The 57,671-nt window shown below is 31.8% G+C and carries 47 protein-coding genes, 1 tRNA gene and 1 pseudogene (2 of these 49 cut by a window edge); 17 read left to right on the top strand and 32 right to left on the bottom strand.

The features are described 5' to 3' along the window. Window positions 1–245: the start of a UbiA family prenyltransferase gene (locus tag ACE193_RS10340; RefSeq protein WP_375562895.1), read on the bottom strand. The gene continues 688 nt to the left of window position 1, outside the view; only the first 245 of its 933 coding nucleotides appear in the window; it begins with the start codon at window positions 243–245; its stop codon lies off the left edge, out of view. A 254-nt stretch (window positions 246–499) separates the two neighbouring features. On the opposite strand from ACE193_RS10340, the gene ACE193_RS10335 reads away from it, so the two are divergent. Further along, the gene (locus ACE193_RS10335) at window positions 500–1,741 is read left to right on the top strand and encodes a hypothetical protein (protein WP_375562894.1); all 1,242 of its coding nucleotides are present in this window, start codon (window positions 500–502) and stop codon (window positions 1,739–1,741) included. Between the two features lie 6 nt (window positions 1,742–1,747). Here ACE193_RS10335 and ACE193_RS10330 read toward each other — a convergent pair whose 3' ends face one another. From ACE193_RS10330 to ACE193_RS10315, 4 genes are all read right to left on the bottom strand, one after another. After that, window positions 1,748–2,533 carry an RloB family protein gene (locus ACE193_RS10330; protein ID WP_375562893.1) on the bottom strand — a complete coding sequence of 262 codons (786 nt, stop codon included), beginning with the start codon at window positions 2,531–2,533 and terminating at the stop codon, window positions 1,748–1,750. Further along, the gene (locus tag ACE193_RS10325) at window positions 2,523–3,830 is read right to left on the bottom strand and encodes an ATP/GTP-binding protein (protein WP_375562892.1); all 1,308 of its coding nucleotides are present in this window, start codon (window positions 3,828–3,830) and stop codon (window positions 2,523–2,525) included. Before ACE193_RS10325 ends, ACE193_RS10330 begins: the two co-directional genes overlap by 11 nt. Before the next feature lie 84 nt (window positions 3,831–3,914). Next, window positions 3,915–5,432, bottom strand: a complete 1,518-nt coding sequence (locus ACE193_RS10320; RefSeq protein WP_375562891.1) for a TolC family protein — start codon at window positions 5,430–5,432, stop codon at window positions 3,915–3,917. A gap of 236 nt (window positions 5,433–5,668) precedes the next feature. Continuing rightward, entirely contained in the window at window positions 5,669–6,133 is a 465-nt protein-coding gene (locus tag ACE193_RS10315; protein WP_375562890.1) for a hypothetical protein, read from the bottom strand. 231 nt (window positions 6,134–6,364) lie between these two features. Between ACE193_RS10315 and ACE193_RS10310 the strand changes: the two genes are divergently transcribed. From ACE193_RS10310 to ACE193_RS10275, 8 genes and pseudogenes are all read left to right on the top strand, one after another. After that, entirely contained in the window at window positions 6,365–7,969 is a 1,605-nt protein-coding gene (locus ACE193_RS10310) for a M28 family peptidase (RefSeq protein ID WP_375562889.1), read from the top strand. A gap of 180 nt (window positions 7,970–8,149) precedes the next feature. After that, window positions 8,150–8,593 carry a helix-turn-helix domain-containing protein gene (locus ACE193_RS10305; protein WP_375558679.1) on the top strand — a complete coding sequence of 148 codons (444 nt, stop codon included), beginning with the start codon at window positions 8,150–8,152 and terminating at the stop codon, window positions 8,591–8,593. A gap of 31 nt (window positions 8,594–8,624) precedes the next feature. Next, window positions 8,625–9,191 (top strand): annotated as a pseudogene (locus ACE193_RS10300) (IS630 family transposase); the annotation flags it as partial. 274 nt (window positions 9,192–9,465) lie between these two features. Then, the gene (locus ACE193_RS10295) at window positions 9,466–9,594 is read left to right on the top strand and encodes a hypothetical protein (RefSeq protein ID WP_375562888.1); all 129 of its coding nucleotides are present in this window, start codon (window positions 9,466–9,468) and stop codon (window positions 9,592–9,594) included. 232 nt (window positions 9,595–9,826) lie between these two features. Further along, a complete protein-coding gene (locus ACE193_RS10290; RefSeq protein WP_375562887.1) occupies window positions 9,827–10,231 on the top strand; it encodes an STAS/SEC14 domain-containing protein in 405 nt (134 codons plus the stop codon). 92 nt (window positions 10,232–10,323) lie between these two features. Next, complete coding sequence (locus ACE193_RS10285; RefSeq protein ID WP_375562886.1) at window positions 10,324–14,829, top strand: PAS domain S-box protein; 4,506 nt, start codon at window positions 10,324–10,326, stop codon at window positions 14,827–14,829. Between the two features lie 70 nt (window positions 14,830–14,899). Continuing rightward, window positions 14,900–15,466, top strand: coding sequence for a SiaB family protein kinase (locus tag ACE193_RS10280; RefSeq protein WP_375562885.1), 567 nt, complete (start codon window positions 14,900–14,902; stop codon window positions 15,464–15,466). 34 nt (window positions 15,467–15,500) lie between these two features. After that, window positions 15,501–15,899 carry a DUF1987 domain-containing protein gene (locus ACE193_RS10275; protein WP_375562884.1) on the top strand — a complete coding sequence of 133 codons (399 nt, stop codon included), beginning with the start codon at window positions 15,501–15,503 and terminating at the stop codon, window positions 15,897–15,899. Between the two features lie 148 nt (window positions 15,900–16,047). Here ACE193_RS10275 and ACE193_RS10270 read toward each other — a convergent pair whose 3' ends face one another. After that, window positions 16,048–16,941 (bottom strand): phytoene/squalene synthase family protein, encoded by an 894-nt coding sequence (locus ACE193_RS10270; protein ID WP_375562883.1) that lies wholly within the window; start codon window positions 16,939–16,941, stop codon window positions 16,048–16,050. A gap of 177 nt (window positions 16,942–17,118) precedes the next feature. Next, window positions 17,119–17,631 (bottom strand): RNA polymerase sigma factor, encoded by a 513-nt coding sequence (locus ACE193_RS10265; protein ID WP_375562882.1) that lies wholly within the window; start codon window positions 17,629–17,631, stop codon window positions 17,119–17,121. 1,070 nt (window positions 17,632–18,701) lie between these two features. On the opposite strand from ACE193_RS10265, the gene priA reads away from it, so the two are divergent. Further along, window positions 18,702–21,263, top strand: a complete 2,562-nt coding sequence (gene priA, locus ACE193_RS10260) for a primosomal protein N' (protein WP_375562881.1) — start codon at window positions 18,702–18,704, stop codon at window positions 21,261–21,263. A gap of 122 nt (window positions 21,264–21,385) precedes the next feature. Here priA and rimK read toward each other — a convergent pair whose 3' ends face one another. The 3 genes from rimK to ACE193_RS10245 form a co-directional block, all read right to left on the bottom strand. Further along, on the bottom strand, window positions 21,386–22,261 hold the full coding sequence (rimK, locus tag ACE193_RS10255; protein ID WP_375562880.1) for a 30S ribosomal protein S6--L-glutamate ligase: 876 nt from the start codon (window positions 22,259–22,261) through the stop codon (window positions 21,386–21,388). A 180-nt stretch (window positions 22,262–22,441) separates the two neighbouring features. After that, a complete protein-coding gene (locus ACE193_RS10250) occupies window positions 22,442–23,035 on the bottom strand; it encodes a hypothetical protein (RefSeq protein ID WP_375562879.1) in 594 nt (197 codons plus the stop codon). Between the two features lie 190 nt (window positions 23,036–23,225). Then, window positions 23,226–24,029: an ABC transporter substrate-binding protein gene (locus tag ACE193_RS10245; RefSeq protein ID WP_375562878.1), complete on the bottom strand. Its 804-nt coding sequence runs from the start codon at window positions 24,027–24,029 to the stop codon at window positions 23,226–23,228. 198 nt (window positions 24,030–24,227) lie between these two features. Between ACE193_RS10245 and ACE193_RS10240 the strand changes: the two genes are divergently transcribed. After that, window positions 24,228–25,865, top strand: coding sequence for an OmpA family protein (locus tag ACE193_RS10240; protein WP_375562877.1), 1,638 nt, complete (start codon window positions 24,228–24,230; stop codon window positions 25,863–25,865). A gap of 17 nt (window positions 25,866–25,882) precedes the next feature. Further along, window positions 25,883–26,854, top strand: a complete 972-nt coding sequence (locus ACE193_RS10235; RefSeq protein WP_375562876.1) for a hypothetical protein — start codon at window positions 25,883–25,885, stop codon at window positions 26,852–26,854. Between the two features lie 224 nt (window positions 26,855–27,078). On the opposite strand, the gene ACE193_RS10230 is transcribed toward ACE193_RS10235, so the two are convergent. The 10 genes from ACE193_RS10230 to ACE193_RS10185 all read right to left on the bottom strand — a co-directional run bounded on the left by ACE193_RS10230 (window position 27,079) and on the right by ACE193_RS10185 (window position 36,750). Next, window positions 27,079–27,717: a phosphatase PAP2 family protein gene (locus tag ACE193_RS10230; RefSeq protein WP_375562875.1), complete on the bottom strand. Its 639-nt coding sequence runs from the start codon at window positions 27,715–27,717 to the stop codon at window positions 27,079–27,081. Window positions 27,718–27,836: 119 nt separating this feature from the next. Continuing rightward, entirely contained in the window at window positions 27,837–28,211 is a 375-nt protein-coding gene (rplL, locus tag ACE193_RS10225) for a 50S ribosomal protein L7/L12 (protein ID WP_375562874.1), read from the bottom strand. A gap of 305 nt (window positions 28,212–28,516) precedes the next feature. Then, the gene (gene rplJ / locus ACE193_RS10220) at window positions 28,517–29,053 is read right to left on the bottom strand and encodes a 50S ribosomal protein L10 (RefSeq protein WP_375562873.1); all 537 of its coding nucleotides are present in this window, start codon (window positions 29,051–29,053) and stop codon (window positions 28,517–28,519) included. Between the two features lie 29 nt (window positions 29,054–29,082). Then, a complete protein-coding gene (gene rplA, locus ACE193_RS10215) occupies window positions 29,083–29,781 on the bottom strand; it encodes a 50S ribosomal protein L1 (RefSeq protein WP_375562872.1) in 699 nt (232 codons plus the stop codon). A 99-nt stretch (window positions 29,782–29,880) separates the two neighbouring features. After that, window positions 29,881–30,330 (bottom strand): 50S ribosomal protein L11, encoded by a 450-nt coding sequence (gene rplK, locus ACE193_RS10210; protein WP_375562871.1) that lies wholly within the window; start codon window positions 30,328–30,330, stop codon window positions 29,881–29,883. Window positions 30,331–30,642: 312 nt separating this feature from the next. After that, window positions 30,643–31,224, bottom strand: a complete 582-nt coding sequence (nusG, locus tag ACE193_RS10205) for a transcription termination/antitermination protein NusG (RefSeq protein ID WP_375562870.1) — start codon at window positions 31,222–31,224, stop codon at window positions 30,643–30,645. 61 nt (window positions 31,225–31,285) lie between these two features. Then, window positions 31,286–31,456 (bottom strand): preprotein translocase subunit SecE, encoded by a 171-nt coding sequence (gene secE, locus ACE193_RS10200; RefSeq protein ID WP_375562869.1) that lies wholly within the window; start codon window positions 31,454–31,456, stop codon window positions 31,286–31,288. Between the two features lie 247 nt (window positions 31,457–31,703). Continuing rightward, window positions 31,704–31,776, bottom strand: a tRNA-Trp gene (locus ACE193_RS10195). Between the two features lie 228 nt (window positions 31,777–32,004). After that, window positions 32,005–33,519 (bottom strand): SusD/RagB family nutrient-binding outer membrane lipoprotein, encoded by a 1,515-nt coding sequence (locus tag ACE193_RS10190; RefSeq protein ID WP_375562868.1) that lies wholly within the window; start codon window positions 33,517–33,519, stop codon window positions 32,005–32,007. A 36-nt stretch (window positions 33,520–33,555) separates the two neighbouring features. After that, a complete protein-coding gene (locus ACE193_RS10185) occupies window positions 33,556–36,750 on the bottom strand; it encodes a SusC/RagA family TonB-linked outer membrane protein (protein WP_375562867.1) in 3,195 nt (1,064 codons plus the stop codon). A gap of 614 nt (window positions 36,751–37,364) precedes the next feature. On the opposite strand from ACE193_RS10185, the gene ACE193_RS10180 reads away from it, so the two are divergent. From ACE193_RS10180 to ACE193_RS10170, 3 genes are all read left to right on the top strand, one after another. Further along, window positions 37,365–38,603 (top strand): phosphoglycerate kinase, encoded by a 1,239-nt coding sequence (locus ACE193_RS10180; protein WP_375562866.1) that lies wholly within the window; start codon window positions 37,365–37,367, stop codon window positions 38,601–38,603. Between the two features lie 237 nt (window positions 38,604–38,840). Beyond that, window positions 38,841–39,320 carry a DUF962 domain-containing protein gene (locus ACE193_RS10175; protein ID WP_375562865.1) on the top strand — a complete coding sequence of 160 codons (480 nt, stop codon included), beginning with the start codon at window positions 38,841–38,843 and terminating at the stop codon, window positions 39,318–39,320. 63 nt (window positions 39,321–39,383) lie between these two features. Beyond that, window positions 39,384–40,562 carry an aminotransferase class I/II-fold pyridoxal phosphate-dependent enzyme gene (locus ACE193_RS10170; protein ID WP_375562864.1) on the top strand — a complete coding sequence of 393 codons (1,179 nt, stop codon included), beginning with the start codon at window positions 39,384–39,386 and terminating at the stop codon, window positions 40,560–40,562. A 13-nt stretch (window positions 40,563–40,575) separates the two neighbouring features. Here the strand turns inward: ACE193_RS10170 and ACE193_RS10165 are convergent, their stop codons facing one another. From ACE193_RS10165 to ACE193_RS10155, 3 genes are all read right to left on the bottom strand, one after another. Continuing rightward, window positions 40,576–41,256, bottom strand: coding sequence for a hypothetical protein (locus ACE193_RS10165; protein WP_375562863.1), 681 nt, complete (start codon window positions 41,254–41,256; stop codon window positions 40,576–40,578). A gap of 197 nt (window positions 41,257–41,453) precedes the next feature. After that, window positions 41,454–43,385: a molecular chaperone DnaK gene (dnaK, locus tag ACE193_RS10160; protein ID WP_375562862.1), complete on the bottom strand. Its 1,932-nt coding sequence runs from the start codon at window positions 43,383–43,385 to the stop codon at window positions 41,454–41,456. A gap of 294 nt (window positions 43,386–43,679) precedes the next feature. Continuing rightward, window positions 43,680–45,842 (bottom strand): DUF5916 domain-containing protein, encoded by a 2,163-nt coding sequence (locus tag ACE193_RS10155; RefSeq protein WP_375562861.1) that lies wholly within the window; start codon window positions 45,840–45,842, stop codon window positions 43,680–43,682. Window positions 45,843–46,082: 240 nt separating this feature from the next. Here ACE193_RS10155 and ACE193_RS10150 point away from each other — a divergent pair, with 240 nt between their 5' ends. Both ACE193_RS10150 and ACE193_RS10145 read left to right on the top strand, forming a co-directional pair. Further along, window positions 46,083–47,147 carry a sensor histidine kinase gene (locus ACE193_RS10150; protein WP_375562860.1) on the top strand — a complete coding sequence of 355 codons (1,065 nt, stop codon included), beginning with the start codon at window positions 46,083–46,085 and terminating at the stop codon, window positions 47,145–47,147. Continuing rightward, window positions 47,148–47,867 carry a LytR/AlgR family response regulator transcription factor gene (locus tag ACE193_RS10145; RefSeq protein ID WP_375562859.1) on the top strand — a complete coding sequence of 240 codons (720 nt, stop codon included), beginning with the start codon at window positions 47,148–47,150 and terminating at the stop codon, window positions 47,865–47,867. It abuts the gene before it with no gap. A gap of 11 nt (window positions 47,868–47,878) precedes the next feature. On the opposite strand, the gene ACE193_RS10140 is transcribed toward ACE193_RS10145, so the two are convergent. The 9 genes from ACE193_RS10140 to ACE193_RS10100 form a co-directional block, all read right to left on the bottom strand. Further along, entirely contained in the window at window positions 47,879–48,271 is a 393-nt protein-coding gene (locus ACE193_RS10140; RefSeq protein ID WP_375562858.1) for a T9SS type A sorting domain-containing protein, read from the bottom strand. 40 nt (window positions 48,272–48,311) lie between these two features. Further along, window positions 48,312–49,781 carry a DUF4403 family protein gene (locus ACE193_RS10135; RefSeq protein WP_375562857.1) on the bottom strand — a complete coding sequence of 490 codons (1,470 nt, stop codon included), beginning with the start codon at window positions 49,779–49,781 and terminating at the stop codon, window positions 48,312–48,314. 20 nt (window positions 49,782–49,801) lie between these two features. Continuing rightward, window positions 49,802–50,479, bottom strand: a complete 678-nt coding sequence (sdaAB, locus tag ACE193_RS10130; RefSeq protein ID WP_375562856.1) for an L-serine ammonia-lyase, iron-sulfur-dependent subunit beta — start codon at window positions 50,477–50,479, stop codon at window positions 49,802–49,804. A 130-nt stretch (window positions 50,480–50,609) separates the two neighbouring features. Further along, a complete protein-coding gene (locus tag ACE193_RS10125; RefSeq protein ID WP_375562855.1) occupies window positions 50,610–51,995 on the bottom strand; it encodes a T9SS type A sorting domain-containing protein in 1,386 nt (461 codons plus the stop codon). Window positions 51,996–52,047: 52 nt separating this feature from the next. After that, window positions 52,048–52,440 carry a hypothetical protein gene (locus ACE193_RS10120; protein ID WP_375562854.1) on the bottom strand — a complete coding sequence of 131 codons (393 nt, stop codon included), beginning with the start codon at window positions 52,438–52,440 and terminating at the stop codon, window positions 52,048–52,050. A gap of 190 nt (window positions 52,441–52,630) precedes the next feature. Next, entirely contained in the window at window positions 52,631–53,050 is a 420-nt protein-coding gene (locus ACE193_RS10115; RefSeq protein ID WP_375562853.1) for a hypothetical protein, read from the bottom strand. Between the two features lie 120 nt (window positions 53,051–53,170). Then, window positions 53,171–55,846 (bottom strand): FG-GAP-like repeat-containing protein, encoded by a 2,676-nt coding sequence (locus tag ACE193_RS10110; RefSeq protein WP_375562852.1) that lies wholly within the window; start codon window positions 55,844–55,846, stop codon window positions 53,171–53,173. Window positions 55,847–55,910: 64 nt separating this feature from the next. Continuing rightward, window positions 55,911–56,273, bottom strand: coding sequence for a hypothetical protein (locus tag ACE193_RS10105; RefSeq protein ID WP_375562851.1), 363 nt, complete (start codon window positions 56,271–56,273; stop codon window positions 55,911–55,913). Between the two features lie 189 nt (window positions 56,274–56,462). Further along, window positions 56,463–57,671, bottom strand: partial view of a TIGR03032 family protein gene (locus tag ACE193_RS10100; protein WP_375562850.1) — the end only. The gene runs 1,908 nt beyond the window's last position; the window shows 1,209 of its 3,117 coding nt (coding positions 1,909–3,117); its start codon lies beyond the right edge, outside the window; its stop codon occupies window positions 56,463–56,465.

Genomic DNA, 57,671 nt, shown 5'->3' with positions numbered 1-57,671 from the left:
AGTCCTCCAATACTTCCCTCATCTTTATCATAAAAACTATTGAATCCATTGCTGGCAGGATAAACGAAAATATGCAAAATCACAAACACAATAAGATACATTTGCCACGTTAAATGAACAGCTTGACTGGCTGCAAAGCAAAAAACAGGCATCAAAAAAATAGAAAACGGAATGCGAAGATGAAGAAGGGTAGAACGAGTAATCATATAATGTAGCTGACACTTTCTAGGCGTCGTTGTATTCAAAAAAGTAAAAATGAAATTTAGTAAGACGAATTACGTATTTTTTTTGCTAAAATCTATCAAACGTACTTGCTTTTCTGTTTTAGTTGAGACTTTTACCATTCAAATAGCTTAATTTTGTAAATAATTACTTTAAAATTTCTATTCTTTTATATAAGGAATAGCAAATAAAGACGTTTTAAAATAAAAATCATTTCTTCAAGACCCTAAGGGTTTTCAGAAACCCTTAGGGTCTGCTGTCATTGATACATTCATCTATGAAAAAAATAATTTTCCTTTGTCTTTTCGCTTTTACATCATTTTCTCTTTTTGCTCAATCTGCCAGTCGTATTATGGGAACAGCAGAAACGAAAGAAACACGAGAATATGATCCTGCTACTTCTGTAGAAGGGACTTTTTTATTTCCAACAGCTTTTGGAAAAATAGCAGTTACTAATACTTCACATTCAAAATTACTTGATCAAGTAGAAGTGTATCGTGTCGAATTAGTATATTCAAAATACCCAAAAACAAATAACTTTCAAGAAATTCAACAGCGAAAACTTAATATGGCTCGTTTGGAAGAACTTGAAAAAACTGCTCCTCAGTTATTTAAACCTAATGTTGAATGGGAGTTTGTGGCGCATGTAGTCAATACGGCTGCACAGGCTAGAGAGTTGTATCATGGTTTTGTTGTTCATTATAATAAAAAAGAAGAAAAGAAAACAAAAGACCAACCCGAAACTCCTGAAACTCCGACACCAAACCCAGAAATTCCAGTTCCTACTTTTGCTTATAATCAAGAATCAGAAGAAGCCACTTTTATAAAAGAAGGCAATCCAAAGCCTAATTCTACCTATCAAGTCTTTGAGCGTCAAGATTGGAAAGATGTCGTTGTGGTTTGTGATTGGACGGCAAGTATGTATCATTTTGCAACACCCATTTTGTTATGGCATAATCAAAAAGCAGCACAAAACGATACTTCTTCTATTCAAAATTTTGTCTTTTTTAATGACGGAGATGATACACCCAACAAAGACAAAAAAATAGGAAGTACAGGAGGAATTTATGCTACCAAAACAGGAAGTGTCGATGAAGCTCTTCAAATGATGGAAGAGTCAAAAGCAGCAGGAACAGGAGGAGATTTTCCTGAAAATGACGTAGAAGCCTTGATTTATGCACAAAAAAATAATCCAAAAGCAAAATCATTGGTTTTGATAGCTGATAATATGGCAAGTGTGCGTGATATAAAATTGTTAGAGCAACTTTCAAAATCTGAAATTCCTGTTCATATTTTGATTGCCAGAACAGAAGAAATTGATGCTATTCGTCCAGAATATTGGGATATTGCTATCCAAACTAAAGGAACAATTCATACCTTAGAAGAAGATATTTCATTAGAAGAAGCTATCGAACACAAAAAGCGTTTAGAAGAACTTGCAGCGATGAGCAAACGAGAACTCAAAAAATTAGAACGTAAAGAAAGACGAAAAATGAAAAGGAAAAAGGGTGGGTTTTAATCCATATTATTTAGGTTTCAAAATAAATCGTTCTATCATCTTAAAAACTGTTGTAGAAGATTGTTCAGCAGCAGGATTCGAACGACTTAGGTCATCTTTTTCAAATCTTTCATGTATTTTCTGTGCTCTTTCAACAGCTAAATCTTGCCTTGCTTTTCCTGTTTTTACATCGATAGCTTGTAGCACTTCAAATATTTCAGGAGTGATAATTTTTGATTCTTTGTTATATTCTAGTTTATGTTCTTTCAAATAATCATTGATTTTATCATAATATAAACCTCTATCCATTGCAGATCCTTGATGGTCTTCAAAGTGTAGAATTATCCAAAATTCAAAGGCTTCATTTGAATAAGCTACCTTAAATCCTTTTGATTCTGCCATTACTATTGCAGCATTAAAATTTTGAGATTGTGTAGGATTATCTGGTTTTGGGTCGTGGTCAAAAACACACCAGACTTCATCAAAATTATCTCTTGAACTCAATCTTTCAGCTTCTTCTAGTTTCTCAGCCTCTTCTACCACTCTTTTTTGAGTATAACCTGTTCCAATTATATTTTTCGTATCTATGAAAGTCAATTTATAGAAACTAGCTAACTGCTTAAAATAACTAGGTTCTGTATTTTCTCCTTCACAAACAATCAGTACCTTTTTAGGTAACTTTTCTAAAATAGGTTCTTCATTTCGTTCTAGTTCAATAGGAAGACGTTTACTCATGCGTCTAGCTTCTCTTTTAGCTCGTTTTTCGGCAGCTTTTTTCTCTTTTTCTTCCTTATTCGTTCGATTAGTTCCCATTTTCTTTGTTCTTTAAAGTTTCAAAATCACCTAAATAAGGAATTGCACCATATTGTCCTGCAATATAATCTTTTTCATAATTATCATCTTTTCTAACTTCATTAGTTTTAAAATCAGCTAACGAATACAAAGAAGCTGCTCCGTAATGGTCTTTTTTGACAAACCAAATTTGATCTCTTCTAAAAAGATTTGAACTAGGGTTTAATAGATTTGTATTATGAGTATTGAAAATAAGTTGTGCGTTTTTTGGATTTGTTTCTTTAGAATGAAACAACTCAATAATTTTTTGCGTCAAATTAGGGTGTAAAGAAGCATCTAATTCATCAACAACTAAGATTAATCCATTTTCTAACACATCAATTATTGGAGCAGAAAGCGCAAAGTATTTTCTTGTTCCTAAAGACTCATCATTGTCCATTGAAAACTCTTCTAGTCCAACAAATTCATTATCTTGATTATATTGTTTCTTAAATGTCTTAACATCAGAGAAAAAATTACCGTCCTCTTTATTTTGATTTTTAGATGCAATAATTTCTTGAATTTGTTTTGGAAGCTCACTAATTTTACTCATTTGAGGTAGTAAATCAATGATTTCTAAATCAGCATCTTTTAAGAAGTTTAGAATGTTTTTTTTATTTATATCTTTTGATAATTCATTAACAGTATACTCTAAATAAACATCCATCTTCAAACCAGATATAACCTGCATTTGCCAATTAATCCATTTACTAACCACTTTTGCCAATTTTACATTAGAAGCATCAGCAACCGAAAGCAATAAAGAATTTGTCTTGATTCTATTATTATCAATCAAATCTTTAATTTTAAAATGTTTAGGGTGAAATTCAAATTCTTGTTCTTCTCTATAAAAAAGCTCAATTTCTTTAGGTTTGGAATTATTTTGTCGCATAAATAACCATTCTGAAACTACTTTTTCCGTTGTAATTTCAAAACCATATCTATACATAACATTATCTTCAATAAAAATTATCTCAAATAAAGAAGGTTCATTTATTTTTTGAGTACTTAGACGAAAGGGTGTAGCATTTATTTTTTTAGTGCTTTGATAATTTGCAGAATCAAAGACAATTTCTTTCAGAAAGCCTAAAGCTTCAATGAATTTAGTTTTTCCACTCGCATTAGCACCATAAATAACAGCCGTTTTGAGCAAATCATACTTGAAGTTGGAATCAAACACATTTGTATCTCTATATGTAGAATCTTTTGAAGCGACTAAGGAAATCTTAGTTTCTTCTGCAAACGTTTTATAATTACTGACTGTGAATTGAATAAGCATATTTGTAATAATAAATCCATTTTTTGAAATATTTACTCAAATATACACTTTATTATCAGAAATAGTTTCGTCTTTAATGAAATTCTAATCCTGCCCTCTCAAATCCACAAATTCATTTTGTCCACTATTCCAAAGTAATTCTGCTTTTGCTTTTGCATACTTCATTTCTAGTTGAATAAGCTTTAATTTAGCATCAAGATAATACCGTTCTCTATAATTTATCAAGAAAACAGTGCTACTTCCTAACTGAAAAAGTGTTTGTTCTCCATCACGCATGATGAGGGAATTTTGAACATTTCGTTTTTGTAATTCGACCATTTGAGCCAAACGATTGACTTGAATATAAGACTGTTCGACCCCAATTTGAATATCTCGCTGCGTAAAATTCAAATCTAACTCTTGCTGACGAATTTTGATTTTTGCCATAGCAAAACTAGCCCTTTCCTTTCTTAAAAATAAAGGTGCATAGAATTTCAAACCAAATTTATAATCTTCTGTTAGAGCCAAATTATTAGCTTTTCGTGGATATAAAATAGGTTTGTAAGATAAATCTAATTGAGGCATCAAAGAAAACTGATAAAGTTTTTTGTCTATTTTGAGTGTGTTGAGTTTGAAATTTTGCTTTAATAATTCGGGGTGAAACTCAGCAGCCGTAGCAAGCATATTTTGAAGGTCAAATTTTTCTATCTGACTTCCCATACTGGAAGGCGCAATCGTAGGTTTGATAAAAAGTGCTTCTCCATCTTCTGACCAAATATGACCCGAAAGAGCAAGACGAGTTTTCTCAAAATCAATCAGAGCTTGAAGACGTTCAACTTTTCGCTTTTGTAATTCCATAAGTGCCTCTGTTGTATCTATTGCTCGGTATTTTCCATATTCAAAGGCATCTTTTACACCTTCAAATCGTATTGTTGCCACTTCAATTCCTTCTTCTGCTACTTTCAAACTTTCATACGCTGCATACCATTCCCAATAATCTTTTGCCACAGCAAAAAATAGTTTATTAATTTCTTTTTGTTGTTCGGCTTGTGCCATATCTGCAAAAACTTGTGCTTTCCGAAGGGTCGCACGTCTTTCATCAAAAATTAGATTTCTTAAAACAGGAAGTTCTATTCCAGCATAAAAAAGCCCTTCATCTGGAAGGTTTTCATCATTATTCAAATACACACCTGAGTTGGTTTCATAACCTGCCTTCAAATCAAAACCCAAAATAGTTGGTACTTTAATTTCTGCATTCATTCGTTGATAATACTCTGTTTCTTTGTACTGCTTTTCTGTCCATTCACCCATTATAGTAGGATCAAACATCCCTCGTGCCTTTCTAATATCTTGAATGGCAAGGGCAGGAATTAATTTTGCCTTCTGAATAAGGGGGTGATACTCAAAAATTACTTCATAAACTTCAGCCAAAGAAAGCGTGTCTTCAATATCCAATAAAGAAAGAATAGGAACAGTTTCAATTTCAAGTAAAGGGTCTTGAATAACATTTTCAATTTGAAGAGAATCTGTTGTTTGTGCTTTCAAAACTGAAATAGGAAATAGACTGAAAGCTAAAAAACAGCCTATTAATAACTTTATAAAAAAGTAGTTGGAGTGGTTCATTTTAAGAAAATGAGGTAATACAGTTTTTGTAAATAACTTAGAATTATAGCAAAAAGTAAAGGATAGTAACACAAATTTACAAAGATAGTTTTACTATTAGCTTTTTTTATAAAAAAAATATTTTATTCTTATTAGATGTTTTGTTCTTATGTCTTTGCTGCCAAGTTATAAAAACTATTTAGGAAGAATTATGAGCTGAAAGACTACACAAGTCAATTAATATTGCAATACATGTATCATTTAAAAAAATACTTTTTTAATTCCTTTGCTGAATCTATATCAAATTGGGTGGTAATATAAGACAATATTACTGCCCATAAGATAGCACTCCAAAGCATGTGAAAAAAAATTCGTTCTTTTCGTTCTCCAAAAGAAATAGAAATGAGTGTTCCGACAATAGGAGAAAAAAGAACAGGTGTTAGAAAGGCGACACCAATGATTCCGTATTTGCGCCATATTTTTACTATTCTACGACTGCGTTTTGAAAATACTTTTCTCTTCCTTTTAAAGGCAATAAAAAACCAATTTCGTATAGCAATTCCAAAAAAAGTAAAAATGACTACACTAGTCATCATTCCTAAAACTGTAATTAGTACTGTTTCGAAATAAGAAAATCCACGTACAGCACCACCCACACAGCCAAAAATAAATTTGAACATGCTCATAGCAAAAACTACTAAGTAATCGATGAAACGTTCCATGGAATAGTAAAGAATTAAAAACTAAAACTCAAAATTCTAATAGGTTTTGTCCCTAAGTTCCGTAAAAAAAATAAGTTTTAAGGCTATTTTTAGATAAAGGATTGATATTTTACGCTCTAACACCTTATTTTTGAAATGAGAGACAAAATGGAGTTTGTAATAATTGATTAAATTGCACTACTTATTTCAAAACAATTCAATCATTTATTATCTCATTTTTATAAAACAAATATGTTTAAAATTACTACACATAAAACTGTACTTTCAGTTTTGTTTTTAATCTTCTCTTTGACTTTTGCTCAAGCGCAACAAAAGAAAACAGATAGTCTGTTAACTAATTATTTAAAATATATTGACAAGGCAGATATGAAAAAACACCTTTCTGTTTTGGCTTCTGATGAATATGAAGGAAGAGAAACAGGCGAAAAAGGACAAAAAATGGCAGCCGAATATATCGCAAATCGCTTTAAAGAACTTGGTCTTACAGCTCCTGTAAATGGTTCTTATTTTCAAAAATTCGAACTTAACAAAACTTCTTTAGCAGAGTTTAGAATCGAAACACTTACAGGCAAAATTGAATTTTCGAAAGATGAGATTATTGTAACAAACCCATTCAAAGGCGATAAAAACAATGAAGAAAACGATATTATTTTTGCTGGTTATGGGTTAGAAGAAGAAGAAGAAGAAGAAGAGGATGGATATTCTTCTTACAAATCTATTGATGTAAAAGATAAAATTGTTGTTGTGATTATAGGTACTCCAAAAGGGCAAGAAAACCTAATCCCAAATGAAGAAGCTAGAAAATCAATTTATCTACAAATGTCTTTTAAAGCAAAAATAGCAAAAGCAAAAGGAGCTAAGGGAATTATTCTTGTAGCAAAAAAACCAGAATATACACTCTTCGACCAAATGTATGGTCATTATTTCAAAGATCCACAATGGAGTGTTCCTTCTTCAAAAAATAAGAATGAAGAAAAACCTGATTTCTTAGTAGCTCTCTCAACAAATGATAAATTACCAAACCTTTTAGGATATACAGACAAAAAATGGAAAAAAGCATTCAAAAAGTGGAGTAAAAAAGGCAAAGGCATCGAAGAAGCTAAAGCTAAAGTTTACTCTGAAATGAAAATTGAAAAAGTAGAAACTGAAAATGTGTTGGGATTTTTGGAAGGCACAGACAAAAAAGAAGAGCTTATCGTAATTACAGCACACTACGACCATATCGGAATCATTGATGGCAAAATTTATAATGGAGCAGATGATGATGGTTCTGGAACTACTGGAGTTTTGGAGTTAGCAGAAGCATTTTCTTTAGCTAAAAAAGAAGGAAATACACCAAGAAGAAGTATTTTATTTATGCTAGTTACTGGCGAAGAAAAAGGACTTTTGGGTTCTAGTTATTATTCTGACAATCCTGTTTTTCCTCTCAAAAATACAGTTTCGAATCTCAATATTGATATGATTGGAAGAATGGATAAAGACCACAAAGACGACCCAAATTATGTATATATAATTGGCTCAACAATGCTTTCGACAGAGTTACATGACCTTAGTGAAGCAAGTGCCAAAATGTATGCTCCAAATGTAAAATTAGATTATACTTACAACGACAAAGACGACCCAAATCGTTTTTATTATCGTTCTGACCATTACAACTTTGCAAAACATGATATTCCAGTTATTTTTTATTTTAATGGAGTTCATGATGATTACCACCAACATACTGACGAAGTAGATAAAATTCATTTTGGTAAAATGCAGGAAATTACTCGTTTGGTTTTTGCAACAGCTTGGAATTTAGTAAACAGAGAAGAGCGAATTAAAAATGATAATTAATCATACATTGGTTAGATAAAGGATTCTTTAGCCTTTATAATCTGCATATAAATGAGGTTATTTGGGCTAGAGAATATTCTAATAATTATTTTAACAAAAATCAAATGGAAAAAAAGATTATTTATCAAGATGATTAAGTAGTTAGACAAAATTATTAAATATTTTTTTTATCTTTGTTTTATGAGAGGAAAAAAACGTTTTATTAGTTTGAGTATAGAGGAAGTATCTTCCTTAGAGCAAGGTTGGAAAGAAGGTAAATCATCAACTTTCCGTACTCGTTGTCATTACATTCTTTTAAGCCATCAAGGAAAAAAGGTTAGTGAGATAATGGATTTTTATCAAGTTACTCGCCAATTAGTTATTCGTTGGTTTAATCGGTATGAAAAAGAGGGCATAGCAGGATTAGAGACGAGTAAAGGACAAGGTCGTCGCCCTATTCTTCGTATAGATAATGAAGAAGAAATGAATAAAGTAGAATCTCTAGTTGAAGCCAGTCCTCAAAGTTTGAAAGTAGTTGTTTCTCAATTGGAAGAGGAATTGGGTAAATCTATGTCAGTCAAGACTTTAAAAAGGTTGCTTAAAAAAAAAATGGTGTTGGAAACGCTTCAGAAAAGTAACTGTTAAGAAACCTGACCCTGTTGTATATGAAGAAAAAAAACGTAGTTTAGAATTTCTCATTCTTTTATTTTTAGCAGGCTGTATAGATTTGCGTTTTTGTGATGAGTCTTCCTTCAATTTAGAACCCAATGTTCCTTATGGTTGGTGTAGAATAGGAGAACAAGTAGGCATTAAAAGTAGTAAGGGAGGTAATTTAAATGTATTTGGATTGCTTAACTTGCGTGGAGAACTAAGCAGTTTTGTAAGCACCCAAAACATTAATTCTAAAGTTATCATTGATTGTATAGATCAGTTTGTAGAAACAATTGAAAAAACGACTGTTCTAGTGTTAGATAATGGACCTTGGCATATTTCTAAAGAAATAGAAGAGAAAATAGAGGAATGGGAAGAGAAAGGAGTACTTATTTTCTACTTACCTTCTTACAGTCCACATTTGAATCCCATAGAAACACTATGGAGAAAAATCAAAATAGAGTGGTTAAGACCTCAAGATTTCACGAGTAAAGAAGACTTACATCAAGCTGTAAAAAATATTCTAAAAAAATACAATAGTAAAAAGTATAAAATTGATTTTACTATATATAAAGGAAAATTGTTACGATAATTATGTCTAACTACTTATATAAGTATAGCTGTAGAAGAGGAAAATAATCTTCTCATAGATACTTGGAATGAAAAGTCGGAAACGTTATCTGAAGAAGATTTTAAGAAATTACTCTTAGTCTTTAAAGATGCTGTACAGAAAAGCAAAGTTTCTTATGTATTGACAGATGTTTCTTTATTCATGTTACCCATGACCTGAATTACAAGAATGGGCTATCAACACAGTTACAACACCTTTAATGCAAACAACAAATTACTCTAAACACGCATTTATAATGCCTAAAGAATTTATTGCGAGTCTATCTATTGAGCAACTTACTGACGATATAAGTACTAATACAAGTGCTATAAATACAAAATATTTTGATAACAGGGAAGAGGCAAGAAAGTGGTTAAATATATAATAATTATTGATATGTGATTAAGCTAATAAATATATTAAGGGGTAGAGCTTTTATAAAGTTTTATCGATTTTTTTTAAGTTATCACAGAATATTTACCTTTTAAGAATATTTTTTTTTTATATTTAGAAATCAAGCAAATGTATTTTATTAGATAACTCGTTTTTTTGAGCTATACTATAACAACACTTTTTATTTATTTACTATCATACAACAACCTAATATTTATTTTGATATGAGAATATATGAAAGCAATTATTTACAAATAGATTCTGTTGCTGAACAGCACTTGTTAGAATTAACTTGGTTACCAGCAACAGCAGATATGACTTCTGAGGAATACAAAGATGAACATGTAAACCTTCTCAAGTTTATGTTAGAACAAAAGACAAAACGAGTGTTAGGTAATATAAAACAGTTGGGGTTTGTGGTAAGTCCAGAAGTACAAGAATGGATGAATGAGAATATATTTGCCCCTGTAATGGAAAAGGGGTTTAGCAAACTTGCTATTGTGATGAGTACAGAGTTTTTAGCTCAACTCTCTATCGAACAAGCAATGGAAGAGGAAGTGGGACAGCAAATAATTACAAAATACTTTGATGATAAGGAAGAAGCAAGAGAGTGGATAATGAATATTTAATTTTACATAGCAAAATTTAATTAAAAAGGACTCATTTACTTTTCGCTTAAAATACTTGTGATACTAACTACTATTAATTACACTTTATTTTCATGAATCAAAATATAATAGGAAACGAACTGCCACTATATAAATCTTTTTATAAAAATTACCCAGATGCTATTCTTGTTTTACAAGATGGAGTAATCATTGAGTATAATGAATTGGCTCAAATTCTTTTTCAAGTTGAAGAAAAAGAACTTATAAATAAAACACTATTTGATTTTACTCTAAAAAATTCTCCAAATGAGGATAAAATTTCTGAATTAGAGAATCATTTGAATACATGTGTACTAGCAGGGAAAGATATTTTTGAATGGAAATTCGTTAATAAAAAAGGTGAAAAAATAGATGTAAAAATATTTTTATCTAAGATTGAGGTGGATAAAAAAATATTCATACAGGCTGTACTGCGTGATATTACAGAATATAAAAAAATAGAGCAAGATTTAAAAAAGAATATTGAGGAAACAGAAACAGAAAAGAATATTTTCAAACTGGTAATTGATAATCTCCCACAAGGTATTTTTTGGAAAGATTTAGATTGTGCATATTTAGGTGCGAACAAACTATTGGCACAAATAGGTGGAGTCAAAGATACTAAAGAACTGATTGGGAAAAATGATTTTGATATGCCTTGGACAAAAGAAGAGTCTATAGCCTATCAAGAAGATGATAAATATGTAATGCAAAATGATAGACCAAAAATTAATATCATAGAGGCTCAAACAAATGTACATGGCGAAAAAACATGGCTAAAAACTAGTAAAATACCTCTTAAAAATAAGAAAGGAGATGTATTTGGGCTTGTCGGAATATTTGAGGATATTACTGCACAGAAAGTAATGGAACAAAATAATGATTTATTACTACAAAAATTAAAAGAGCAAAATAGAAAAATGATTGCCATTACAGATGTCTTGGATAAGAGTGCAATTGTTTCCATGACAGATAAAGAAGGCAAAATCATAAAAGTAAATGAGGATTTTTGTCAAATTTCTCAATATTCAGAAGAAGAATTATTGGGTAAAGATCATAGAATAGTAAATTCAACACATCATCCAAAAGAGTTTTGGCAATCTATGTGGAGAGATATTTCAAGAGGAAAAACATGGCGTGCTGATGTAAAAAATAAAGCAAAAGATGGCTCTTATTATTGGGTAGATACAGTTATTAACTCTGTAGTGGATAGTGAAGGCAAAATTGAAGGATATTTATCTATTCGTTATCTAATTACTGATAGAAAAAATCAAGAGCTAGAAATCCAAGTGAATCAAGAACAATTACAAACTACTGAAGAAGAACTAAGACAGAATCTAGAGGAGTTAGAAGCTCAACGAGATTATATCCAAGAAGTAAATAATGAAATAAAAGAAAAAAGTGATATTACAGATAGAAATAGTCAAGCTCTCTTAGAATTGAATAAAAGTTCAGATATTTATTCTGGTAATTTAGATGTTGCTTTTGAAGTAATTACTAAAAAAACTGCTAAAATCTTAAATATAGAGCGTGTAAGTATTTGGAAATATGACACTAATGACGAAGCCAAAATTATTTCTCAGAAGCAATGTGAAACTACTAAAGAGGGGTTTGTTTTTACTCAAGGTGTCGAAATAAAACAAAAAGATACACCAACATATTTTGCTGATTTAGTAGCAGAGAAAAGTATAATTGCTGATTTTGCTCAAAATCATCCTGCTTTAGTAGAGTTTGTAGATACTTATCTTATTCCACTTGAGATAAACTCTGTGTTAGACATCCCTTATTTTGTAGATGGAAAGCTTGCAGGAGTTATTTGCTGTGAAACTCAAAGACAATATAAAAATTGGACAATTGAAGATATTTCTTTTATCAAAGGAATAGCAGATATTATTACGATTGCTACCAAAACACAACAACAATTAGAAGAGCAAGAAAAAGTAAAACAAAATGAAAAATTACTATTCCGTTTTTTAGATAGAATTCCTGTTGGAGTTGCTATTATTGATAAACAAGGTTCTCCATTTTTTACCAATGATATAGCAAAAAAATTACTTGGAGATGCAGGAGACATTGGCGAAGGTGAGAATATAGCTACTGTTTATCCAGCCAAAATAGCAGGCACAGATGAGGACTATCCACTGGAAAAATTGCCTCTTATTCGTGCTCTTCAAGGTGAAGAAATTCGTACAGATGATATGGAAATTGTTAAAGACTCCAAGCGTATTCCATTACAAGCAAATGCCTCTCCTATACGGACTGATAATGGAGATATAGAGTATGCTATTTCTATTTTTCAAGATATTTCTGAAAGAAAAGAAAAAGAAAGAGAAATCCAAAATAAAAATCAAGAATTAGTTACAACAGAAGAAGAGCTAAGACAAAATTTAGAAGAACTTCAAACTACTCAAGAGGTATTATTAACTACTCAATTGGAACAAGAGAAACTTGTAAGTATAATTACTAATGTAGATGCTTTAGTTGCTATTGCTGATATGAGTGGCAAAATAGAATTCCTGAATGAAAAAGGGAAAGTCTTATCAGGATTCTATGAAAATTACCAAGGCAGAACTATTTCAGAATTTCATAATGAAGAAGGTAAAAAGCAAGCTCAGACAGTGATTATACCGACTGTAATGCAACAAGGGGAGTGGAAAGGAGAACATCAAATTCAAAACTATGTTACAAAAGAAAATATTGATACACTTGCAAATGTTTTTGTCATACGAGATCCAAATACAAAAAAACCTATTTCTTTAGGCACTGTGCAAATTGATATTACAGCACAGAAAGATTTAGAAAAATCAATTCAAGATCAAAATCAAAGACTTCAAGCCTCTGAAGAAGAACTTCGTCAAAACATGGAAGAACTTCAAGCTACTCAAGAGGTATTATTAACTACTCAATTGGAACAAGAGAAACTTGTAAGTGTAATTACAAATGTAGATGGTTTAGTTGCTATTGCTGATATGAGTGGTAAAATAGAATTCCTTAATGAAAAAGGAAAAGTTTTATCAGGATTCCATGAAAATTACCAAGGCAGAACTATTTCAGAATTTCATAATGAAGAAGGTAAAAAGCAAGCTCAGACAGTGATTATACCGACTGTAATGCAACAAGGGGAGTGGAAAGGAGAACATCAAATTCAAAACTATGTTACAAAAGAAAATATTGATACACTTGCAAATGTTTTTGTCATACGAGATCCAAATACAAAAAAACCTATTTCTTTAGGCACTGTGCAAATTGATATTACAGCACAGAAAGATTTAGAAAAATCAATTCAAGATCAAAATCAAAGACTTCAAGCCTCTGAAGAAGAACTTCGTCAAAACATGGAAGAACTTCAAGCTACTCAAGAAGCGATGAGAGAAAAACAAATTCTTATAGAAGAAGCCAAACTATCTCTAGAAAGACAAAATAATAAACTTTCCTCTAATGAAGCTGTCCTCAAAAAGACTTTCCATAAAATGAAAGTGCAAGAAAAAGAGTTAAAAGATAGTTTTACTTCTTTACAAGCACAAGAAGAAGAGCTTCGCCAAAATATGGAAGAGTTAGAAGCTACACAAGAAGCCATGGAGCAAAAGCAAAAATTAGTAGAAGAAGCTAAAGTTTCATTGGAAAAACAAAACGAAAAACTTGCCTCTAATGAAGCTGTCCTCAAAAAGGCTTTTCAAAAAATGAAAACGCAAGATATTAAATTAAGAGAAAGTTTTGATGCCTTGCAAACACAAGAGGAAGAGCTTCGTCAAAACATGGAAGAGCTACAAACGACACAAGAAGTATTAGCATATCAAAAAGATATACTTGAAATTAGTAATAGACAAATCACCAAAAGTATTAGTTATGCAGAAACAATACAAAAAGCTATATTACCTTCAAAAACACTAATTGAAGAAGTATTACCCAAAAGTTTTGTTATTTATAAACCTAAAGATATTGTTTCAGGAGATTTTTATTGGTTGTCCCACCACGAAAACAAAACTCTTGTGGGAGTAATCGATTGTACAGGGCATGGTGTACCAGGAGCATTTATGAGTTTGGTGGCTTCTAATATTTTGAGTGAAGTGATTAACCAAAAAGGAATTTTACAGCCTAATCTAATATTGCAAGAATTACATGAAGGAGTTGTCAAAAAACTCAATCAGAAAGAAGGAGCAAATAATGATGGAATGGATTTGACGCTTTGTTTGATAGAAAAAAAATCAAATGGTCAAACTCTATTAACTTTTGGTGGTGTCAAACAAAACCTATACATTGTTAGAAATCAAGAACTTATCGAAATAAAAGGTAATAGGCGTTCTATTGGTGGTGGGAAGCGAGATGATGAGAGAAAATATACGCAAGAAGAAATAATGCTTCAAACACAGGATGCTGTCTTTTTGGCTACTGATGGATATGCAGATCAAGCTAACAATGAAAGAAGGAGTTTTTCCAAGAAAAAATTTAGAGAACTCTTAATAGAAGTTGGAGATTTACCAGCAAAAGAACAAAAGACAATTCTTGAAGATCGCCTTGCTAAACATCAACAAACAACAGAGCAGCGAGATGATATAACTGTATTTGGTTTTAAAGTTTAAAACTAAATATATCAAAATCAACCTATTCTATTAATATACTTAATTTTTTATTATAACAAGTTTATCAACTATGATGGATTATCATACACGTTTAGACTCTCAAAGTGCAGTACTCTACTACAAAGGACCATTTGATAAAGATATTTTAGCAAATATAAGTTTGCAATTACGTCGAAGGTTTGCTGATAATCCACGTATGAGTGCAAAACTATTTTCTATTTTTATTGAACTAGCACAAAACATTGCTTACTATTCAGAAGAATCAAATTTTTTCTATGATGAAGATACCAAAAAGGATATTAAATATTCACAAGAGGAGAAAAAAAATAATGGAGTAGGAACTGTCGTTATACACAACAATGACACAGAAGTTATTTTAAGTGCTGGTAATCTTGTTCCTTCAGAAAAAGTAAAGGAAATTATTGCTAAGTGTGAACAAATAAATGGACTTAGTACAGAGGAGTTGAGAGCTTTAAAAAAAGAAGTTAGGAGTCTAGAACGTACTCAAGAACAAAAAGGAGGAAATATCGGACTTATACAAGTAGCTCTCAAATCAGAACACCCTCTACAAGTAGAATCTAAAGAAGTAGATGATAAAAACTCCTATTTTATAATTTCTTCGACTATCGAAAAATAAAAACTTTTCACAATTTAAAATTGACTTATAAATTATGTTTACAGAAAATGGTAAAAATTTAGTAGTAGAAAGTAAAAAAGATGCCTACTTTGTACCTTATGTAAATTTTGATGCTGATGCAGAGCATTGCCTTATTGAAGGAGAATCTTATTTGGAAGATGCTTTTGAGTTTTATGATAATCTAATGAATTGGTTTAAAGAATACTTTACCAATCACCAACAAGTAATATTAGATTGTAAACTTTCTTATTTTAATACAAGTTCTTCAAGAGCTTTATTAGATTTATTTCGTCTGCTTAAAGAGTTTCAAGATGAGGGAAAACAAATAACTATTAATTGGTATTACCCTGAAGAAGACCACGATGATATGAGAATAGAAGGTGAGGATTTTATGGATGAAAGTGATATGCACTTGAATATTATCAGTTATTAAAATCATATCTATTTATCTTTTCCAATATAAATTTTAAACTGTCAAGACACTACTTTATAGTGTCAGACAGTTGAGATTTAGGCTCTATTAAAATAATAAGAATAAAACAGTAAAGACATTTAAAGTCTCTAAGTATAAAACGGATTATTTATATGTAGTTTAAGCGATGTTTCACATAACTTTCTACTAATAAGAACATTTTTCTGCTATCAGGAACTCTAATACGTTCTGAAAGGATTGCTTGAGCAGAGGATTGTTTTATTTTATTGAATAACTTGAGATAATAAACATAAGCCAAATAAACTCCCATTCTTGAAGGCTTTGGAAGTCTCAAAATAGCGTCATAAGCAGCATCAAAATCTTTTTGAATATCGTTTTCTATTTGAATTTTTGCGTGGGCATCAAATTGTGAATAATCAACATCAGGAAAATAAACTCGTCCACGTTCATCAAAATCACTTTTCATATCTCTCAAAAAATTTACTTTTTGAAAAGCTGCTCCTAGGCTTCTTGCCCCTGATTTCAAACCATCATACAGTTCACTATCATTTTCACAAAAAACACGAAGACACATTAAACCTACTACCTCAGCAGAACCATAAATATACTCGTTGTATTTATTATCGGTATATTCTTTTTTGTCCAAATCCATTTTCATACTATTCAAAAAGGCTTCTATAAGTTCATTTTCAATAGAATAACGCTCAACAGCAAGTTGAAAAGAATGAATAACTGGATTAGTACTTATTTTTTCTTCAATAGCACGATAAGTATCTTCTCTAAAACGAGCTAATAAAGTAGCTCTATCTTTATCATGGAAAGTATCTACAATTTCATCAGCATAACGCACATATCCATAAATAGCATAAATAGGAAAATGTAACTTTTTGTGTAATGTCTGAATTCCCAAAGTAAAAGAAGTACTGTAATGTTGAGTAATTAATTTACTGCATTTCAAGGCAGTTGTATTATAAAGTGCCATAGAGTCTGAAATAGTATCAGTTCCTGCTGAATTAAAAGTAGAGGAGGGTATAGTATTCATAAGAACTTTATAAATTTTTTTAGTAGTTATTTCTAATACTGTTTTTTTAGTAAAACGAAATAGAGAGTATAATAAGTATGTTCTTTTTTCAAAATAGAAAAACGCACACTTTTGTTTGAAAAAAATGTGCGTTTTTTTTTAATATTTTAATGTAAAATTCAGAGTAATAAGGACTTATTAGTTTTTTGAGGCATATACCTTCAAATTACCTTTTAGTTCCTTACGTGCAATATGAATTCTGTTTTTTACCGTTCCAATAGGAATCTCTAAACGTTCTGCAATTTCGTAGTATTTGAAACCTCTAAAGTGCATCATAAATGGAACTTTATAAGCATCATCTAGTCTATCAATCGCACGAACTACATCTTGCATCATAAAATCTCCATACGCACCATTTGCAGCTACGTGATTAGAAGAGTTGAGAAAGTGTAAGTTTTCGGTAGTGTCAATAAATGTATTACGACGTACCAAACGCTGATAATTCGTAATAAATGTATTTTTCATAATGGTATATAACCACGCCTTTAAATTTGTACCTTCCGTAAATTTCTCACGGTTGGTAAAGGCTTTTAATATTGTTTCTTGAAGCAAGTCATTTGCTTCATCAGAATCTTTAGTGAGCTTCAATGCGAAAGGACGCAAAGAGTAAGCTATTTTTTGTAATGCAAATCCAAATTCGAAGGCTGTCATAGTTAAAAAAATTTTGAAGTTTGGAGGTATTTGTTTTTGTTTAATACAAAGCTAATGTTTATTAAACGAAAATCCAAATTTTTGTGTAATTATTTAGTTAAAAAAGTTAAACAAAATGATTGTTTGTACAATTATTTTCTAAAATATCTTTTATTATAATCTAAGATAGCATTTTTTTGGAAAAAACCAAACATTACAAGATTATTAAAAGATGAATTTTTGATAAATTATCATTCTAAAATATCAAATCACAAAAATAAAAGAAAGTGAAGTAAATAAAATTAAAGCTGTAGAATACAAAAAACTAAGATTAAAAAATGATTTTCTGAAATAACTATCAAGTTTATTCAGAAAATTAAGAAGCAAATCAATAAAAAAACTGTAAAAAATGATTTTTTTATCAGCTACTTGTCTATATAACGGAACTTATTTTGAAAGGTTACACATTTTTTGAAAAACATCTCAAATTGTTTAGAATTTTCTGTTTTTTTTGAAAAAAGGGCGTAGTAAGCTAGTTTTATGTTATTAGAGTTGTTTTTTTAAAAGATTAACTCTATTTTTTTTTCACTAAAAAGAGCTTTTTTACATAACAGCTTTATTAATTTATATAATAAATTTCGCTACATTTCTTTTCTTCCACTTACATCAATATAAACAGCGACATAATTATCTAAAAGCGTTCTATTATAAAATTTTAGGTAATATTCCTGTTCATTTGTAACATACCTAATATACTTTCTCCAAATTTCATTTGGATGGTAAAGAGTATAAACTGTAGAGTTTTGGTAAAAAGTAGAAGAGATGATGTTTCTAAAAAAATAAAATAATGATTATAATTTTGGTTCAACCAGCTCTTTTATATTAGGGTGTTTTTTGAGTAAAAAAAGAATGTTATTATTCATTGAACGGCTTATTTTTCTATATTTTTTCAAAAAAAATAACGAACTTCGTATCATTGTGCTTCTGAAAATCTCTAGTATAGTTGTATCAACAATTATTTTATGACCTTGTATTTAGAGTTGTTTAGCTTTTGTGCAACACTTTAATTTTTATCTCTTAATCTGCTCAATTTGTCACTTTTTCAATCTTTTTCTGATACTTCAAATACCATTTCTACAGAAAGAAAAACACTTTTTGCAGAGGTTATTATTCCTGTTCCTTTAAAAACAACTTTTACTTATCGTATTCCTTATGAATTAAATGATTTTATTCAAATGGGTGTTCGTGTTGTTGTTCCTTTTGGAAAAAAACGAGTACTTACAGGTGTGGTAAAGTCAGTTACAGAACAAGCTCCAAAAGGATATTCAGCAAAATATATTTTAGAGCTTTTGGATGAAACACCACTCATTACACCAACTCAAATTTGGTTTTGGACTTGGATTGCCTCTTATTATATGTGTTCGATTGGTGAGGTAATGAATGCAGCTTTGCCTTCTGGATTGAAGTTGAGTAGTACAAGTAGATTGCAATTACACCCTGATTGGAAAAATAAATTGGTCAAAGAAATAGATGAGAGTGAAGAAAAACTGCAAATCATAAAAGAACACGATTTGTCAAAAGATGAGGTTCGTTTAATAAATCTACTAGAATTAGAAAATTCATTGACCTACGAGCAAGCAGGCGAAAAGTTAGATTTACAAGATGTTTATCAAGTAATTAAAAAGCTAACTCAAAAGCGAATCATAATAATTTTTGAAGAATTAAAGGAAAAATATAGTCCATTAAAAGAAAAGCAAATCCGAATTGCTAAAGAATACGCAAGTCAAGAAGGAGTGGCTGAAGCCTTCACAAAGACAACACGAAGTACAAAACAGGAAGAAATTTTGCTGACTTATCTATCCAAAAACCCAATAAAAGATTATCCAAAAAGCATTTCGAAAAAGGAGTTATTAGGAGAAAATCTATCAGCAAGTTCGTTGAAGACATTAATAAAAAATGGAATTTTTGAAGAGTTTGAAAAGACACTTTCTCGTTTTGAGTTTGAAGAATGGACACAAACAGAATCAGTAATTAATCTGACTTCTACCCAACAAAATGCAGTAAATCAAATCTTTGAGCATTTCCAAGACAAATCTACGGTTCTTTTACATGGGGTAACAGGAAGTGGAAAAACAGAAATGTATGTCAGTTTGATAGAACAAGTGTTGCAAAGTGGAAGTCAAGTTTTGATGCTTTTGCCTGAAATTGCGCTTACCAGTCAGATTGTAGTTCGTTTGAAGCGAATTTTTGGAAATGCTGTTGGTGTTTATCATTCTCGTTTTTCGGATAATGAGCGTGTAGAGGTTTGGAAAGGTGTTTTGAATGGCGATATTAATTTTGTAATTGGTGTTCGTTCGTCTGTTTTCTTGCCTTTTGAGCATTTGGGTTTGATAATCGTTGATGAAGAACACGACCCTTCCTATAAGCAATACGACCCTGCGCCACGTTATCATGCTCGTGATACTGCACTTATTTTAGCTCATAAACATCAAGCAAAAGTTGTTTTGGGTTCGGCTACTCCGTCGGTGGAAAGTTATTTTTTAGCCAAGCAAAAACAGTATGGTTTAGTAGAAGTTTTGCAGCGTTTTGGAGAGGCTACTTTGCCCGAAATTCAGTTGGTAGATTTGAGAGAATCCAAAAAACGAAAAGAACTCAAAGAACAATTTACAATAGAGCTTTTTGAACAAATGAAAACTGCTTTAGAAAATCATGAACAAGTTTTGCTTTTTCAAAATCGTCGTGGATATGCTCCCTATTTGAGTTGTGAAGTGTGTGAGTGGATTCCAGAGTGTCAAAACTGCTCTGTCAGTCTTACCTATCATCAAAAAATACATGAGTTGCGTTGCCATTATTGTGGGTTTCATACCAAAATTCCTAAAACGTGTTTAGTGTGTGATTCTACAAAAATATATCCGATAGGTTTTGGAACGCAAAAAATAGAAGAAGATTTGCAAGTTATGCTACCCGAAAGTAGGATTGCAAGAATGGATAAAGATACAACCCGAACCCGAACAGGCTACGAAAAAATTATTGATGCCTTTGAAAAGCATGAAGTTGATATTTTGGTAGGAACACAGATGATAACCAAAGGATTAGATTTTGAAAAGGTAAATCTAGTAGGTGTTTTTGATGCTGATAGAATTCTATTTTTTCCAGATTTTCGTTCTTCTGAGCGTTTTATGCAACTTATTATGCAAGTCAGTGGACGTGCTGGGCGTAGAAGTGGAAACGGAAAAGTAGTTATTCAGACCAATGCGCCATCGCATCCACTGTTTTCTATTATTTCTCTTCATGATTATCAAACTTTCTATAATCAAGAAATTATGGAAAGAGAACAATATAATTATCCTCCTTTTGCACGACTAATAAAAATTATGGTTAGACATGAAGAGCGAGAAATGGCACAAAAAGCAGCTTTTATTTTATCCAAAAAACTTCAATCAAAACTTAGTCCTCAGCGTGTTTTAGGACCTGAAGCTCCAATTATTGAACGCATCAGAAATAAATTCCAACAAGCCATTTTAATAAAATTAGAACGTAATCAATTTGATTTAAGAAAAACAAAAGAGTTTATTCAATTTCAAATTGATGAACTTTACACAGATAAATCATTCAAGAAAATATATGTTGTGGTTGATGTGGATTTTGTTTAGAATTACTCACTTTTTCTTCTCCTCAAACCACTCCAAGTCCTTCTCAATAGAATCAAAAAAACACAATTACTATTCTAAAAATAATAATTGTGATTCTAATTTTTTGAAAGTAAGAACTTATGTTATTCTACATTTCGTTCCATGTATTTTATAATATCTGTCGCAATATCTTTTCCTGTTGCTTTTTCAATGCCTTCTAATCCAGGAGAAGAGTTTACTTCCAAAATAAGTGGTCCTCTTGAAGACTGTAACATATCTACACCAGCTACTCCCAAACCTAATACTTTGGCAGCTTTTAGAGCAGCATTTTCTTCTTGGTCGGTCAGTTCAATAATATTTGCACTACCTCCTCTATGAAGGTTTGAACGAAACTCTCCTTCTTTTCCTTGTCGTTTCATTGCACCTACTACTACACCATCTACAATAAAGACACGAATGTCTGCTCCTCCTGCTTCTTTGATAAATTCTTGTACAATAACACGAGCTTTTAAGCCATTAAATGCTTCTAGCATAGATTCGGCTGTATTTCGATTGTCTGCCAAAACTACTCCTAATCCTTGTGTTCCTTCCAAAAGTTTGATAACCAAAGGTGCACCACCTGCTTTATCGACCACACTTGTAACATCTCTTGAATAATTACTAAACACTGTTTTTGGTAAATCAAGACCTGCACGAGCCAAAATTTGAAGACTTCTTAGCTTGTCTCTAGAACGAACTAACGCCTGTGATTCGGTAGCCGTAAAAATTTTCATCATTTCAAACTGACGCACTACGGCTGTTCCAAAAAAAGTTACGGAAGCCCCAATACGTGGAATTACACCTTCAATATCTGATAATTCTTCCCCTTTATAAATGACACTTGGTTTCTTTTTTTGGATTACCAAATCACATTTTGTATGATCTACAACGATCATTTCGTGTCCTTTTTTTTCTCCTGCTTCAATAATTCTCTGAGTAGAATAAAGATTTTTGTTTGCCGACAAGATGGCTAATTTCATGACGTTTATTTTAAATGTTTTGTGTAAATACTTTCTCAAAAGATAAGAATTAAATCTCTTAAATTCAAAATAGAAAAACGAGTAGCCATTAATATTAACTTGAAAAAGCATAAAAAAAGCGACTTCTTTAGATAGAGAAGTCGCTTTTTGCGTAAGATAAGTGAAACGGTATTTCTTTGCTTATAATTTCATCATTTTTGGATACTTATAAATCGCATACGAAATAGAAGCTGCTGCATGACGTACAAATGTATCTGTAAAGTTTGGATTTAAAGCTGTTTTTTGTTTGAATTGTGCTGCTGAAAGTCCGTGTCCATTATCTTCAAATTTAGACATTTGTCCTGTTGCTTGATAATCTACCGAACCATCTTTTTTATATGTGATTCTAAGCATTGTATTTCTGTCCATATCCCATTTATAACCTTTATTTACAGAGTAAAATATTTTAATAATATATTCTCCTGTTGAACTGCGTTTGTCTATGGCTACCATAGTTGTATTATAAACAAGATTTGATTTACCACCTCTTTCTCTATGAACAAAATAGGTATATTGTCCTGGTCTTGCAGATTGTTCTAGTTCCCACTTGTATTTTACACCTTTGCGAACTAAATAACCACGAGGGTTGTCTTTTACTTCATTTATTTCACTTTTAGCACTCAAATCAGCAAAAATAGAATTATAATATTCACTAAATGAAGTTGTTGCATAACTACTGCTAACAAAAAAAATAAAGAGAGAAGCAAGGGCAATTTTTTGAATTGTTTTTGTCATGTTTATCATTTTATAAATAAGGTTTGGGATAAGAATCGTAAAAATTAATAGAGTGATTTAATAAAGTAAAGTAAGTAGAATAAAGTTTCTTTGATTGTTTCTCACAACAATGTGCTTCATAAAAAACACAAACCACGCCAATTATTGGCTATTGAATGAAAAAAGTCGAAAAATGAGTTTTTTAGTTTAATTAAATCTTGTTAAAGTGCAATTTGATATCTTTTTGTAGTTCTTTTAAGTAATCAGTAGTATATTTTAATCTACTTCCATACCACGAAAACAACTCGCCATCGACTACTCTAATGTAGGCATTTGGCAATAGTCTAGCAAATTCTTGAATATGTTTTTCTTTAAATGGATAAGGTTCGGAAGAAAGTAAAATGATTTGAGGGTTCAATTTTTTGATTTTTTCTGCATCAATAATAGGATAACGTTTTTCATCAGTACTATTTTCTAAATTAGTTCTTTGCAAAATATCATCAATAAAAGTATCTTTTCCTGCTACCATAAAAGGGTTTTTCCAAATAAAATAAAGCGTTTTGTGATTTTCAGTAGTTAGAGTTTTTAGTTCTTGAAAATCTTGATTCAATTTGTAAACGAAACTTTTAGCTTCTTTTTGTTTTTGTACTAATTTTCCTACTTCCAAAATCATTTCTAAAGAAGAACTCAAATCAGTTATATCACTTATCCAAACGGAAAATTTACTTTCTAACTCTTCAATTCCTTCTTTATAATTTTCTTCTTTATTGGCAATAATCAAATCAGGATTCAATTCAATGATTTTATTAATATCAAAATCTTTTGTTCCTCCTACTTTCGTTATTTTCTTGATTTTTTCTTTTGGATGAATACAGTATTTCGTAACTCCGACTACATTTTGTCCTACTCCCAAATCAAAAAGTAGTTCTGTTTGAGAAGGAACAAGAGAAATAATTCGTTTTGGAAACTCTTTTACGTCTATTTTTCTGTTTAATTGGTCGGTATAAATTGGCATTTTTTTGTTTTTTGATTGATTTGATAAAATACAATGTATTTTGTAGGGCAAAGGCTTGCCTTTGACAGTTAAGATAATGATTTTTTATTCAGAAAAATAAGAATACAGTCAAAGGCAAGCCTTTTGACCTACTAATTATGAAATATTACTATCTTGTTTCCGTTCCTTTAACAAAAACTATTTCAATCCGATTCGAATATGAAAATCAATAAATTCTATTTTTTGCCTGTATTATCAATAATTTTGATTTTCAAAGTTAGTTCTATTTTCGCTCAAGATTCCAAACTCCCACCTATTTTGCAGCATCCAGATTCTGTGCATATCGAATCTATTGATGTTTTAAATTCGGAGAGTAGAGAAACAAATTTATCGGTTACACCAGACGGAAAATATTTGTTTTTTATGAGTATCAGAGGTGGACAAAGTTGGTCTATACGGTCTGGAATGTACAAGGACAAACCACGTTTTGATGGAGATATTTATTTTTCTAAAAAAGATTCAACTGGAAATTGGACAGCAGCACAAAACCTAAAAGGTATCAATAGTTCTTCAGGAGAAGACGAGCCTTTTGTTAGTCAAGATGGACAACAAGTAGTTTTTCAATCGTGGCGAAGAAACTGGATAGCAGAAGGAGGTCCTTACTATAAAGCTAAAGCAAAAGGCAATTCTTGGACAAACATGAGAGGATTAGGACAAGGAATAAATATTTTTTTTAGAAAAGGATTTTCAAAATATGGAGGCTATGCGACAGATGGAATGAGTGTTTCTTCTGATTTTTCTACGTTTATTGTGGCTGCTGGTGCTGATTATAATGGAGATATGGATTTGTATTGGAGTAAAAAAGATTCTACTGGAAAATGGTCAGTTTGTACAGAAATGCCTATTTCTACGCCAAAAAATGAACGTTCGGTATTTTTGGCTGCTGATAATAAAACGGTTTATTTTGCTTCTGATGGTTATGGTGGTTTTGGAGGACTTGATATTTTTAAGGCTTTGCTTGATGAAAATGGCAATGCGATTGAGATTTTTAATATTGGTGCGCCCTTCAATACCAATAAAGATGATTATGGTTTTGTTTTGACGGCTTCTGGGGAGGCTGCCTATTTTGTGAGAGAAGGCGATATTTTTTATGCTGATTTAATCAATGCTTCGCCCAAGCTAAAACCTTCGCCTACGTTGCTTTTGGAAGGAAATATTGTTGGCTGTGATGGAAATCCGATTGATGCAAAAGTGAGTTTGTACGATGAAAATGACAAAGAAATTAGTGTTAGTTTTACCAATGCAAGAAATAAAGGCGAATATGTTTTGCTAGTTTCTAATCCTCCAAAAACTAAAAAGTCATACAAACAAATCATCGAAACTGAAAAAGGATTTGACCAAGAACCCTATTATGAAACTAAAAAAATAGAAATTCCACAGGTAAAAAAATATACAAAACTAGAATTAGGTAAAACGCAAATAAATGATTGTAAAGAAGAAACAGAAACAAGCAAAATTACAGATATAGAAAATGTTTATTTCGATTTTGATTCAAACAAATTAGACCAAAATTCTATTCAAGTTTTAGAAAATCTTATTAAATTATTCAATCAAGATAATTCAGATTCTAACAAAAAAATAATTCTTACAGGTCATACCGACTCAAAGGGAAGTGATAATTACAATGAAATTTTATCTCAAAAACGACTTTTATCTGTTCAAAATTTCTTAGAAAGTAAAGGAATTGACAAATCTAAAATCAAAATTACTCCAAAAGGCGAAAAAAATCCTACACAAACCAACGCTACAGAGAACGGACGTAGCAAAAACAGACGTGTGGAAATTTCTATTCAATAAAATAATTAAAAATAGCTATGAAAATCAAAGTTTTGGTTCTGTTTTCTGTTCTCTTTTGGGGAATTGGGTTTGAGGGGTTTGGGCAATTTCCAAAATCTCATAGAGGGTTACAATCTCCAAAAATAAATGCTGATACAGTTACACTATCTTTAAAAGAAAGAATAAAAATTCTTAATAAAAAATGTGAAAAAGTTTGGGTGTCTGAAGACTTTCACGCAAATATAAATAAAACAGTAATTAATGCTTGTTATACTTACAAACTTATAATAACTGATACTTTAGAAGACGGAACATTTGGAGGTTATTCTAAATATCAGACTTCTGAAGTCAAAAATTGGATTTTTATCAAAGCAGAAAAAAGTAAAGAAATTGAATATATTATTCAACCATTTGCTTATGGTTCTACATCAGAAATGCTTACTACGATTTGGCAGAGAAATGAAGAAGGAGAGTTTAAAGTAATGAAATCGTGGTGGGGAGAAATGACAGAAATTCATTTTAGAAAAGGAAAATTAAGTGTAAAAGTAATGCAATATGGTTGTTGTGCGAATGATTTTTTGTGTGAAGAAGTTTATGACTATGAAAATGAAGAATTTATAAGAAAAAGTCAAATGTGTTATTTGGATAGAATGGAAATCCCTAAAAAAACAGAAAGAAAAGGTTTTATACAAACAACTGATAGTCTTTCTCTTTTTACATATTCAAATTTAGATACAGCCTTGAGGGTTATAAGCTATAGAGATGCTTCTCCTAGACAAAAAAAATTAAATGAGTTGGAAAAAGGAGCTTACGCATGTATAAAACCAAATCAAAAAGGAGAAGTGTTTTTTTATAAAAAAGAAGAAAATATATATTGGTACTTTGTTGTTTTTAATCCTAAATCTATTGAAAGAAGAATGTCAGATACTTGGATTGCTTTTGAAAAAGATGAAATTCATCTAGCAGGCTGGATAAAATCAAAAACTCCTTTAAAAATTGAATCTGAATAATTATCAAAAAAAGTCATTCGCATTTATCATAAAAATCATATAAATCACTCGCCAATCAGTTACAACATTTCAAATTATACAAAAAATGCAGTCAGACCCACTACAAAAGCCGTAATAAATCTAATGATAGAAAAGAAATATCTAAAGTAGCAGGTTGGATAAAATCAAAAACTCCTCTAAAAATTGAATAGTTGTTCAGTTTTGAGTAGGTAAAAAAAGGTTATTTATCCTCTCCAAAGAATATTTATATGGGCAATTAATTTTTCAAACTGTTTAGTCGTAAAATTAAATACAAAATAAATAGAATAAACCACAAGAAAGGCAAGATAAGCTCCAAAAACAATATCAGAAAAATAATGAAGTGTAGTAGCTACTCTAGCAATAGCCACAGCACACGCATAAAACAACAAAATCGGACACAAAGAAGGATATAACAAACCTATTGAAAGAGCCATACAAAATGCACTACTTGTATGACCAGACGGAAAACTCTCACAATATTGACAATCTCCAAAAAAAGTGTAAATATCTTTATCTATGATAGAAAATGGAGGACTTCTACCAAAAAAACGTTTTAATAAAGATGTCAAAATCTGACAAACCATATCAGATATGAGTAAGAAGGAGAAATTAAAAATGTATTTCTTACGAAATAAAATTATAGATATAATAAACAAAGACATGTAAACTGGAATAGCATTTATTTCAAAACCTCTCCCAATAATTTCAAATGTGTTAATGATTACACTTCCTTTAAAAGAATGAAGAAAAATTGTCAAAGGTTTGTCTAAGAAGAATATAAATAGGCTACAAGTGAGCAGAACTCCTAGAGAGATTAGAAGAAATAGTTTAAGTTTTTTCATAATTTACAATATAAAGCAAAAAACCTAAGAATTTCTATAAATAGAGTTCTTAGGTTTTTAGTATTTCTAAAATAGAAACAAAAAGCTATATTGTTAAGCTAAAGTATGTAGGAGTTAGATTACTTAACTTCTACTTCAGCACCAGCTTCTTGAAGTTTCTTAGCCATATCATCAGCTTCAGCTTTAGATGCGCCTTCTTTGATTGCTTTAGGAGCAGTATCAACTAATTCTTTCGCTTCTTTCAAGCCAAGACCTGTAAGCTCACGAACTAATTTTACAACTGCTAATTTAGATCCACCAGCAGCTTTCAATACTACGTCGAATTCTGTTTGTTCTTCTGCTTCATCAGCAGCAGCAGCAGGACCTGCCATCATTACAGCACCACCACCAGCAGGTTCGATGTTATAATCTTCTTTCAAAATGTCTGCAAGCTCGTTAGCTTCTTTTACTGTAAGACCAACAAGTTGTTCTGCGATTGCTTTCAAATCTGCCATTATATTAACTATTTAATAAGGTTCGTAAATAAATAAGTCTTAGAAAAATAAAGACTTAATGAATATAAAAAGGTTGAATAAATCGGTTTAATCTATTTTGAAATGAAATTTAAACTTGCTTTATTCGGTTAAAAAAGAAATACAACTTGGAAGCAGTATTTTGAATTAAATAATCAGAGCATTTAAGTAGTTTCTTCCTTAGTTGCCATTTTGTATAAAAAATATACAACTACTCGCTTTGATTATAAATTATAGTGTCGTTTTTATAGAGATTTGTTGTAAAATTTCTACAAATCAGTTGGTTATTACTCGCCTTTTTCAGCAATTCCTTTAACCATCGCTGCAATACGACCACCACCACTAAGAATAGCAGCAGTAACTGTACGAGCAGGAGATTGAAGAAGCATAATAACTTCGCCCAATACTTCATCTTTAGATTTGATTTCACTTAACATTTCTAGTTGGTTTTCACCAATGAAAAGTGCTGTTTCTACTGATGCAGCTTTAAATTTAGGTTTTTCTGATTTGTTCTTTTTACGAAAATCTTTAATGATTTGCGCTGGAAGTTTTGCAGTTTCAGGAGAGAACATGATAGCAGAGAAGCCTTTCAAAGCTCCTTTTTCTACTAATGGTTCGAAGTCTCCTTCAATTTGCTCTAATGCTTTACGAATAAGTGTATTTTTAGCTACACGGTATTCTATGCCTTTCTCAAAACACGCACGACGAAGTGCATTTGTTTGAGCAACACTCATTCCAGAAGAATCAGTTACATAGAAATTCGCTGAATTAGAAAACTTCTCCACCAAATCCTTAACTACTTGTGTTTTTTGATCACGATTCATAGTATTATTGAGTTTTGTGGTGGAATAAATTATAGACCTTTGATAGACGATTTGTCAATCTTTACAGATGGACTCATTGTTGTCGAAAGGTGAACACTTTTCATATAAGTACCTTTTGCAGTTGCAGGTTTCAAACGAATAAGCGTAGAAAGAAGTTCTGTAGCATTTTCTTTGATTTGCTGTGCTGTAAAAGAAGATTTTCCGATACTTGTATGAATAATACCCGTTTTATCAACACGGAAGTCAATTTTACCAGCCTTTACGTCTGTAACTGCTTTAGCTACATCCATTGTAACAGTACCAGCTTTTGGATTTGGCATAAGACCACGAGGTCCTAATACTCTACCCAAACGACCGACTTTCGCCATTACAGTTGGCATTGTAATAATAACATCCATATCTGTCCAGCCACCTTCAATTTTAGCGATATAATCGTCTAAACCTACCATGTCAGCACCAGCTTCTTTGGCTTCGGCTTCTTTGTCTGGAGTAACAAGGGCAAGTACACGTACCTGCTTACCTGTACCGTGAGGAAGAGTAACCACACCACGAACCATTTGGTCTGCTTTACGTGGATCTACACCCAAGCGCACATCGATATCAACAGAAGCATCAAATTTAGCTAAGTTAATCTCTTTTACAAGTTCACTTGCTTTTTCTAATACATATTCTGCTTGTGCATCGTATTTTGCAAGGGCTTCCTTACGTTTTTTAGTTAATTTTGCCATAACATTTTTGTAGTCAAACGATCAAATTTAATTAATCTCCTACGTTTAATTTTGTGAATAAAAATATTCTTTTCCTCTACCACTTGTAATTTTAAAAAATTATTCAGCAGTTTCCCAAGGAGCTTTTCCAGTAACGTTCAGACCCATACTTCTAGCTGTACCAGCTACCATTTTCATAGCAGAATGTACAGTAAAGGCATTTAAGTCTGGCATTTTCGTTTCGGCAATAGTTTGGATTTGATCCCAAGATACTTTACCTACTTTTTCACGATTTGGAACGCCTGATCCTTTTTTCACTTTTGAAGCCTCAATTAAGAGAGCCGCAGCAGGAGGAGTTTTGATGATAAAGTCAAAAGAACGGTCGCCAAAGACTGTAATCTCTACTGGCAATGTCTGTCCCATACGGTCTTGAGTAAGAGCGTTAAAACGCTTACAAAATTCCATGATATTGACACCTTTTGCACCAAGAGCAGGACCTACTGGAGGAGCTGGATTGGCTTGACCACCTTTTACTATGACTTTAAGTTTAGCACTTATTTCCTTTGCCATGATTGTGAAACGGTTGTTGTGATGTAATTATTGAATTATTTAAAATAAACTAGCCATCTTAAATAACTTCAAGTAACTACTTTACAGATTACTAACAAATGCTACAATACTGATAATTTAGTTTGTTAAAAGTTTGGGAGATAATCGTGGAAGCTTCATATCTAAAAACTATAATTTTAACTACTAAATTTTTTGGAGACAAACCTATAAGCAAGTTGTAGCTCTTAGTTTATAGATTTATATTTTCATTTTTGAAAGTTTACTTTCCAATCTTTCAAAATTATTTTCTTCTAATCTGACTAGTAGATGATATTACTCTTCTTTTTGTACTTGAGAATAATTCAGTTCTACTGGTGTACTTCTACCAAAAATCTTAACAATTACGCTAAGTTTCTTTTTATCTTCTTGGTTTTCTTCGATAGTACCACTAAAACCAGCAAAAGGACCTTCCATTACCTTAATAGACTCTCCTACCATAAACTGAGTATCATCTCTGACTTCATCTTGGTCGGCAGCTTCTACTTTTCCTAATATACGAGCTACTTCGGAATCTCTCATCGGAAGGGGCTTATCTGTTAGAGGTTGTCCATCTACTCTTAAAAATCCAATCACACTTGGAAGATTGATAAGTTGGTGGATAAGTTCTCCACTATTTGGCGAATCTAAATCTACATGTACGAGGACATAACCAGGTAAATAATTACGTTCAACAGCTACTTTTTTGGTTTTTCCATCTTTCGATTTACGAATTTGGAATACCTTTTCAGTAGGGTTGATAATTTGACCAAAATATTCTTGTAGATTATTGATAACTATATCTTTTTCAAGATATTCTTTCACGCTGCGTTCTTTTCCAGAAACAACACGCAAAATGTACCATTTGAGTTCGCCCATAATTTTGTTAGGAGTGAGTTGTAAGTTGTTGGTAATTTTTTTTAGTGTAATTCCTATTTACTTAGAATGACTTATAAACCTCGCCTAAACCAAATTGGAAGGCTTGATCCATTGCAAAAACGATAAGTGCAAAGATAAGCGATGCAACAAGTACGACTACAGAAGTCTGTTGAAGACTTTTAAATGAAGACCAAGTTACATGTTCGGTCATCTCATCACGAGATTCTTGCAAAAATTCTATTACTTTTTTCATACTGAGTATAATTTGTCTTATCGGTAAGTTTAGTCTTTAGCTTTTTAAAGCTATTTTTTAGACTGTGTCTTTGAACTTGTTTTTTTGTTAGAGTAAAAAAAACTCTAAAAAAAGTGAGTTTGATAGATTTTACATTCATTAAGAATGTGCTATCAAACTCACTATTTTGTAAGTATTTAGAAAAAATTAATTAATTTAGCCTAAATCAGATTACATATTATTATTGCACGAGCGGAGGGGCTCGAACCCGCGGCCTGCGGTTTTGGAGACCGCTGCTCTACCAACTGAGCTACACTCGTGTGTTTTAGTTATCTTTAATGAAGTGCAAAATTACAATTTATTTTTGAATTAACAAATTTATTTTAAAAAAATGAATGCTAATTTATTATAAATCCAAAAGTATTTTTTTTGGAGCTAATTTTAACTAGGCTGGTATTATTAGATTGACTTTGTAACTTAAAACTTAATTTTAATAAAAAAGCCTAGATAACAAGTATCTAGGCTTTTTATATAATTATGGAGAGGAATTAATTAACGTCCCACCATAATTTTGTAGTTAAGGCATCTGCTCCTTGTGAAGATACAGCTGCTTTATAATTTTCGCCATTTGAAGACTGCTCATTGATAGGATAAATGATGCGATTTGGAACATTTCCATCTCCTTCTAAAGCACCATCTGCTGGTGATTGAAGGATACCAAAATCAAGACGACGATATTCTGTCCACGCCTCAAGACCTTGCATATAAAGAGATATCCATTTTTGTTTTCCTATAATTACGTTCCACTCTTGCCCACTAGCTTTCAGTGCAGCATAGTTTACAGTCGGTTGAGCAATATAAGAAGTTATATCTTGGTCAGATAGACTTCCACTGCTCCAATAGTTCATAGAAGCTGTAATACCTGCATTATAGTATTCTGCAGCCGAACCAGAAGAAATAAAACCTCTTGCTACCCCTTCTGCTAACAAGAATTGTACTTCTGAATAAGTCATAAGTATTCCTGGAGCAGTAGCTTGTAAAACTTGAGCAGATGGTTGAGAAATATCTTGATCAGCAGTATTTGCTGCATCACTTTCTGATAGTCCATAAACTTCTCCTACATATTTTACATTTAGAGGGTCACTAGGATCACTAGATAATGTAGGAGCAGCATAAAGAGGCAGTCTTGGATCATTTAAATCTAATAACTGTTCTACAAATATATTGCTCATAGCGAAGTCTCCACGAGTCTTACGATCCTCATTTAAAGGGTTGTTATTTGGAGCAGCAGAAAGATAGCTAAATAGTGCATTATCATTATTGCTTTGAAAAACTCCTGCAGAAACAGCTGATGAAACAGTTTGTTGAGCAAGTGTTGGAGCTACATCAGCAATTCTCATTCCTACCTTTAGCTTCAAAGAGTTAGCAAACAAAAGCCATTTGCTCATATCTCCATTATATATAACATCACCTAATACTCTAGTTCCTCCTGTATTAATAGAAGAAATAGCATCATTTAAGTCATTGATAATTCCGTTATATACTTCTTCTTGTGAGTCATATTTTGGATACAAAAATTCATCAGGATTACCTGCTTGAGAGTAAGGAATTGCTCCCCAAGTATCAGTAATGATTTGATACATATAAGCACGTGTAATCTTAGCTACTGCAATTTGGTTTTCTGTTGCTCCAAATCCTACATAAGCATCAGGGTTTTCTGTATTCAAACGAATAATTTCGTTCAAGTCAGCTATAACATCTGCATAGTAAAAAGACCACAGGTTATTACTAACTGCTTCACGAAAGGCATAACGACTCTCATTAGAATATTGATTAGAAGACCAAAATTGAGAAAGTTGCATTCCTCTTCTACCATTTGCCCATTCGTCCCAAATATTATCTGTTAATTCTTTTTGTGCTGATGTAAGCAAAAAAGAAGGAAACGCTGTACTAGGCTCATCAGGATCTATATTTACATCGTCTGGTGGATTACAACCAAACATAAAAGTAGCTAAAGATGCTGCTACTAGAGTATGCTTATATTTTTTTATTATGTTTATCATTTTAAATACGAATTTTATAGTTTTAACAAAAATGGTTTAGAAAGAAAGGTTCAAGTTGAATCCCCAGCTACGTTCGCCTGGTAATCCACCACCTTCAAAACCTTGAACGTTACGAGAACTTACACCATCTTGAGGGTCAATATGAGGAGCGTTACGGAATAGAATAGCTACATTTCTAGCTACAAAAGATAAAGAAGCTCTTTGGAATGGAGTCTTACTAATAAATGAAGTAGGAAGTGTATAACCAAACTGAATCTCACGAAGTTTGATATAACTTGCATCAAAAACATTTAGAGAAGCACGACCACGACTATAGTAATCTGTACCCCAACGTTGAGCATCAATCACTGTTGTGTTTGCAGTACCATCAGAGATAGGGTATCCATCTTCGTTTACTCCTGTTTGTACTACAGCATCAATTACTACACCGTCTTCACGCATAGAACCTTCGGCAGTTTCTTCCAATACACCACTATAATGACCAAACATGTTAGTAACTGAATATACACTACCACCCATTTGTCCATCAACTAAAACACTAAGTCTAAAGTTTTTGTATGCAAATGTATTGTTGATACCACCTGTCCAGTCAGCCATAATTGAAGGACCAACTCCAGATGTAGGTTCTTGTACATAACGACCATTTGTATCTACAATATAACTCCCATCAGTATGTGTAGCAAGGGTAGGACCTACAAATACTCCATATGCTTCTCCTTCACGAGCTTCTAAGAAAACACCAAATAGTGAAGCCAAACGAAGTGTAGTTACACCTTCAGCAAGTTCAACAACTTCATTTCTATTTCTAGCCCAGTTAAGTGTTGCATCCCAAGTAAATCCATTTGTGTTTAACACTTTTAAGTTCAACATAGCTTCTATACCTTTATTAGCTACTGAACCAGCATTAACAACAGTTCTTGTATAACCTGTAGTTGGAGAAACAGGAACACCAAAAATTTGATCTTTTGTTACAGAGTTGTAATATGTTACATCAAGACCAACTCTATTTCTGAAAAGGTTTACTGTTGCTCCAATTTCCCAAGCATCAGTTCTTTCTGGACGTAAGTTAGGATTGTTTCTCTCATCAGGAACAGTCATATTTCCATTGCTACCAAAGTTTTGATTTACTTCATAAGTAGTTAAGATACGATAAGGATCTGTATCATTACCTACCTGTCCGTATCCTGCACGTAACTTACCAAAAGAAAGCCAATCTGTCTTTAATTTCTCAGAGAAAATAAAGCTACCTGTAACAGAAGGATAGAAATAAGAATTATTACCATCTGGAAGTGTAGAAGACCAGTCATTTCTACCTGTAACATCTATATAGAAAGTAGATTGGTAACCAAATGAAGCACTAGCAAATAAAGAGTTTACTATTTTTCTGCTACCATCATCAAATATTTCTGGAGTACCAGCAGAGTTTCCAACATTAAAGTAATTAGGAACATTCAAGCCATCTTGTGTACCTGCAAAATTACGTTTGTAATTTCTCACACGACTATTAGCACCTACCATAGCAACTAAACTTAAATCTTCTGTAAGATTACGATTAGCATTCAAGATAAAGTCATAGTTATTATCTGTTACAGTACGTACATCTTCTTTATAATAAGGTATTTCTACAGAACCAATTGCTTGTCTTTCTGCTCTACGGTCTGTATAAGTATCAACCAAAGCACGCCCAGTAGCACTTAACCAAGGTAAGATCTGATAAGTAACTGCTGCATTACCATAAATTCTATCTCTTTGATCTTCTGAATAGTTTTCATAAACTGTCCAGTAAGGATTATCAAAATAGTTAGGAGAAGCATCTTCTGCACTTGTTCTGTTCCAAGTGATTTGAGAACCATCACTAGCAATATAATTATTACGTAAACGATCTGAATCTAATTGACGTTGATACCATTGGTTAAACATAGACATTATACCTACACCATATCCTGTTTGAGGACGACCTTTGCCTCTTTGATTCACATAGTTGATTCCTATTGTTGTACTAAGTTTGTCAGAAAGTTGTGATGATCCATTAAAACTAAGTGTATTACGCTTAATTTCTGAACCTGGGAAAGTACCTTGCTGATCAACATTTGTATAAGATAATCTAAAAGTAGCTTTTTCATTACCTCCTGCAAGAGCTAAACTGTTGCTAAACATTGTTCCTCTTTCAAAGAAGTTTTTTAAGTTATCAGGACTTGCTACCAAAGGACGAGCTTTTCCAAAGTTTTCTGTATCTTCTGGATTGAAACTATCCCAGTGACGAGCTGTAATAGAGCCATCTAAAGGAAGTCCCCAGCTACCATCAAGTCCATAATTAAGAATAGCATTTCCACTATCATCTGTTACAAGATTTCCATCTGAGTCTCTCAGACCAGCAGCACCATACTTATTTTGATAGTTAGGTAATACATATACATCTTGAAACTGAACACCTGTGTTAAAAGTAACTCCTACACCTTTGCGTTTTGCTCCTTTTTTTGTTGTAATAAGAATTACACCATTTTGACCACGAGAACCGTATAAAGCACTTGCAACAGCACCTTTCAATACGTTTACAGACTCAATGTCATTTGGATTGATGTCTTGAGCAGAGTTACCGTAGTCAATACCTCCACCACCACTTGCTTGGCTTCCAGCACTTGCAGTACCTTCATCAGTAGCAAAGTTAGAGTTGTCAATAGGAACACCATCTACAACAAATAAAGGTTGATTGTTGCCTGTAATAGAGCTATTGCCTCTAATAACAACACGAGAAGAACCTCCAATAGAGTTAGAGCCTGTGATTTGAACACCAGCAATTTTACCATTTAAAGAGTTAACTACGTTCATTTCTCTAGCTTGAACTAAGTTATCTCCTTTTATTTCTTGTGTTGCATAACCTAAAGATTGTTTTTCTCTAGAAACACCAAATGCAGTAACTACTACTTCTGTAAGTTCAGAAGATTCAGCTAGAGTTACATCAATTGTTGTACGGTTATCTATCGTTACTTCTTGTGAGGCATAACCTACAAAACGAAAGACAAGTACATCATTTCCTTCAGGTACAGTAATAGAGTATTTACCCTCTAAATCAGTTGTTGTACCTGTGTTCGTTCCTTTTACCTGTACAGTTGCGCCAGGTAAACCACCTTGAGCTTCGTCTATTACTGTACCAGTAATTGTTCGCTGTGCCCAAGCTGAACCGATCAGCATAAGACTCATTAGCGTACTTAGTAATAATTTTCTCTTCATGAGATTAGTTAATGTTAGTTTAAATAAACAATTAATCAGAATTAAATTTTCGGAAGGTTGCTTTATAGCAAAATTGTTAAGGCAATATAACGAGAATGTTACATTAAAACAATTTTTCTAAATAAACGTTAAACCAAGTTTTGACAAATTCTGATGTTTCCTTATAAATTTTAAGGAAAAAATAAAAAGCATTACTATTAAAATAATAAGTGATTAAATAGCTTATTATTATTTAAAATAGTTTTTTTTGAGTTTTTTGCAAAATAATTAGATGGTTGTTAAATAAATAAACCAAATAAAAAAATGTATAAGACCTCAAATGCAGTTTTCTATCTTGCCATAAAAGTATATCATATCTCTTAATAATCCAAAATAAATGCTAATAAATTATCAATTTGTATAGCTAATTTATAATGAATTTAAAATAGAGTGCTAATAGTAATGCTTTTAGATTTTATCTTGAAAATAATTAAGTAAAATGTAGAAATTATTCAATTTAGCTGTTTAGATTAATTACTTTGAGCCACAAAATTTTAAAATGACTGTTCCATTAAACTCATTTAATTTTGTAATTTTGAGGTTTAGATATTTCTTACCTTTATTTAATTTATTCCATGGTTCATCTAGATAGTTATTATTTCAATAAAAAGTGTGTATTAGTTCGTGTAGATTTTAATGTTCCTTTAAAAGAGGAAAATGGTGGTTTTATAATTACAGATGATACTCGTTTGAAGGCTGCACTCCCTACGCTCAAAAAAATACTAAAAGATGGAGGCAAAATTGTTTTGATGTCGCATTTGGGCAGACCCAAAAATGAAGGAGAAAACGAACAAGAAGGAAAAGGAGAAAACAAATTTTCTTTAAAGCATATTGTAGGGTATTTGAAAGAACACTTAAATACAGAAGTGAAATTTATAGAGGATATTGTGAGTGATAAAGCATTAGAGGAATCTAAAACACTCAAAGAAGGAGAAGTTCTTTTATTAGAAAATGTTCGTTTTTATAAAGCTGAAACCAAAACAGACAATGAAAACCATACAGAGTTTGCCAAAAAACTAGCTCGTTATGGTGATGTGTATGTAAATGATGCTTTTGGAACAGCTCATAGAAAACATGCCTCAACAGCAACAGTAGCCGAATTTTTTGATAAAAAAGATAGAGTTTGTGGCTACGTAATGGAGCAAGAATTAGAGAATGCCAAAAAAGTATTGGGAAACCCAGAACGTCCTTTTGTAGCCATTATGGGAGGCGCAAAAATTTCTGATAAAATAATGGTTATTGAAAAGCTGTTGGATAAAGTAGATTCTCTTATTATAGGAGGAGGAATGGCATACACATTTTTTAAGGCAGAGGGAGGAAAAATAGGAAGTTCTTTGGTAGAAGAAGACAAATTAGAACTAGCTAGTGAGCTTTTGAAGAAAGCAGAAGAAAAAGGTGTGAAAATTTATTTGCCAAAAGACTCTATTGCAGCCGATAAGTTTGATAATAATGCTAACACAAAGCTGGTAAATAATACAGAGATTCCTGAAGGATTTATGGGATTAGATATTGGAAAAGAAGCTCAAGAAGAGTTTAGTAATGTTTTGAAAAATGCCAAAACGATTATGTGGAATGGTCCTATGGGAGTTTTTGAAATGTCAAATTTTGCAGAGGGCACAAAGAAAATTGCAGAAACTGTCGTAGAAGCAACCCAAAATGGAGCATATTCACTTATTGGTGGTGGAGATTCGGCAGCAGCTATCAATCAAATGAATGCTGGTAATAAAGTTTCTTATGTTTCGACAGGTGGTGGTGCGCTTTTGGAATATTTGGAAGGTAAAGAATTACCTAGTGTTACAGCTTTGGAAGGATAATTTTTATTAGAGAATTACGACCTGCCAAAGCAGTGAAGCTAATTACGAACTGAAAGACAACGTAAGTCAATTACGAATTTTTTCAGATAAAAAACCTATTTTATGCAAGACTCTAAGTATTTTCATAAGAAAATCTTGGGGTCTTTGTTTTTATAAATTTTCTGTTTGATTTGAGTTTCATTATCTTTAGAAGTAAAAATTTACTCTAATCTACCACACATTCAAACTCATATAATTATGAAAACCATGCAACAATGGCTTGACAAATATGGAGAAAGCCATCAAAATCACACCAACAAACTCATTCATTGGATTTGTGTTCCAACTATTTTTTTTAGTGTTTTGGGCTTGCTTTGGAGTATTCCACACCAGTTTTTAGTAGATTTATTTCCTTTTATGGGCAATTTTGCCAATTTTGCGACTATTTTTTGTATTGCTTGTTCTATTTTTTATCTGCGTCTTTCTATTCCTATTTTTTTAGGAATGATTGGAATTGCTATTGTTTACCTCTCAATTTGTAATTGGATAGATATCAATTTCTCTACTCCTCTATGGATTATTTCGCTTATTATTTTTGTAGTGGCTTGGATAGGACAATTTATTGGACACAAAATTGAAGGCGAAAAACCTTCTTTTATTGATGATTTGAAATTCCTTTTGATTGGTCCTGCGTGGCTTCTTTCTTTTGTTTTTAGTAAATTAGGAATTAAATACTAACAATATATTTTAACCACAGAGGTTGAGGAGAAAAGAGGGAATACATTTTTAGAAACAATTTCATTGAAAACTAACTTAGAACATTACCTTCAAAATAGGCTGAATAAACGCAAAGAAGATAATAATTTGCGTTCTCTAATCTTACCAAACCCAAATAACATCGATTTTTTTTCGAATGATTATTTGGGTTTGGCTTGTAATGAAGAATTACAAAATTCTATTTTAAAAGAATATAAAACTCAAAGTAATCGTTTCAAAACTTCTCGCAATGGCTCAACGGGTTCTAGGCTTTTGTCTGGACATAATGAGTATTTTGAAGAAGTAGAAACAGAACTTGCTCATTTTTTTAAGGCAGAAAAAGCTCTCTTTTTTGGTTCGGGTTATCATGCAAATGTAGCTTTACTTTCTTCTATTCTGACACGAAATGATGTGATTTTGTATGATAATTTGGTTCATGCTTCTCTAAAAGAAGGATATAGATTGAGTAATGCAAATCATTTTTCATTCAAACATAACGACTTAGAAGATTTAGAAAAGAAGATTTTACGTATAAAAGCATCTCAAACAAATGAACATCAAACTATTTTAGTGGTGGTAGAATCAGTTTATTCGATGGATGGAGATATTGCACCTTTACAAAAGCTGGTAGAAATTTGTGAAAAACATGAAGCAAATTTAGTGGTCGATGAAGCACATAGCACAGGAGTTTTTGGAGAAAATGGAAACGGACTTGTAGTAGAATTAGGATTAGAAAAACGAGTTTTTGCTAGAATAAATACGTTTGGAAAAGGTTTTGGAACACAGGGAGCTGTTATTTTGGGCAGTCAAACACTTATAAATTATCTCATAAACTTCGCTTTACCTTTTATTTATACAACTGCGCCACCACTTTTTCAGTTAGTTTCTGTCAAAAAAGCAATGGATTTTCTTCAAATTAATCAAAAAGAATTAAATCATAAATTACATCAAAATATAGAATTATTTGTTTCTCAAAGTGAAAGGTTTTTAGATAATTATTCTATTTCAAAAACACCTATTCAGATTATCCCCATAAAAGGAAATGAAGACTGCCAAAAAGTAGCTTTAGAATTACAAAAAGAAGGTTTTGAAGTTCGTGCTATTAAAAGTCCGACTGTAAAAAAAGGAGACGAACGGTTACGAGTTTGTTTGCATAGTTTTAATACAGAAAATGAGATTTTGAGGTTTTTGGAAATACTTCAGAGTATTGGACGAGGCAAATAAATGGGCATAAGAATTAGTCATTTGTCATTTCTAAATTTTGTAATAAATATTTTAATTCCGAAAAAGGAGCTGTATCATTATTTTCCCACTTCATTTTATTTTTCATTCTTTTTTTGACTGCTTCAATACTTTGTTCTTTATGAGCTAATAAAGTATTTTGAGTGTATTTTTGAGTTGAAAAATCTGTAACAGTATAATACATCCAAACATTTATTATTAATTCTAAATCAGACGGACTGAGTTCTTTTTTTTCTAAAATGTATAATGATTGCTTCAAAGAATCTAAATTATGTGGAGAATCAGTAGATTCTTGAAATTCATTATATTGATTGAAAATTCTACTTATTGTTTCTATTGGTTCAGAAATCTCTAATTTATTCTCTTCTAAAATATTTTTGTTAATTCTTCTAGAGCATAATGTAGTAAAATAATTACGATCAATATCTAATTCATAAAATTGATCTCCTTTTTTAGGATACTTGAAATGATTATCACGTATATAGAGTTTTATTGTATCGTTATTTTTTAAGTATATGGTAAGAAATTTATGAGCTAGTGTTTTACCACTCAAGGGTTTCGCAGAGTTTATTTTTTGCACTAAAAAGATTACCTCATTTGAATCTAGGATAAAATTTTTGTCAGATCCTTTTGTACAATTAAGTACCATTTCTTTAATATTTTTCTGATCAATCACTAAATGTGAAGATGTTTCTTTTTTTGAATCAGTACAAGAAATTAAGAGTAGTATGAATAGTAGCAAGAAGTATTTCATTGATTCTAAGGTATATTATTGTGATTCTATAATTATCAGAACAACCACAAACATAAAAAAACTCCTCCAAAATTCAAACGAACTTTAGAGGAGTTAATTTTTATATAATTTAAGCTAGATTACTTTTTTTCAGAATCTACTTCTTCATAATCTACATCTGTTACGTCTTCTGCATTTGCGCTAGAAGGTTCTTGTGAAGCATCAGTTTGCTGTCCTGCTGCACCACCTGTTGGGTCTTCAGGGTTTCCACCTGCATTAGCATACATTTCTTGCGAAGCTGCACCCCAAGCACCTTCAAGCGTTTCTAAAGCAACTTTGATTTTGGCTACATCTTTTTCTGCGTGAGAAGTACGTAAATCTTTCAATGCTGATTCGATAGCTGTTTTGTTTGCTTCTGAAAGTTTCTCTCCGTATTCTTTGAGTTGTTTTTCAGTTTGGAAAACCATTGAGTCAGCTTTATTAATTGTTTCAATGTTTTCTTTTGCTTCTTTATCTGCACCTTCATTAGCAGCAGCTTCTTGACGCATTTTTTCGATTTCTGCATCTGTAAGACCAGAAGAAGCCTCAATACGGATTTTTTGCTCTTTTCCACTTGCCATATCTTTTGCAGATACATTAAGTAGTCCATTTGCATCAATATCAAAAGTAACTTCTACTTGTGGAATACCACGAGGTGCTGGAGGAATACCATCTAAGTGGAAACGACCAATCGTTTTGTTGTCTTTTGCCATTGCACGCTCTCCTTGTAAAACGTGGATTTCTACTGACGGCTGATTGTCTGCTGCTGTAGAGAATACCTGTGATTTACGAGTAGGAATAGTTGTATTTGATTCTATAAGTTTTGTCATTACGCCACCCATAGTTTCGATTCCTAGTGAAAGAGGAGTTACGTCTAATAATAAAACGTCTTTTACTTCTCCTGTCAAAACTCCACCTTGAATAGCTGCACCAAGTGCTACTACTTCGTCAGGATTTACTCCTTTTGATGGTTTTTTGCCAAAGAATTTCTCTACTTCTTCTTGGATTCTAGGGATACGAGTAGAACCACCTACTAAGATTACATCATCAATATCAGAAGCCGAAATACCTGCATCTTTCAATGCTTCTTTACAAGGCTCTAATGTTCTTTTTACTAAATCGTCAGTCAGTTGCTCAAATTTTGCTCTTGAAAGTGTCGTAACTAAGTGTTTAGGAACGCCATCAATCGGCATGATATAAGGCAAGTTGATTTCTGTTTGTGTAGAACTAGAAAGTTCAATTTTTGCACGTTCTGCTGCTTCTTTCAAACGTTGTAAAGCCATTGGGTCTTTACGTAAATCTACATTGTAGTCGCCTTCAAACTGGTCTGCTAACCAACCGATAAGAACTTGGTCAAAATCATCTCCACCTAAGTGCGTATCTCCGTTTGTTGATTTTACTTCAAAAACGCCATCGCCTAACTCTAAGATAGAAATATCAAAAGTACCACCACCTAAGTCAAAAACTGCGACAGTCATGTCTTTATCTTTTTTGTCAAGACCATAAGCTAAAGCTGCTGCTGTTGGTTCGTTGATAATACGACGAACTTTCAAACCTGCAATCTCGCCAGCTTCTTTTGTTGCTTGACGTTGAGCATCGTTGAAATAAGCAGGAACAGTAATTACTGCTTCTGAAACCGTTGTACCCAAATAATCTTCTGCTGTTGATTTCATTTTCTGAAGAACCATAGCCGAAATTTCTTGTGGCGTATATTCACGGTCATCAATTTTTACACGAGGTGTATTATTTGCACCTTTTACTACTTTATAAGCAACATATTTCATTTCTTTTTCTACTTGAGAAAAGCTATCTCCCATAAAACGCTTAATAGAAGCAATCGTTTTTTCTGGATTTGTGATAGCCTGACGTTTTGCAGAATCGCCTATTTTACGCTCTCCGTTTTCTAAAAATGCTACGATTGAAGGTGTAGTACGTTTTCCTTCGCTATTTGTGATTACTACTGGCTCATTGCCTTCCATTACAGATACACATGAGTTTGTTGTTCCTAAGTCAATACCAATAATTTTTCCCATATCTATTTTAAGTCTTTTTTGATTTAAGTATATTAAAAAATGGAGTGATTTCCTTTAATTATAAAAAAGAGTGTTGAATTTTTATTTGATTCAATTCTCTGTTTTTCATTTGTATGACAAGTATTTTACAATAGATATACCAACCTTTAAAAACCGAAGAAAATGATAATTTAGGAAAAAGAATGACAAGAAAAATGACAAATTGACAGTTTGAATAATGAAATCAAAATTATGATTCTTAAAATCAGACAGTTAGGCTTTTTTTGTTTGGAGTTTATATGACAGAAAAAAAACTTAAAACTCAAATCGATAATTTATTTTAAAAGAAATTCCCCAATTAGTGCGTGAAATTTGGTCATTGAAATTATCATTCAAAACTAAATAAATATATGACAACGGCTTGTATTCCCATTGCAAACGACTGTTTACATTAAAGTTATTGAGTTGAGTATTATATTGTACATAATTTGTCCAGTTAAGGCGATTACTAAAAAATATCTCTCCTGTAAATTGAGCCAAATGAAATGACTTATCTCCTAATTCATTCAAATCAAGATGATTAATTTCATAATCTGCCTGAATTTTGGCAAAAGGCAGTATTCTGTATGTTGAGTTGAAATAATAACGAGTTCGTGTTCCATTATAATAGTTTCCGTGTTGTAAGCCTGTTCTAAATGATATTTTTTTATTGAATGGAGAATTATATCCTACACGAATAGAAGCAAAACTATAACTATCTGGGTTAATATAATTTTCATTTTGTAAAGGGTCAAAGGCATATTTCAAATTTATATAAGAGTGGTCAAAAGTAATGAATGCCGAAGATGTATTTTGAAAAAATATAGCATGATTAGTAGAAGTAGAAGATTGGGTAAGAACTCCATTTTCATCAAAATAAGAAGTATTATTTACTCTCAAATAACGTATGTTCTGAACTATTTCGTTGTTTTTAGGAAAAGCTGATAATGAAATAGAGCCATCTGTACTTGTATAACCTTCTCTAAAAGTAGATTGAGTAAGAGCATCATAATTATACAAACGAGGAACAAAGCCAATATCAGTAAGATAATTTTTTTCAACTTTCGAAACAGAAATATTTCCTCCTATCTTTTTTGTAGTATAATTTACTCCAAGGTTATAAAAGTGATTTTTTTTATCGACTTCTGTTGTAAAACTCTTGCCAAAATTAGCCAAACTTGTCCATTTGTTATTTTTAGACTTATAATTTAGGTTTAGTCCTGTTACTCTATTAAAATTGCCTTTCTGTTGTTTATTTAATAAAAAACCTGTTGCTGCAAACAAATTTGAAAGTTGTTGCTGAACGACTACTGCGCCATAATTTTCAGCACTTACATCTTCTGTATTATCAGTCTGAACATCTAAAATGCCTATTCTTGTTTTGGGGGTTATGTTTCCTGATAGTTTCAACCCAAATTGAATATCATTGGCTGCCCCTATGCGACGTGAATAAAAAGGATTGACCTGCTCTGTTCCCAAATTGGCAAACAAATCACTGTTTTCTAAGAAAAAGTTTCTTCTTTCTGGAAAATTGACAGCAAAACGAGTAAGATTTGTTACTTGCTGGTCGACATCAATTTGTGAAAAATCAGGATTAATTGTAGCATCCAAACGCAAAGAAGAAGTAATGCTGTATTGTGCATCCAAACTAGGATTGACTTTAGAGTCGGTAGAGTTATCTAAACTGTTTTTTTGATAATTGTAGGTAACTGATGGGGTAACAATAAACTTTGAAGGACTTACATTAGGCAATTTTTCAATCGTAAACTTGGCAGTAGTTCGCAAATCATATTGAATATAATTACGGGACATATCAGTAAAAGACATCCAGTTGTTGGGCATCATATCTCTCATCACGAAATTTATTCCCCATTCAGAGTTAGACGAATTGTAACCCAGTGCCTTCAATGGAATTTCAAATTCATACGTTCTTTTCTTGCCTTCTACTCTAACTTTAGATTTCCAAATAGCATTCCAGCTTGTATTGAGTGAGTAATCATTTCCATCAAAACTAATCAAGGCATCTAGTTGTGCGTTGCTACTATTTGCTCCAAATAAATAACCATTGTTTTTTTTATTAGAAACATCTATAATTAGTTCAAAATTATCACTCTCTACAATAACTCCATCATAATCATCACGCTTTAGTGAACTTATGATAGCTTTTTCTCGCTCTCCAATGTAGGAAGCAGATATATAAAGGTTTACTCCGTTATGGAATAGCTTTATTTCAGTAGGGTTTTTGGCTATTCCAATATCATCTGGGAAAAAATTATGAAAGTTATTGTAAGTAGAAAGCTTCTGCCAGACTTTCTCATCTAACTTTCCATCAATTTTTATAGTTTCTTCTATAAAAGGAATGGAAGGATTTTGGGCAAAACAATAATTAAGAGCATTCAGAAGAAGTAGTACAGTAATAAGTAGTTTATGGATTTTCATAATACATTTTTTTGATACATTAATTATTTTGTATCGTAAATGTAAATATGGATTCAATACTATTTTAAAGAGAAATACAGATAGTAGTTTTTAGTGGACTAATAGTCAAAAACTGTTTTGTATTCATTTTTTGAGTATTCATATACTTTAATCAGGATTTCGTATTTTTAATTAATTGCAAATAAATTTAATTACTATTTTCGAAGAATTAGAAATAAAACCAACTAGAAATACTCAAAGATGAATAATCTTTTTACCTATTTGAATAAGCCTTCTTACAAACATATTTTGTACTGGATGATAGTCTTTTTTTACTATGTAGCTGTTGATAAATATTATTATAATACAACTGAACAGTTATTAATAGTAAAATTTGTGTTTTTGCTTTTTCAAATAATGACTGCTTATTCTATCGTTTATTTTGTAATTCCTAGATATAGGATACAAAAAAATATTTTTGAAAGTAGTATGTCTTTGTTCGGACTATTTGTTCTTCTAAATATTTTTTATGCTATTTGGCAGCATCTTGTTTATGGACTAAATAGTGATACTTGTTATGCAATCTTCAAACAGAATTATGGACATTTACCTTTTTGGGAACAAGTACTAAGTTTTAGGAAAAATTTTACAATTATCTCTTGGCTTTTTGTTCAACCTACTTTTTTCTTAATTGCCTTTTTGTGGTATGAAAAAAACTTGAAACTTTCGGTTGCCAATGAACATAAAAAAATAGCTGAACTTGATGCTTTAAAGAACCAATTAAATCCTCATTTTTTATTCAATACTTTAAATAATTTATATTCTCTTACGCTAGATAAATCTGAAAAAGCTCCTCAGGTTATCGAACATCTTTCCGATATTTTAGATTATATGTTGTATCGTTGCGATGATACATTTGTTTTCTTGTCTAAGGAAATAGAATTAATTGAAAATTATTTAGCCTTAGAAAAAATACGTTATACAAGTAGGGTAGAAATAAATTTTGATAAGAAAGTAGATAAAGAAGTCAAAATTGCACCTCTATTATTATTGACGCTTATCGAAAATGCGTTTAAACACGGTGTTAGTCAAGAATTAAGACAAGCACGAGTATCAATTTCATTAGAAACTAAGAATGATGATATTGTTTTTTCTGTAAAAAACACAAAACCAAGTCAAACAGAAAATACACTTAGAAAAACAAAGGCGTTAGGATTAAAAAACATCAAAAAACAGTTGAATTTGTTGTATCCTAATGTGTATAGTTTAGAAATTGATGAAGATGAAGAAAGGTATTCTGTAGTCTTAACTTTAAAACAGAATTAAATGTACAAATGTCTGATTATAGATGATGAAGAATTAGCAAGAAATCTTATCAAAAATCATTTGAGTAAATTAGATGATTTTGAAATTATAGCTTCTTGCCAAAGTGCTATCGAAGCTAGTAAAGTAATGAATGAAGAGCAAATTGATTTATTATTTTTGGATATAGAAATGCCTGTTCTTAATGGAATGGAGTTTTATAAAAACCTAATCTCTAAGCCCAAAGTTATCTTCACTACTGCTCATCGTGATTATGCTATTGATGGTTTTGAATTAAATGCGTTAGATTATTTACTAAAGCCAATTTCCTTTGGTCGTTTTTTTAAAGCTATCGAAAAGTTTTTACTCATACAGAGCAATAATACTTCTGTATCAAGTACTATTCAAAGTAATTTAGAATCAGAACAGAAAATAAAAAGAGAGTATATTTTTGTTAACGAGTATAGAAAAAAGGTCAAGATACTTTTTGATGATATTCTTTATATAGAAAGCTTGAAAAATTATATCAAGATAGAAACATCTATAAAAACGCATATTATAAAACAAGGTATTTCATCGTTTGAGAAATTATTAGATAATCGTTTTTTGCGTATCCATCGTTCTTACATTATAAACATAACCAAAATAACAGCCTATACTAAACAAGATGTTGAGATAGATAAAATCGAAATTCCTATAGGAGAAAATTACAAAATGAAGGTAGAAAAAGTATTATCTAGTTGATATGTTTTGATTTAATAAACTACCTTCTTACTAAAAAATCTGTATTTATCATCTCTAAAACGAACAAAATAAATTCCTCTTGCTTTATTTGTTTCATCAAAAGAAAAAGAAATAGCTTTTTGAGATTCTGAAATAGAAACTGTCTTTTGTACTCGTCCTAAAATATCAATAATTTCTATTTGTTGTAAAGTAATTTTATCATTCCATTCTATTGAAAATGAATTAGATTGAGAAACAATTTTTACATTTTCAAAAAATACTTTTTTTTGTTCATTTTCTAGGGATAAAATTGTTCGTGTTCTGATTTGTGCTTTGTCAGATCCTCCTCCTGTGCCTCCTGTAAATTGTGAGTAAACAGGGAAATAAATCATTACTAATAATGTTAGAATAAATAATTTTTTCATTTGCATTTTTTTACGACACCTTGGAAGGTATCGGCTACGTTTATAATTTAATAATTTCGATGCCTACTTTTCCAGTAGCTTTTACATAGATACGAACGTGGTCTTTGTCAATCTGAATAAAACGAGGCGAAAGTTTAAAATCTTTTAAATCAAATAAAGCTGTTTTTCCTGTCTTGCCTTTTGAAAGGGCTGTTTGAATAATATCTGGCAACTTTTTGACATAATCATCTAAAGGTAGAATTAATAATTTTTGTATTTCTTCTTTAACAGTTCCTTTGAGCATCCAATCAGCAGCAGACAATAAATATTCTTCACTCTGCAAGTCATAATCAAAATTATCAAAATGTAGAGAGGTGTTCAACGAATCAAAACGAGGTGTTCCACTCAAATAAATGGTGCTATTTACATCGCCTGTTACATTAAGTTTCATAAAAAGTTTCTTTCCACTTCCAAAAACTTCAGCATCTGTAATTTTGATTTTATAATCTGTATTTGGAATAACCAAAACGGTATCTTTTATTTTTTTATCTAATAAATCATTGACAGCTTTATAAGGTAATTCTCCTTTTAGATGCAACTCAAAGTCATTATTTTTATAAGAAAGAGAGTTGTTTTGTTTTAAGAGAGGTAAATCTTTAAAGGCTACTTTTGGTTTTTCTCCTTTTTTATTGGCTACAACAGTTCGCAAAAGAGTTTTTAGACGAGTAGTAATGAATAACTGTTTGTTTTTTCCTTCTATTTTACTGGCTTCAATTTGTATGGGTTCTGCCAAAAGCCATGTTCCGTTAGTTACTTTTTTTTCTATTAAGATAGGTTCTTGAATTTTTGTCCAAATTTTACTGACTTCTTTTTCTATTACTTTTAGATTGGAAGCAGCTTTATCAATTACTCTTTCTAAGTCATCTTTTTTTTGTAGTAATTGATTTTCTAAAAGTCCTGCTAAGTTAAAATTAATTCCTAATACTTTAATTTTTGGTTTTTTTATCCATTCTATGCCTGTATAGGTGGTTTGCGTTTCTAATTTCCAGTTTTTATTAAGATTTATTTCTGAACGAAATTTAAGACGTAATGAAAAATCGATTTCTTTGGTGGTTTCTTTTTTCTTACCAAATAATTTTACTTTCAAAACACGCTTTGAAGCCCAAATATGAAGAGGAACAGAATAATACATAAAGTTATCTTTGACCACAACGTGGATTTTCTCTACTTTTTTGATTCTTATTTTTATTCCATCTCCTTTTTTATCTTCAAAACTTTGGTCTGCATAGAGTGTTCCTTTTATGGCTTCATTTATTTTGTCTTCTATTTGTTCGACTTTAAAAGCAATCGGAACTTCTAAAAATGAAATTTGATGTGTTAAGGCTTTATCAAAAGGAAGAATTTCGGGCGAAGTATTTTTACTTTTTTCTTTACAGGAATATAAACCAAAAACCAAAAGCAACACAAAAAAGAGCATCAATAAAGAGTATTGATTTTGGTTTTTTGATAGAAAATAAAATCTAAATGTCATTATTTATTTAGGATTAATAATTATTCTATGGGGAGCATATAAATTACTTCTTTTACCCAGTGCAAACTTCGTAAGTATTCCAATGACAGAGGGCGAAGTTCTGAATCAATTTCAATGACTAGACAAGCAATCCCCCGTTTTCCTTTTCTACTAACGTTCATTGTAGCAATATTACATTCATCATTGGCAAGAATATTTGAAATAAAGGCAATACTGCCTGTTCTATCTTCTGCAAAAACAAGAATTGTAAAGAGTCCTGTTGTAAATCCAGCCTCATATCCATTTACTTCTTCAATTTCTATTAATCCTCCTCCCCTACTTATTCCCAATATTTCTATATTTCGCTCTCCTTTTTTGAGTTTTAAACGAATAGAATTTGGATGAAAGATAGAAGCATTTCCAATAGAACGAAATGTATATTTTAAATTATTTTTTTTCGCTTCATCAAAAGAAGTTTTGATACGAATATCATCAGTTGCAAAACCTAAAAGACCTGCAATAATTGCCCTATCACTTCCGTGTCCTTCATAAGTACGAGCAAAAGAATTATAAAAAATAATTTCGACTTCTTCTGGAATAGCTCCTAAAATATCGATGGCTGCAAGCCCTAGACGAACTACACCTGCTGTATGCGAACTAGAAGGACCAATCATAATAGGACCAATCATATCGAAGATACTACTTTTTTCTGTTGCCATTGTTTTGAAATTTATTTTATGTGTTGTGTGTATATTTTAAGTTAAAACTACAAAATTACTTTCATAAAAAAAGCCTACTCCATTTTGGAATAGACTTTTTTATAAAAAAACTAGATTCTAAAATTAGAATTTATTTTACCACCATGACTTTTTGTTGGTATACACCTTTTTGAGTCTGTACTTGAATGATATAAATACCATTATCAACATTTGGAAGTTCTAATTGCTCTTCTGACTTATTATTGATATTTTTCAACTCTTTAGTAAAAATAACTTTTCCTGTCAAGTCTACAATATTTAGAGTTCCTTCTTCAGCATCAAAATCATTGAATTGAATCGTAAAGTTTCCGTTTGATGGGTTAGGGAATAATTTTAAAGCAGAATTACTTTTATCATTTTCTCCTAATACAATAGAAGGTTTGAGGTAAACTACATTTGAATAAGGACTAGTTTCATAATTATTTCCACTTTGTATTACATAAATACCACGTACTCTGAATCCATAATTTCTACCATTGATTAAATCTACTTGAAGTGTAGTTCGGTCAGTAATTGTCAAAAGAGTATATGTTTCACCTCCATCATCAGTCATATATACTTCAAACTCAGATATTTCTTCTGCTGCTTGTCCTTGTGGGGCATTCCATTGTAGATCTACTTTTGAATAAGAGGCAGTTCCTGATAGTACAGGTTGGTATTCAGGTAATATTCCACAAGCTCTTTTATTTTGATAACTGATACTTACTGTATCTTCAACAGTACAGCCAAAGTTTGGATTAGTAGCAACTACACGGTATAAAACTTCTGCACTGCGATTTGGAGCAGTAGGATAGCCAAAATCTGTAATAAATTCTTGTTGAGTAGCACCTGCTACAGCAGAGCCATTCTCAAACCATTGGAAGTTCCAATCAGTAGCATCTCCACCTACATCAGCGATAAGTGTATCTGTTGCACAAGCAGTACGATAATTACCAGCATCTACATTACATACAATATTACAACTTGTTGTTCCTGCACCACTAATCTGAGAAATTGTAACATCTGTAGGACGGTTACTAAAGTTAGTAATTATGAGTACAAAAATTTGACCTGTAGTACCAGTTACTTGAGGTGTTTCTGCTGCTGTTCCACCAGCAAAACTACAATCTGAAGGAGCTACTGTTCCTGAAGAAATTTGATTACAGATAGCTGTTAGGTTGCTACTTGGAGCAAAGGGTCCCCAAACAGCAAAATCCAAATCTAGTGGATTGCTCATGTTTAAAGCCATTTCTATAACACCTGGATTATCTATTTGCAGATAGAACCAAGCTGGGTTATTGCGTCCAGAAGAAATACATCCATAGTTAGGACCTGCAGGTGCAACTATACCACCACCAGAACCTGCTGGGTAAGCTATTGGTACACTAGTACAAAATGGAGTTGCTGTTGCACATGAAGTACCTTGTGCATATAAATTTGTTGTGCTAAAGATTAGAAGTATAGCAAAAAATAGAGTTGAATAAAATTGTTTTTTCATTATTTTATTTTTTATAAAATTAGGGTTAAAATTTTTTTAGAAAGGAGTAGAATTATCTAGTTGTAAAATCTACAAATCCTAATTGATTGCGTTGTTCTACAATTTTATTTTTCAAATAAGTTTGCCATTCTGTCATTGTCCAGCTCTGACGGTCAGTAGAGGAAACAAGAGTGATGACTACTTTTTGTGTAGCTATGTTAGTTTCAAAAGTAACACTAGGGTCATTAAAGAAAGAAAAAAAGCGATTAGCAGCTTCAATACTTTGGAAGTTAAATTCTGTTAGATCAGCTTCAAATACTTTAGTATTTGAAGGAGCTGTATAATCCAATGTGATATACAATTCAGAAGTTACTTGTGCAGATGGCAAGGTTTGAGCAAATAAATTATTCATCGATACAAAAAGTGTAACAAATAATCCAAGAGAAAAAATGAATAGATTCTTCATGTTAATATTAAAATAAGAATGAGAAGTTGAGAATACGTATGAGATATATTAGATTATATCTTTGCAAATATACAAGTTTTTTAGAATATCTCCATATCAAAGTAATCAAAGAATACACATAAAAAAAACACCTTTTCATTTTTTGAAAAGGTGTTGATTGAGGATATAAATTTATTTGGAATAAGTAAACTTATATTTTTTCAAAAGTATAACGATAAGTAGCTGTTATTTTACCTGGTTTAGATACTTGCCATTCCCAAACCATTGTATTTCCATCAATACTAGTAACATTAATTTCTACATTTCCATCAAATATTAAGAATTGACCAGTAGAAGTATAAGTACCAGCTACTCCTGTAGGACTAGAAAAAGCTGTTGGATTTGTTAATACATAAGTTCCTTCTGAATTTAAAGCAAGAGAAAATCCAGCAAATTCAGAAGGATCTGCAACTTCACCTGTGAAAGTAGCTTTTACTAACTTCCAATTACCTACATAAACCGTATCTGTATTGTCACCATCGGTATCATTGAGACTAGAACAAGATGTAAATACTCCCACACTTACCAATAAGATAAAAAGGGCAACTATACGCACATAATTAAATTTCATATAAATTCGTATTTTGAGTTTGAGATTAAGAATACAACTAAAATGTTGTATTGAAAATTATATAATAGAAGATTTATCAAAGTAGAGTTAATTGTAATAATATAACTCTACTTTAATTAATTAGCGTACAACGCTTACTTTTTGTTGATACGTGCCTTGATTTGTTTCTACACGAACGATATACATACCAGAAGCTATATTTCCTAAATTAATAGAAGTTTGAGTAGCATTCAAGGTAGTTGTATAGACTCTTTGTCCAGAAAGACTTGTTACGTTTACAGTTGCAGAATTAGAACCATCTTGTAGTCTAAGATTGAATTCTCCATTGTTTGGATTAGGGAAGAATGCAAAACCTGCTTTCTTGTTATCCTCTTCTCCCAATACGATTGAAGGCTTAACAGTTACGATATTAGAATACATACCATAATTTCCACTTCCATACACTGGACGAACTCTAAAGTCCACTTTTTCTCCATTCAATAGACCTACAGCTTCAAAGCTAGTAGTTGAACTAAATCCAAAAAGGAAATAAGTACCAAATTGTCCTGGGTCTCCATATACTTCATATTCTAGAACTGGTCTTTCACAGCTTAACTCCCAATTTAGGGTTGCTACATTATAACCACTTTCTCCTGAAAGAGTAATATCTAGTGGTGCAATAGTTTGCACAGCCGATAAATTGGCAGTTGCTTGACAACCTTCTGAGGTAGAAGCTCTAAGAAAATATTCACCTGAAGCATTAGGAGCAGTTTCAGGATTAAAAGTAGTACCTGTACCTACCAAAGCACCATTTGCATTATCATACCAAGATACGATTGTTCCAGTTGAAGCATGGCTTAAACCTGCTTTGAGTAAATTAGTATCACAATCTGTTGTTTCATTAGAAATAGTAGGAGATAATGAAGGAAGTATTTTTGCATTTTCGAAAGCTAGAATTGAACCAGTAAATCGCCCAACCAATAAATCGATAGAGTTATCTCCATTTATGTCAGTAAGGTGAGGACGATTAAATACAAAGCCAGCTCCACTTAAGCCTGAAAGTCCGAAAAGTGGGACTTCTTGTGGTGCAGCAAAAGCAGGAACTTGTCTAGTACCATTATTAGCAAAAAAGAATAAAGATGTTCCACTTCCTATAAATGCATCTACATCACCGTCACCATCCATATCTACGAATTCAGGAGATGAGTAAGCATCTACAGCAACTAGACCAAATGGATTTATAACTGGAGCTGCAAAAGCTGGAGCATTGATATTTCCTGTATTTTCAAAATAACTGGTATTTCCAGAAACTCCACCAACTGTAATATCCATATCTCCATCATTATCCATATCTACAAAAGATACAGAAGCAAAACCACCAGCACTAGCACCTACTAGTCCAAAAGGATTTGTAATTGGTGCAGCAAAAATTGCTGCTGAACTTGTACCTGTATTTTGATAGTAGAATAAATTTCCTGTGTTGTTAGTAACAATTAAGTCATAATCACCATCATTATCCAAATCTGTAAAAGCAGGAGATGAATAAGTAGCAGGAGATGCAATAAATCCAAAAGGATTGACTATCGTTGCTGTATTGAAAAGAGGTGTCTGCGCATCACCTATATTTTCTGCAAATACTAAGTCTGCGTTTAATTGACGACCCACAAAAGCATCTTTATCTCCGTCTCCATCGATATCTACTAATACTGGATCTGCTCCCAAATTAACCGATGATAAATCATAAGGAAGAACTAAGAAATCTGCTTGAGTAGCAGTTCCTCCATTATCGAAATAGATAGAGTTACCTGCTTGATCTCCCACAAACATATCCAAATCACCATCCCCATTTAGGTCAGCAAATGTAGGTGCTGCATAATCTGTTGCTGTGAGGTCAAATGGGTTAGCTACAGGAGCAAGGTAGTTAGGTGCTGTAATAGTACCATTATTCTCAAAATAATTAAAAGTACCGTTATCTTCACCTACCATTAAGTCAAAGTCACCATCATTATCTAAGTCAGCAAAAGAAGCTGCTGCACTAAACCCAACATCTACAAGTCCACCAAAAGGATTTACTTGACGAGGTCCAAAAGCTGGAGCAGTAGCAGTTCCTGTATTAAGATAAAAAATAGAGTTACCTGTACCTTCACCAGTTATTAGATCAAAATCACCATCATTGTCTATATCTGCAAAAGTTGGCACGACATAATAATCACCAGTTGCATTTATTCCGAAAGGATTTATTATACGTGTAGCATAGTTTGGAGCAGTAGCTGTTCCTATATTTTCTAAAAATGCAAGACCTTCACCACCTTTACCAGTACCCAAGAAAGCATCCATATCCCCATCCCCATCTATATCTACAAAAGCAGGAGATGTACCTGATTCTGGTATAGCTAATCCATTCGGATTTGTTTGAGGGGCAGACCATATTGGAGTAGCCGTCGTGCCTGTATTTTGATAAAAGTTAAGGTTATTACCTTTCTTTTCACCTACTAAAAGGTCAAAGTCTCCATCTCCATCATAATCTACTAGGTGTGGTCTAGCCTCTCCACCATTTTGAACAATACCACCTGGGTTTGTTACAGGAACAGCAGAAGGAACACGGTTAAATGCAGGCTCACATGTAAAGCGATCTTGTGCCATAGATGCTGAAGAGCTTCCTAAAAACATTCCTGTCGCTACTGTGGCTGTAGCTGCTGCAAAAGCTGCTTTACGTTGCCAAGAACGAGTAAGTTGATGTGCATTAAATTTGTCTATATACAGACTGCAATAGTCTGATAGAGAGTGGGTTGTTTTTTTGTTGTTTTTAACTTTCATGTCAAGTAAATAATCTGATTTGATGTTTTATTTATTTTTACGAGGGTAAAAGAATAGAGAATATTTATTCACCAAACTCAGTAGCTACTGCCTCAAATAATGAAGCTTTATATTGTACATAGATACTGTATTGAGAAGCATCAAGCACATTATTTAGAGCTAAATCATAACGATTTTCACCTTGTTCAATACGAGTATTTAACTCGACCAACATTTGCTGTCCAGCTTCTGACTGAAAATTTTCTGATTTAGCATTTTGGTAACGAGCATTGTCATCCAATCTTGCCTTAGCATTGTTTTCTACTTTAAAGCGACGAGTATTTATTAGAGTTACTTTCTGTGTTTGTTCTGTTGTCAGTGAAAGTAAGGTGTTCATCTCATTTGTAAGAAATGAAGCCTTTTCCTCTGGACTTTGAGCGAATGCCAAAGTGGTCAGAAGGAATAAAGCGCAAGAGAAAAGAAATCTTTTCATACGATAAATTATAGTTAGGGTTAAATTAATAGAAAATTTACATAGTACTGCAAATATAGAAATTTTTTTAAAGTCTTTACTGATACAATAAATTTTATTTTTTTTATTTTAAAGGATTTAATTTTAGTAGAATTGAAAATAAGATTAACTATTTAATACTTTATAAGAAAATTTTGCTTCTACAAAGCTGATCAAATAAGGTTTTAAAAATTTATCTACAAACTTATGAATAGAAGGGTTATCTACTTGCATTTGCCAAATACCATATTTAGCTCCATCTTCTTTCAGATAAAGTAATGCTTTTGTAAGAACAGGTAAAAACAAACTCTTTTTATTAAGACCTGCAACAGAATTTTGGTCAATAAATGCTGAAGTGAACTCGACTGTATCAGATTGAATACGATGCGTAATCATCCATCCTATTATTTTACCCTTATAACGAAGCCCTGTACTAGAAGTAATGTCTATATTAGCCTCATGTTGAAAAGGACTCAAATAATCAGGATACCAATTTTGTGTTTCTTTCTTTTTTAAAATCTCATTTTTTTCTTCTTGAGTAACATCCTTCCAAAGAAATAATTCCATTCCAGTAGGAAGGTTAAATTTGTTCATCCAAGGGGCTTTTAAGATTACATCCATGGAAGATTTACACAAATAAACTTTAGCTTTGGGTTCTTCCCATTTTTTTTGTTTCAAAATATGTTCAAAGGTAGAAAGACTAGTCCAATCTGAACGATATTCTAAATGGATGCTATTAAATTTATTTTTGCGTAGTAATTTTTCTGATTGAGAAAGTAATTCTCGTCCTATACCCATTTTTCTAAAAGGAGGTAAGATGTACCAACTCAATAATTGAGCAGATCCATTAGGTTGTAGTTCTATAATTGCTGTACCAATTTGTTGATTATCATTTTGAGCATTAATTATAATTAAAGGTTCATTTAATTGTCTTGTTGTTTTTAGAATATCTAATCTAGGAAATGAAAGGTTGTTAAAGTGACTAATTGCATCATCAACATTTAGCTGATATACTTTATAACTAATTTTTGAAGTACTGACTTTATTTGATTCTATAGAATTAGATTCATTAAAGTTTTTATGAGTACTAATATGGTCAGTTTCTGTGATTAGGTCAGGGCGTAAATACCTATCTATAAATTTATACATGGTAGCATTGCCTTGTTCTATTTGAAGCAAACCGTATTTATATCCCTCTTCTTCGGCTTTTAGAAGGCTTTTAGAAAGAGTTTCTAAAAACACAATATAACTACCTAAGCCCTTACCTAGTATTTCTTTATCTATAAATAGATGACCAAATTCTACTGTATCAGTTTTTATAGAATGTACTATTAT

It is taken from the genome of Bernardetia aquimarina, assembly GCF_042180575.1.
Taxonomy (GTDB): Bacteria; Bacteroidota; Bacteroidia; order Cytophagales; family Bernardetiaceae; genus Bernardetia.
This window is presented reverse-complemented; position numbering and strand designations above follow the sequence as displayed.

Coding starts and splice junctions, on each gene's coding strand:
- ACE193_RS10270 (WP_375562883.1), bottom strand. CDS start 16,941: ATGAATACTATACCCTCCTCTACTTTTAATTCAGCAGGAACTGATACT.
- ACE193_RS10315 (WP_375562890.1), bottom strand. CDS start 6,133: ATGGAACGTTTCATCGATTACTTAGTAGTTTTTGCTATGAGCATGTTC.
- ACE193_RS10175 (WP_375562865.1), top strand. CDS start 38,841: ATGAAAACCATGCAACAATGGCTTGACAAATATGGAGAAAGCCATCAA.
- ACE193_RS10110 (WP_375562852.1), bottom strand. CDS start 55,846: ATGAAAGTTAAAAACAACAAAAAAACAACCCACTCTCTATCAGACTAT.
- ACE193_RS10150 (WP_375562860.1), top strand. CDS start 46,083: ATGAATAATCTTTTTACCTATTTGAATAAGCCTTCTTACAAACATATT.
- ACE193_RS10310 (WP_375562889.1), top strand. CDS start 6,365: ATGTTTAAAATTACTACACATAAAACTGTACTTTCAGTTTTGTTTTTA.
- ACE193_RS10275 (WP_375562884.1), top strand. CDS start 15,501: ATGTTTACAGAAAATGGTAAAAATTTAGTAGTAGAAAGTAAAAAAGAT.
- rplJ (WP_375562873.1), bottom strand. CDS start 29,053: ATGAATCGTGATCAAAAAACACAAGTAGTTAAGGATTTGGTGGAGAAG.
- nusG (WP_375562870.1), bottom strand. CDS start 31,224: ATGGGCGAACTCAAATGGTACATTTTGCGTGTTGTTTCTGGAAAAGAA.
- rplK (WP_375562871.1), bottom strand. CDS start 30,330: ATGGCAAAGGAAATAAGTGCTAAACTTAAAGTCATAGTAAAAGGTGGT.
- ACE193_RS10305 (WP_375558679.1), top strand. CDS start 8,150: ATGAGAGGAAAAAAACGTTTTATTAGTTTGAGTATAGAGGAAGTATCT.
- ACE193_RS10235 (WP_375562876.1), top strand. CDS start 25,883: ATGAAAATCAAAGTTTTGGTTCTGTTTTCTGTTCTCTTTTGGGGAATT.
- ACE193_RS10230 (WP_375562875.1), bottom strand. CDS start 27,717: ATGAAAAAACTTAAACTATTTCTTCTAATCTCTCTAGGAGTTCTGCTC.
- ACE193_RS10240 (WP_375562877.1), top strand. CDS start 24,228: ATGAAAATCAATAAATTCTATTTTTTGCCTGTATTATCAATAATTTTG.
- ACE193_RS10185 (WP_375562867.1), bottom strand. CDS start 36,750: ATGAAGAGAAAATTATTACTAAGTACGCTAATGAGTCTTATGCTGATC.
- ACE193_RS10285 (WP_375562886.1), top strand. CDS start 10,324: ATGAATCAAAATATAATAGGAAACGAACTGCCACTATATAAATCTTTT.
- ACE193_RS10125 (WP_375562855.1), bottom strand. CDS start 51,995: ATGAAAAAACAATTTTATTCAACTCTATTTTTTGCTATACTTCTAATC.
- ACE193_RS10155 (WP_375562861.1), bottom strand. CDS start 45,842: ATGAAAATCCATAAACTACTTATTACTGTACTACTTCTTCTGAATGCT.
- ACE193_RS10330 (WP_375562893.1), bottom strand. CDS start 2,533: ATGGGAACTAATCGAACGAATAAGGAAGAAAAAGAGAAAAAAGCTGCC.
- rplA (WP_375562872.1), bottom strand. CDS start 29,781: ATGGCAAAATTAACTAAAAAACGTAAGGAAGCCCTTGCAAAATACGAT.
- ACE193_RS10120 (WP_375562854.1), bottom strand. CDS start 52,440: ATGAAGAATCTATTCATTTTTTCTCTTGGATTATTTGTTACACTTTTT.
- ACE193_RS10265 (WP_375562882.1), bottom strand. CDS start 17,631: ATGACAGCCTTCGAATTTGGATTTGCATTACAAAAAATAGCTTACTCT.
- ACE193_RS10145 (WP_375562859.1), top strand. CDS start 47,148: ATGTACAAATGTCTGATTATAGATGATGAAGAATTAGCAAGAAATCTT.
- ACE193_RS10250 (WP_375562879.1), bottom strand. CDS start 23,035: ATGACAAAAACAATTCAAAAAATTGCCCTTGCTTCTCTCTTTATTTTT.
- ACE193_RS10135 (WP_375562857.1), bottom strand. CDS start 49,781: ATGACATTTAGATTTTATTTTCTATCAAAAAACCAAAATCAATACTCT.
- rplL (WP_375562874.1), bottom strand. CDS start 28,211: ATGGCAGATTTGAAAGCAATCGCAGAACAACTTGTTGGTCTTACAGTA.
- sdaAB (WP_375562856.1), bottom strand. CDS start 50,479: ATGGCAACAGAAAAAAGTAGTATCTTCGATATGATTGGTCCTATTATG.
- ACE193_RS10295 (WP_375562888.1), top strand. CDS start 9,466: ATGCCTAAAGAATTTATTGCGAGTCTATCTATTGAGCAACTTACTGAC.
- ACE193_RS10180 (WP_375562866.1), top strand. CDS start 37,365: ATGGTTCATCTAGATAGTTATTATTTCAATAAAAAGTGTGTATTAGTT.
- ACE193_RS10140 (WP_375562858.1), bottom strand. CDS start 48,271: ATGAAAAAATTATTTATTCTAACATTATTAGTAATGATTTATTTCCCT.
- ACE193_RS10190 (WP_375562868.1), bottom strand. CDS start 33,519: ATGATAAACATAATAAAAAAATATAAGCATACTCTAGTAGCAGCATCT.
- rimK (WP_375562880.1), bottom strand. CDS start 22,261: ATGAAATTAGCCATCTTGTCGGCAAACAAAAATCTTTATTCTACTCAG.
- ACE193_RS10245 (WP_375562878.1), bottom strand. CDS start 24,029: ATGCCAATTTATACCGACCAATTAAACAGAAAAATAGACGTAAAAGAG.
- ACE193_RS10320 (WP_375562891.1), bottom strand. CDS start 5,432: ATGAACCACTCCAACTACTTTTTTATAAAGTTATTAATAGGCTGTTTT.
- ACE193_RS10280 (WP_375562885.1), top strand. CDS start 14,900: ATGATGGATTATCATACACGTTTAGACTCTCAAAGTGCAGTACTCTAC.
- dnaK (WP_375562862.1), bottom strand. CDS start 43,385: ATGGGAAAAATTATTGGTATTGACTTAGGAACAACAAACTCATGTGTA.
- ACE193_RS10290 (WP_375562887.1), top strand. CDS start 9,827: ATGAGAATATATGAAAGCAATTATTTACAAATAGATTCTGTTGCTGAA.
- ACE193_RS10115 (WP_375562853.1), bottom strand. CDS start 53,050: ATGAAATTTAATTATGTGCGTATAGTTGCCCTTTTTATCTTATTGGTA.
- ACE193_RS10325 (WP_375562892.1), bottom strand. CDS start 3,830: ATGCTTATTCAATTCACAGTCAGTAATTATAAAACGTTTGCAGAAGAA.
- ACE193_RS10335 (WP_375562894.1), top strand. CDS start 500: ATGAAAAAAATAATTTTCCTTTGTCTTTTCGCTTTTACATCATTTTCT.